The 57,671-nt window shown below is 34.0% G+C and carries 48 protein-coding genes and 1 riboswitch (1 of these 49 only partly in view); of the genes, 29 read left to right on the top strand and 19 right to left on the bottom strand.

Annotation, left to right across the window (positions count from 1 at the left end; genetic code table 11):
• The first annotated feature begins 4 nt into the window (after positions 1-4).
• The 3 genes from M0D21_RS20955 to M0D21_RS20945 all read left to right on the top strand — a co-directional run bounded on the left by M0D21_RS20955 (position 5) and on the right by M0D21_RS20945 (position 5,156).
• Positions 5-1,453 carry an alpha-amylase gene (locus M0D21_RS20955; protein ID WP_248333151.1) on the top strand — a complete coding sequence of 483 codons (1,449 nt, stop codon included), beginning with the start codon at positions 5-7 and terminating at the stop codon, positions 1,451-1,453.
• A gap of 204 nt (positions 1,454-1,657) precedes the next feature.
• On the top strand, positions 1,658-3,862 hold the full coding sequence (locus M0D21_RS20950) for a peptidase domain-containing ABC transporter (protein ID WP_248333150.1): 2,205 nt from the start codon (positions 1,658-1,660) through the stop codon (positions 3,860-3,862).
• Position 3,863: 1 nt separating this feature from the next.
• Positions 3,864-5,156, top strand: a complete 1,293-nt coding sequence (locus tag M0D21_RS20945) for an HlyD family secretion protein (protein WP_248333148.1) — start codon at positions 3,864-3,866, stop codon at positions 5,154-5,156.
• Positions 5,157-5,178: 22 nt separating this feature from the next.
• Here the strand turns inward: M0D21_RS20945 and M0D21_RS20940 are convergent, their stop codons facing one another.
• From M0D21_RS20940 to tilS, 7 genes are all read right to left on the bottom strand, one after another.
• Positions 5,179-7,161: a tetratricopeptide repeat-containing sensor histidine kinase gene (locus M0D21_RS20940; RefSeq protein WP_248333146.1), complete on the bottom strand. Its 1,983-nt coding sequence runs from the start codon at positions 7,159-7,161 to the stop codon at positions 5,179-5,181.
• Between the two features lie 177 nt (positions 7,162-7,338).
• On the bottom strand, positions 7,339-9,210 hold the full coding sequence (locus tag M0D21_RS20935) for a DUF885 domain-containing protein (protein WP_248333145.1): 1,872 nt from the start codon (positions 9,208-9,210) through the stop codon (positions 7,339-7,341).
• 18 nt (positions 9,211-9,228) lie between these two features.
• Positions 9,229-11,076: a CocE/NonD family hydrolase gene (locus M0D21_RS20930; protein ID WP_248333143.1), complete on the bottom strand. Its 1,848-nt coding sequence runs from the start codon at positions 11,074-11,076 to the stop codon at positions 9,229-9,231.
• A gap of 214 nt (positions 11,077-11,290) precedes the next feature.
• Positions 11,291-13,660 (bottom strand): spondin domain-containing protein, encoded by a 2,370-nt coding sequence (locus tag M0D21_RS20925; RefSeq protein ID WP_248333141.1) that lies wholly within the window; start codon positions 13,658-13,660, stop codon positions 11,291-11,293.
• A gap of 199 nt (positions 13,661-13,859) precedes the next feature.
• A complete protein-coding gene (locus tag M0D21_RS20920) occupies positions 13,860-14,504 on the bottom strand; it encodes a Crp/Fnr family transcriptional regulator (protein ID WP_248333140.1) in 645 nt (214 codons plus the stop codon).
• Between the two features lie 98 nt (positions 14,505-14,602).
• Entirely contained in the window at positions 14,603-16,585 is a 1,983-nt protein-coding gene (locus M0D21_RS20915; RefSeq protein WP_248333138.1) for a cytochrome c biogenesis protein CcdA, read from the bottom strand.
• Positions 16,585-17,901, bottom strand: coding sequence for a tRNA lysidine(34) synthetase TilS (gene tilS, locus M0D21_RS20910; RefSeq protein WP_248333136.1), 1,317 nt, complete (start codon positions 17,899-17,901; stop codon positions 16,585-16,587). The genes M0D21_RS20915 and tilS overlap by 1 nt, the downstream gene beginning before the upstream one ends.
• 157 nt (positions 17,902-18,058) lie before the next feature.
• Between tilS and M0D21_RS20905 the strand changes: the two genes are divergently transcribed.
• Positions 18,059-18,760, top strand: coding sequence for a hypothetical protein (locus tag M0D21_RS20905; protein WP_248333134.1), 702 nt, complete (start codon positions 18,059-18,061; stop codon positions 18,758-18,760).
• 31 nt (positions 18,761-18,791) lie between these two features.
• On the opposite strand, the gene pabB is transcribed toward M0D21_RS20905, so the two are convergent.
• Positions 18,792-20,102, bottom strand: a complete 1,311-nt coding sequence (pabB, locus tag M0D21_RS20900) for an aminodeoxychorismate synthase component I (RefSeq protein ID WP_248333131.1) — start codon at positions 20,100-20,102, stop codon at positions 18,792-18,794.
• A gap of 8 nt (positions 20,103-20,110) precedes the next feature.
• The gene (locus M0D21_RS20895) at positions 20,111-20,644 is read right to left on the bottom strand and encodes an NADPH-dependent FMN reductase (protein ID WP_248333129.1); all 534 of its coding nucleotides are present in this window, start codon (positions 20,642-20,644) and stop codon (positions 20,111-20,113) included.
• Positions 20,645-20,732: 88 nt separating this feature from the next.
• On the opposite strand from M0D21_RS20895, the gene M0D21_RS20890 reads away from it, so the two are divergent.
• From M0D21_RS20890 to M0D21_RS20875, 4 genes are all read left to right on the top strand, one after another.
• Positions 20,733-22,085, top strand: coding sequence for a DEAD/DEAH box helicase (locus tag M0D21_RS20890; protein WP_248333127.1), 1,353 nt, complete (start codon positions 20,733-20,735; stop codon positions 22,083-22,085).
• Between the two features lie 36 nt (positions 22,086-22,121).
• Positions 22,122-22,730, top strand: coding sequence for a hypothetical protein (locus M0D21_RS20885; RefSeq protein WP_248333126.1), 609 nt, complete (start codon positions 22,122-22,124; stop codon positions 22,728-22,730).
• A 216-nt stretch (positions 22,731-22,946) separates the two neighbouring features.
• Positions 22,947-24,710: an ABC transporter ATP-binding protein gene (locus tag M0D21_RS20880; RefSeq protein WP_248333124.1), complete on the top strand. Its 1,764-nt coding sequence runs from the start codon at positions 22,947-22,949 to the stop codon at positions 24,708-24,710.
• Positions 24,711-24,778: 68 nt separating this feature from the next.
• The gene (locus tag M0D21_RS20875) at positions 24,779-26,143 is read left to right on the top strand and encodes a DUF3179 domain-containing protein (RefSeq protein ID WP_248333122.1); all 1,365 of its coding nucleotides are present in this window, start codon (positions 24,779-24,781) and stop codon (positions 26,141-26,143) included.
• Positions 26,144-26,194: 51 nt separating this feature from the next.
• Here M0D21_RS20875 and metE read toward each other — a convergent pair whose 3' ends face one another.
• The 5 genes from metE to M0D21_RS20850 all read right to left on the bottom strand — a co-directional run bounded on the left by metE (position 26,195) and on the right by M0D21_RS20850 (position 33,231).
• The gene (metE, locus tag M0D21_RS20870) at positions 26,195-28,513 is read right to left on the bottom strand and encodes a 5-methyltetrahydropteroyltriglutamate--homocysteine S-methyltransferase (protein WP_248333120.1); all 2,319 of its coding nucleotides are present in this window, start codon (positions 28,511-28,513) and stop codon (positions 26,195-26,197) included.
• Positions 28,514-28,674: 161 nt separating this feature from the next.
• Positions 28,675-28,867: riboswitch (cobalamin riboswitch) on the bottom strand.
• A 151-nt stretch (positions 28,868-29,018) separates the two neighbouring features.
• Complete coding sequence (locus tag M0D21_RS20865) at positions 29,019-30,344, bottom strand: serine hydrolase domain-containing protein (protein WP_248333118.1); 1,326 nt, start codon at positions 30,342-30,344, stop codon at positions 29,019-29,021.
• A gap of 48 nt (positions 30,345-30,392) precedes the next feature.
• A complete protein-coding gene (locus M0D21_RS20860) occupies positions 30,393-31,298 on the bottom strand; it encodes a TlpA disulfide reductase family protein (protein ID WP_248333116.1) in 906 nt (301 codons plus the stop codon).
• Between the two features lie 24 nt (positions 31,299-31,322).
• On the bottom strand, positions 31,323-31,736 hold the full coding sequence (locus M0D21_RS20855; protein ID WP_248333114.1) for a MotA/TolQ/ExbB proton channel family protein: 414 nt from the start codon (positions 31,734-31,736) through the stop codon (positions 31,323-31,325).
• 49 nt (positions 31,737-31,785) lie between these two features.
• Positions 31,786-33,231 (bottom strand): alpha/beta hydrolase family protein, encoded by a 1,446-nt coding sequence (locus M0D21_RS20850; RefSeq protein ID WP_248333112.1) that lies wholly within the window; start codon positions 33,229-33,231, stop codon positions 31,786-31,788.
• Between the two features lie 214 nt (positions 33,232-33,445).
• Between M0D21_RS20850 and M0D21_RS20845 the strand changes: the two genes are divergently transcribed.
• Positions 33,446-34,522, top strand: coding sequence for a sensor histidine kinase (locus M0D21_RS20845; RefSeq protein ID WP_248333110.1), 1,077 nt, complete (start codon positions 33,446-33,448; stop codon positions 34,520-34,522).
• Positions 34,512-35,222, top strand: a complete 711-nt coding sequence (locus M0D21_RS20840; protein ID WP_248333108.1) for a LytR/AlgR family response regulator transcription factor — start codon at positions 34,512-34,514, stop codon at positions 35,220-35,222. Before M0D21_RS20845 ends, M0D21_RS20840 begins: the two co-directional genes overlap by 11 nt.
• Positions 35,223-35,284: 62 nt before the next feature.
• Here M0D21_RS20840 and lpdA read toward each other — a convergent pair whose 3' ends face one another.
• Entirely contained in the window at positions 35,285-36,691 is a 1,407-nt protein-coding gene (lpdA, locus tag M0D21_RS20835) for a dihydrolipoyl dehydrogenase (RefSeq protein ID WP_248333106.1), read from the bottom strand.
• 276 nt (positions 36,692-36,967) lie between these two features.
• Between lpdA and M0D21_RS20830 the strand changes: the two genes are divergently transcribed.
• The 6 genes from M0D21_RS20830 (at position 36,968) to M0D21_RS20805 (ending at position 41,363) form a co-directional block, all read left to right on the top strand.
• Positions 36,968-38,524 (top strand): hypothetical protein, encoded by a 1,557-nt coding sequence (locus tag M0D21_RS20830; RefSeq protein ID WP_248333104.1) that lies wholly within the window; start codon positions 36,968-36,970, stop codon positions 38,522-38,524.
• 52 nt (positions 38,525-38,576) lie between these two features.
• Entirely contained in the window at positions 38,577-39,014 is a 438-nt protein-coding gene (locus tag M0D21_RS20825; protein WP_248333103.1) for a hypothetical protein, read from the top strand.
• Between the two features lie 3 nt (positions 39,015-39,017).
• The gene (locus M0D21_RS20820) at positions 39,018-39,563 is read left to right on the top strand and encodes a GNAT family N-acetyltransferase (RefSeq protein ID WP_248333099.1); all 546 of its coding nucleotides are present in this window, start codon (positions 39,018-39,020) and stop codon (positions 39,561-39,563) included.
• A 78-nt stretch (positions 39,564-39,641) separates the two neighbouring features.
• Positions 39,642-40,175, top strand: a complete 534-nt coding sequence (locus M0D21_RS20815; protein ID WP_248333098.1) for a DUF4440 domain-containing protein — start codon at positions 39,642-39,644, stop codon at positions 40,173-40,175.
• A gap of 58 nt (positions 40,176-40,233) precedes the next feature.
• On the top strand, positions 40,234-40,755 hold the full coding sequence (lspA, locus tag M0D21_RS20810; protein ID WP_248333096.1) for a signal peptidase II: 522 nt from the start codon (positions 40,234-40,236) through the stop codon (positions 40,753-40,755).
• A gap of 2 nt (positions 40,756-40,757) precedes the next feature.
• Entirely contained in the window at positions 40,758-41,363 is a 606-nt protein-coding gene (locus M0D21_RS20805; protein WP_248333095.1) for a carboxymuconolactone decarboxylase family protein, read from the top strand.
• Positions 41,364-41,430: 67 nt separating this feature from the next.
• On the opposite strand, the gene glyA is transcribed toward M0D21_RS20805, so the two are convergent.
• Positions 41,431-42,705 carry a serine hydroxymethyltransferase gene (gene glyA, locus M0D21_RS20800; RefSeq protein WP_248333094.1) on the bottom strand — a complete coding sequence of 425 codons (1,275 nt, stop codon included), beginning with the start codon at positions 42,703-42,705 and terminating at the stop codon, positions 41,431-41,433.
• Between the two features lie 310 nt (positions 42,706-43,015).
• Between glyA and fahA the strand changes: the two genes are divergently transcribed.
• Complete coding sequence (gene fahA / locus M0D21_RS20795; RefSeq protein ID WP_248333093.1) at positions 43,016-44,296, top strand: fumarylacetoacetase; 1,281 nt, start codon at positions 43,016-43,018, stop codon at positions 44,294-44,296.
• 109 nt (positions 44,297-44,405) lie between these two features.
• Complete coding sequence (locus M0D21_RS20790) at positions 44,406-45,593, top strand: hypothetical protein (RefSeq protein WP_248333092.1); 1,188 nt, start codon at positions 44,406-44,408, stop codon at positions 45,591-45,593.
• A 64-nt stretch (positions 45,594-45,657) separates the two neighbouring features.
• On the opposite strand, the gene ytxJ is transcribed toward M0D21_RS20790, so the two are convergent.
• The gene (ytxJ, locus tag M0D21_RS20785) at positions 45,658-46,053 is read right to left on the bottom strand and encodes a bacillithiol system redox-active protein YtxJ (RefSeq protein ID WP_248333091.1); all 396 of its coding nucleotides are present in this window, start codon (positions 46,051-46,053) and stop codon (positions 45,658-45,660) included.
• A gap of 198 nt (positions 46,054-46,251) precedes the next feature.
• Here ytxJ and clpB point away from each other — a divergent pair, with 198 nt between their 5' ends.
• The 5 genes from clpB (at position 46,252) to M0D21_RS20760 (ending at position 51,632) form a co-directional block, all read left to right on the top strand.
• Positions 46,252-48,852 (top strand): ATP-dependent chaperone ClpB, encoded by a 2,601-nt coding sequence (gene clpB, locus M0D21_RS20780; RefSeq protein WP_248333090.1) that lies wholly within the window; start codon positions 46,252-46,254, stop codon positions 48,850-48,852.
• A gap of 214 nt (positions 48,853-49,066) precedes the next feature.
• Positions 49,067-49,708 carry a hypothetical protein gene (locus tag M0D21_RS20775; protein ID WP_248333089.1) on the top strand — a complete coding sequence of 214 codons (642 nt, stop codon included), beginning with the start codon at positions 49,067-49,069 and terminating at the stop codon, positions 49,706-49,708.
• A gap of 92 nt (positions 49,709-49,800) precedes the next feature.
• Positions 49,801-50,397 (top strand): TetR/AcrR family transcriptional regulator, encoded by a 597-nt coding sequence (locus M0D21_RS20770; protein WP_248333087.1) that lies wholly within the window; start codon positions 49,801-49,803, stop codon positions 50,395-50,397.
• A 49-nt stretch (positions 50,398-50,446) separates the two neighbouring features.
• Positions 50,447-50,929, top strand: a complete 483-nt coding sequence (locus tag M0D21_RS20765) for an acyl-CoA thioesterase (protein WP_248333086.1) — start codon at positions 50,447-50,449, stop codon at positions 50,927-50,929.
• Between the two features lie 193 nt (positions 50,930-51,122).
• Positions 51,123-51,632 carry a SixA phosphatase family protein gene (locus M0D21_RS20760; RefSeq protein ID WP_248333084.1) on the top strand — a complete coding sequence of 170 codons (510 nt, stop codon included), beginning with the start codon at positions 51,123-51,125 and terminating at the stop codon, positions 51,630-51,632.
• Here M0D21_RS20760 and M0D21_RS20755 read toward each other — a convergent pair.
• Complete coding sequence (locus M0D21_RS20755; RefSeq protein ID WP_248333082.1) at positions 51,629-52,381, bottom strand: DUF6503 family protein; 753 nt, start codon at positions 52,379-52,381, stop codon at positions 51,629-51,631. The two genes, M0D21_RS20760 and M0D21_RS20755, sit on opposite strands and share 4 nt — an antisense overlap.
• Before the next feature lie 226 nt (positions 52,382-52,607).
• Here M0D21_RS20755 and M0D21_RS20750 point away from each other — a divergent pair, with 226 nt between their 5' ends.
• Together M0D21_RS20750 and smpB are read left to right on the top strand one after the other, a co-directional pair.
• Positions 52,608-52,964, top strand: coding sequence for a DUF3887 domain-containing protein (locus tag M0D21_RS20750; protein ID WP_248333080.1), 357 nt, complete (start codon positions 52,608-52,610; stop codon positions 52,962-52,964).
• An 80-nt stretch (positions 52,965-53,044) separates the two neighbouring features.
• Complete coding sequence (gene smpB, locus M0D21_RS20745) at positions 53,045-53,503, top strand: SsrA-binding protein SmpB (RefSeq protein ID WP_248333078.1); 459 nt, start codon at positions 53,045-53,047, stop codon at positions 53,501-53,503.
• Positions 53,504-53,515: 12 nt separating this feature from the next.
• Here smpB and M0D21_RS20740 read toward each other — a convergent pair whose 3' ends face one another.
• A complete protein-coding gene (locus M0D21_RS20740; protein ID WP_248333076.1) occupies positions 53,516-54,157 on the bottom strand; it encodes a protein-L-isoaspartate(D-aspartate) O-methyltransferase in 642 nt (213 codons plus the stop codon).
• Between the two features lie 225 nt (positions 54,158-54,382).
• Here M0D21_RS20740 and M0D21_RS20735 point away from each other — a divergent pair, with 225 nt between their 5' ends.
• From M0D21_RS20735 to M0D21_RS20720, 4 genes are all read left to right on the top strand, one after another.
• Positions 54,383-55,348 carry a Gfo/Idh/MocA family protein gene (locus M0D21_RS20735; RefSeq protein WP_248333074.1) on the top strand — a complete coding sequence of 322 codons (966 nt, stop codon included), beginning with the start codon at positions 54,383-54,385 and terminating at the stop codon, positions 55,346-55,348.
• Positions 55,349-55,385: 37 nt separating this feature from the next.
• Positions 55,386-56,273, top strand: coding sequence for a 3-hydroxybutyryl-CoA dehydrogenase (locus M0D21_RS20730; protein ID WP_248333072.1), 888 nt, complete (start codon positions 55,386-55,388; stop codon positions 56,271-56,273).
• 90 nt (positions 56,274-56,363) lie between these two features.
• Positions 56,364-57,491 carry a TlpA disulfide reductase family protein gene (locus tag M0D21_RS20725; protein WP_248333070.1) on the top strand — a complete coding sequence of 376 codons (1,128 nt, stop codon included), beginning with the start codon at positions 56,364-56,366 and terminating at the stop codon, positions 57,489-57,491.
• 11 nt (positions 57,492-57,502) lie between these two features.
• Positions 57,503-57,671, top strand: partial view of a DUF1015 domain-containing protein gene (locus M0D21_RS20720; RefSeq protein ID WP_248333068.1) — the 5' portion only. Its footprint extends 1,070 nt past the window's final position; 169 of the gene's 1,239 nt are visible here — the first part of the coding sequence; it begins with the start codon at positions 57,503-57,505; its stop codon lies beyond the right edge, outside the window.

Genomic DNA, 57,671 nt, shown 5'->3' with positions numbered 1-57,671 from the left:
TGAAATGAAAAAAATTAAATATATATCACCAAAAGCCTTCCTCCTACTTGGAGGAATGGTTCTTGGCCTAGCAGGTTGTACTGAAGATGATGATTCCTCTACAGATCAAGAGGTAATTATCACCAGTCAATCACTAAAAATGGATCTTACACCATTCCAAAAGGAAGATGCTGGTGTTTTTATGCAAGCTTTCTACTGGGATGTAGAACCTATTGGAGGATGGTATGATCAAGTAGGTACAGAAATTGAAGAATGGGCGAATGCCGGTATCAATAGAATCTGGTTACCTTCGCCAAGTAAAGGAGCTTCTGGATCATTTTCTATGGGATACGACCCGATGGACTATTTTGATGTAGGAGAATTTAGCCAAAGAGGTTCTGAAAACGTAGAAACTCGTTTCGGATCAAGACAAGAATTAGAAGACTTAATTCAAAAAGCACACGCTAACGATATTGAGGTTATTGCAGATGTGGTTATGGGTCATAATTCTGGTGGTGGGTTACAATATAACCCATATAGAGATGCAGAAGTATTTAGTCTATTTGATGAAGAAAACGGAAATGCTTCTGGTAAATTCAATAGGAATTTTGAACATTTTCATCCTAATGCAATTGTAGACTCTGATGAAGAAGCATTATTCTTTGCTGAAACAGATTTGAGTCATGCTGTGCCTTATGTACAAGAATGGTTATGGGGTAGAGATGATTCTGTTGCAGAATTCTATAAATCACTTGGTTTCGACGGGTGGCGTTTTGATTACGTAAAAAGTTTTGCTCCAAAATGGGTAAAAGCCTGGAACGACAAAGTTGGAGGATTCTCTGTAGGAGAAAACTTTGATGGAAACCAACAAGTCTTAAAAGATTGGGTCGATGCTTCTGGATCTCCTGCATTTGATTTCGCTTGTTTCTATAGATTAGACGAAACTCTGGATAGAGCAAATGATCTTACAGCTTTAGGAGATGCTGGTAATATGTTAAGAAAACTCGATCCTGCAAATGCTGTAACCTTTGCTGCGAATCATGATACAGAAAAGGATCCCAATCCAGATAATAGAATTAGCTATGGTAAGAAACTGCTAGCCTACTCTTATATACTTACTCATGATGGTTATCCTACAGTTTTCTATCTTGATTATCAAGCGTTCAAAGGTCAATTAAACACCTTAATAGAAATTTATAACACATTAGCTACGGGTGATGTTGAAGTAATTGAAGCTAATAAGGATGAATATATCATGAAAAGAAGTGGTAGTGGTGATAACCCTGGACTTGTACTTTACATGAATATTAGTAATCAAACAAAACAGCGTGTTGTTAAAACAAACTGGGCCAATAAACAACTGGTAGATTACACAGACAACTCAAGAGCTACACCAACGGCAGATAGTGAAGGTAATGCTACTTTAAGTGCTCCTCCGGGAAGCTATGCTATTTGGTCTATAACTAAAGAATAGATTTCTTTTTACAATAATAAATTAGCAAATAATTAAAAGAGTGCTTTTTTTTAAGCACTCTTTTTTTATTTTTACATCAGCAAAATTAATACTACCTCTCTCATTTGCGTCATTTTTGGTTAGCATAGCATAATCAAAAAGAATTACTTTACTTTGTAAAGAAGTATAGTCACACAAAAAATCAACATAATTTAAAATAGCTTAATGCCAAAATTTCCCTTTTACAAACAAGCTGAATCTAAGGATTGTGGACCTACTTGTATAAAGATAATTGCAAAACATTATGGTCGAATTCTAAATACACAAAGACTTAGAACTTTAAGTGAAACAACCAGAGAAGGGAGCTCTCTTTTGGGATTAAGTGATGCTGTCGAAACTATTGGTTTTAGATCATTGGGAGTAAAATTATCCCTTGCAAAATTAGATGAAGTCCCGCTGCCCTGTATTGTACATTGGAATAAAGTTCATTATGTTGTAGTTTATAAAATAAAAACAACCCGAAAAGGAAATATGACTATATATGTTTCAGATCCTGCTCATGGACTTATAACATATACCAAGGAAGAATTCATAAGAGCATGGATTGGTAACAATGCCGATGAACATACTGAAGAAGGTGTCGCCCTTTTGCTCGAACCAACGCCAAATTTTTACAATGATAATTTAGATGAAACTGATGAAAAGTTTGGTTTCAAGTTCATTTCCAAGTACATTTTTAAATACAAAGCATTTCTGTTTCAGCTTGCTTTGGGATTAACCGCTGGTAGTTTATTACAACTTATAACCCCTTTTCTCACACAAAGTATTGTAGATGTAGGTATCGAAAATCAAGATCTTGATTTTATTTATCTGGTTTTGATTGCAATGTTATCCCTTTTCGTTGGTAGAACCCTAATTGAGGTACTTCGGAGTTGGATTTTATTGCATTTGAGTACACGAATAAATATCTCTTTAATCTCTGACTTTTTCATTAAATTAATGAACTTACCTATCTCCTACTTCGATGTAAAAATGACAGGAGATTTACTACAAAGGATTAACGACCATAAGAGAATTGAACAAATCTTAACCATGTCTTCATTGAATGTATTATTCTCTATGGTTAACCTTATAGTTTTTAGTATTGTTCTTATATATTACAGCATTCCGATTTTTGGAATTTTTGCCGTGGGAAGTGCTATTTACTTTGCTTGGATTCTTATTTTCTTTAAAAAGCGTAAAAAACTTGATTACAAGCGCTTTTCGCAAATTAGTGAAGAACAGAGCAAGGTTATAGAATTGGTCAACGGTATGCAAGAGATTAAATTGCATAATGCAGAGAAAAGAAAACGATGGAATTGGGAATTTGTTCAGGCAAAACTATTTAGAATTTCTATAGAAAATCTTGCCTTAGAGCAGTATCAAAGTGTTGGCTCTTCTTTTATTAATGAACTCAAAAATATTTTGATTACCGTGTTTTCTGCAAAATTGGTAATCGATGGTGATATTACATTAGGTATGATGCTTGCCATTACAGCTATCGTCGGGCAACTTAATGCTCCCATCGCTCAGCTTATTAATTTCTTAAGAGAATTACAAGATGCTCAAATATCTCTTGAACGTTTGGGAGAAATTCATAATAAGGAGGACGAGGAACAAGCTGGTGATGAAAAAATAAGAGAAATTCCAGAAAGTTCAGGGTTTACTATTAAAGATATTAACTTCAGATATGTAGGAGCAGACAAACCTGTTTTAGAAAATCTTAGTCTTTCTATTCCTCCCAATAAAATTACCGCTGTTGTTGGGGTTAGTGGTAGTGGTAAAACAACCTTAATGAAGTTACTATTGAAATTCTATGAACCTGATGAAGGTCAAATTTTGATAGGAACTCATGATTTAAAACAAGTTTCCCAAAAGTCTTGGAGGGATCAGTTTGGTGTAGTTATGCAAGAAGGATATATTTTTAATGATACTATTGCAAATAATATTGCAGTGGGTGAAGACTATGTCGATAAGAAAAAACTGGCTCATGCTGTAGATGTAGCCAATATTAAGGAGTTTATAGAATCACTTCCTCTTTCTTACAATACTAAAATAGGAATGGAAGGAGTTGGTCTAAGTACAGGTCAAAAACAACGTTTATTTATAGCGCGTTCGGTCTATAAAAACCCAAAATTTCTGTTTTTCGATGAAGCCACCTCAGCGCTCGATGCCAATAATGAAAAAGTAATCATGGAAAAATTGGATACTTTTTTCAAAAACAAAACAGTAATGGTTATTGCCCATAGACTTAGTACTGTGAAAAATGCAGATCAAATTGTAGTGCTGGATAAGGGTAGAATTGTAGAAGTAGGAAATCACGAAGAACTGATAAAAAACAAAGCAAACTACTTTAACTTAGTAAAAAACCAACTAGAATTAGGAAAATAATATGCCAGATACATTAGATGACATACAGCTAAGGAGTGAAGAAGTACAAGAAATATTAACTCGAGTACCTCATTGGATGATTCGTTGGGGTAACGTGCTTATTTTGGTTTTAGTCCTTTTATTATTATTCTTATCGTGGTTAATAAAGTACCCCGATGTAATACCTGCAGAGGCCATTGTTACTACAAAAATTCCTCCTCAAAAAGAATATGCAAGAACCAATGGCAAACTTGAATCTATATTGGTTAAGGACAATCAAATTGTACCCGAAGATACTCCCTTAGCTATTTTACAAAGTACTGCAAACTATAAAGATGTCTTTTACCTGAAGTCTATTGTCGATACTACCAAATTAAGTAACGAAAGTTTTACATTTCCTGTTGAGCAATTGCAAGGTTTATTTCTAGGTGATATTGAAACTAGTTTCGCGTTGTTTGAAAATAGCTATTCAGAATACGTCCTTAATAAAGAGCTTCAGCCTTTTTCTAATGAAGCTATAGCTAATCAAGTATCGTTATCTGAATTATATAGAAGATTAGAAAGCTTAAAGGCTCAAAAAAGATTGGGTAAAGCAGAGCTTGATTTCAAAAGAAAAGAATTGCAACGACAAAAAGAGTTATTCGAAAAAGGAGTGATTTCTGAACAAGAATATGAAAATAAAGAACTAGATTTTTTACAAGTTGACAGAAATTATAAAAACAACGATGTTCAATTATCTCAGATAACAGAAAACATAAGTAATGCTGCCAAAAATTCTAAAGGCACAGAAATTAATAAAAGGAAAGAAGAAATCAATTTATTTAAAAAAGTATTGCAATCTTTTGATCAACTAAAAAAGAGTATTAAAGATTGGGAATTGCAGTATGTATTAAAATCTGATATTGAAGGTCGAGTTTCATTCCTTAATTATAGAAACAGCAACCAAACCGTTACGGCTGGGGATGTTGTTTTCATAATTATTCCAATCGAGAAATCTTCGTACATCGCCCGTATCAAAGCTCCTTCTCAAAATTCTGGTAAAATTAAAATCGGGCAAACTGCCAACATCAAATTAGAGAATTTTCCAGATGATGAGTTTGGAACACTCAAAGGAACTGTCGATTACATTTCACTGTTACCAGATAGCAATGGATTATATCTAATCGATGTAGCTTTACCTGATAAACTTATAACAACCTATAACAAAGAGATTCCTTTTAAACAAGAAATGCGAGGAATCGTAGAGATTGTTACTGAAGATCTTCGTTTAATCGAACGATTTTTCTATCAATTCAGAAACTTAATGGATAAATAATCGAGGCTAAAGTTTATATTGATCACGCCGCTTTGGGTAAGTATACGCAAAAAGTACTCCCCTCTCCTACAGAACTCTGAACTTCAATTGAACCTTGGTTTAATTCAATAAGTTCTTTACAAATTCTGAGTCCAAGCCCTGTACCTGTCTCGTTTTGTGTACCCGGAGTTGTAAACGTTTCCTCAGCGAATAATCGGTTTAGGTGTTGTGGATTAATCCCTACTCCAGTATCTTTAAAACGAATTTCATAGTGATTCTCTTTATCCTCAGAAACCAAAGCAATTGAATCGCCAGGATTACAAAATTTAATAGCATTGGCAATTAAGTTTTGGGCTACTATTCCAAACATATCTCTATCTGCATAGATTATGGTTGGATCTAGATTATTGATCAGTTGTATATCTTTTTGCATTGCCTTCTGCTGAAAGAAGGAGAACTTATCTGAGATAACATCTGAAATATCAAAAGAGGTAGGTTGAGCATTCAATTCCTTTAATTGAGATTTTGACCAGTTTAATAAATTATGTAACATAATTGAGGTCTGGTGTGTTCTATTTGCAAGCAATGGCGTTATTTGCCTAAATTCTTCTGTTGAGATTGTATTATCTTTTAGAAGATTTAGACTTCCCTCCAAGCCGTTTATTTCATTTTTTAAATCATGTGAAATTATAGAAAACAACTTATTTTTTACCTGATTAGAGTTATCCAACTTAGCTATTAATCTTTTGCGTTCATTTCTTGTTCTAATAATTAGAATTAAAAATGTTAATATAGCGATTACAACTCCCAAAGAAATATAAGTAATCAAACGATATTGAAACAATTGAGCAGAGGTTTCCCGTTCTCTTTTTTCTTGTTCCTCTATAAGTTTAAGTTGTTGTAATTCTGCTTCATATTGGGCTTTAGTTTTTTCTACTTCTTTCGCAGTAATTTCAGATCTCCTTTTGTCTGCTAACTTTTGATATTTTCTTTGCCATCCTAGAGCACCTAACAAATCTCCTTTCAAAGAATCTAATTTAAAAGAATACTTATAATTCTTTAACAGTAGTGGCACAGCATTAGCTTTTGAAAAATCTTCTCTTGCAGTTTTAAGAAGTCCATCTGCTTTGTTGTATTCTCCTTGTTCTAATGCTATAATACCTAATTGTTGTTTTGCATTTATAACCAGTAATTTAAAATTGGTCTGACTACCCACGCATAAAGTAGTATCGTAATATTTTTTTGCAGCTGCATATTCTTTGCCGTACATAGCTGCTTTAGCCATAATACTGTAAGATTGGGCAGTATGCCTAAGATCATTTTGAGTCTTATTAATCTTCAATGCTTCTTTCAATAATTTTTTAGCTTCCTTTAAATCTCTGTTTTCTGTATATAACAACGCCAAATTATTCATTACCATGCCTAAACCATCTGTTCTTAATCGCTTTGTTATTGCAATAGATTTTAGATAATACTTTTCCGCAGAAGGAATATCTTTCAATTCCTTATAAATAATGGCTAGATTGTTATAAACGCTAGATAAACCTATACTGTCTTTTAGCTGTTCACGATATAATTTTGCTTTCAGTAAATAGTTTGCACCTTTCTCAAAATTACCCTTACCTTGTTCTATAATGAATCTATCATTATACACTGTAGCCAAACCATTTAAGTCATTAACTTTTTCTAAGTGAGTAAAGGCTTTTTGGAAATTTCTATCAGACTCTATACTTCGATTAAACCCATTACTTATATTTCCTTTTTCCCTGTAAACCAGTCCTAAACCTTTATCATATTGTAAAGCATTTCCTATGCTAATTAGTTCATTAGCAAACGTATTAGCCCTATCATATTGTTCTTCAGAAACTAATTCTCTAAGGTCATTTACAGCGTTATTAAAAGTGATAGAATCCTTTAACGTTTTTATTTCTGAAAGGTCAAAACGCAATCCTTGATTTTGGGAAAAACCAATGCGTATGATAAGTATTACAAAACATATAAATAAGTGTTCCTTTTTTATCTTCATATCTTGGGGCTTATATTAGACAAAAGGTTAATTTTATCCGCAAAATACACAAAAATACAACACAAACAACAATTTGAAATCTTTTTCTTACAATAAATTATGGTTTTACCATAAAAAAAGAAAACCTCTTTAATAAAAAGAGGTTTTTCTATTCATTTACATTGATTTTAGCAAAAATTATGAGTTGGTATCATCTATGGCATTAGTTTGTTTTCCAGTTATCCAATCATTTATTAAGTCTTCCAAAACATTAAGAGGAACCGCTCCATTGGTTAGCACTACATCATGAAATTCTCTTATATCAAATGTATCTCCTAATTTTCCTCTGGCATATTCTCTAAGCTCCAAAATTTTGTTCATACCAATTTTATATGCGGTGGCTTGACTAGGCATTACAATATGACGCTCTACCATTTTTATAGCATCACTTTCTGCGTTTGGTGTATTATCGGTATAATATTTTATACCTTGCTCACGAGTCCATTTTTTTGCATGAATTCCAGTATCTACCACCAAGCGACAAGCTCTCCATAGCTCCATAGCTAATCTTCCAAAATCAGAATATGGATCATTATAAAGTCCTATTTCTTTTGGCAGAAATTCATTATACAATCCCCACCCTTCTATATATGCAGTATATCCTCCAAATTTTCTAAACTTGGGAATATCTTTTAATTCCTGTGCTATTGAAATTTGCATATGATGTCCTGGTATTCCCTCATGATAGGCTAAGGCTTCCATTTGATAAATAGGCATCGCTTCCATATCATACAAATTTGCATAATAGGTTCCTGGTCTGGAACCATCTGGTGTTCCCCTTTGATAAAATGCCTTTCCTGCACTTTTTTCCCTAAAAGGCTCCACAGCTTTAACAACAATGTCTGCTTTCGGTTTTGTTAAAAATAACTCATCTAACCTAGATTTCAGATTATCGATTAGCCCAACTGCTCTTTTTAAATAAGCTGCTTTTCCTTCTTCATCATTAGGATAATAAAACCTTTTGTCTTCTTTCATAAACTGAAAAAAATCTTGTAAGGTTCCTTCATACTTAACTTGCTTCATAATGTCACGCATTTCATTATGAATACGCTCTACTTCCTTTAGACCCAATTCATGAATTTGATCGGCTGTCATATCGGTAGTTGTAGTTCTTTGCAATGCTATATTGTAAAACTTATCCCCTTTCGGAAATTTCCAAGCACCATCATCCGTAGTAGCTCTTTGTTGTTGTTTTTCGAGTAAACCAATAAGATTATCAAAACCACGTTTTACATCCTCAGCTAACGCTTTTTCAGCATTCGTTAACAACTCTTCTTTTTCTTCTTCAGAAAGCTCTATTGCTCCTATTTTTCCTTTGAAATCGGCTAATAAAGTACTCTCATGGTTAGATTGATCAAAAGGCCGTCCTTTAATGATGTTTCTACTGTCGTCTAGGACTTTGGTAAAAACAAACTTTGGAGGTAGAATTCCATTCTTTTCTCTCATTTTCATGTTCTCGATCAACTGCCCAAATAGCTCGTCCATACCACTCAGTCTAGAAATGTATGCTTCAGCATCGCTCTTATTTTCTACACGATGCATATTTATCATAAAAGCAGGAATTTCTGCCTGCATACCGTGCATTTGATTTACAGGGTAATCGTACAATCGATATTGAAAATCCTCGATTTCATTTTCCAAATCTTGCTTCATTAACTTGTAACTAAGCAACGTAGCTTTATTTAATTTTGAAATATCAACAGAGTCTTTAAGATACGCCAATCTTTGCTTAGTAAGCTCCATATTTTCAACTTCTCTCTTAGAAGATATATCATCCCATTTTCCATAGTCCTCAGTTTTTACTCCTAAATAGGTTTGGGTCATTGGGGATCTATTCATATCTACAACAAATTGTTGTTCGAACCAGTCGTTAAGTTCCTGAGATTTTTGTGCTATCTCTTCTTCGCTTATGACTGCTTTTTCAGGCTCACCAGATTGTTCTTTACAACTCAACACCGTTAATAAAGCCAATCCTAATAAAATCCTTATGTTACTTAGATATCTAATCATATTCAAGCTCTAGATTGATTATTTTAATATTGAAACTTCTATTGAAGAATCATGAAATACTTTGTGTGTCTGCTTCGTAAAATCTGATTCTTTCGCCTTAAAGATATTTGGCACATAGGTTTGTGGGTTCAAATCGATCAAAGGAAACCATGTACTTTGTACTTGAATTTGAATTTTATGTCCTTTCTTGAAGGTATGATGTACATCTTGTAATTTAATATTTACATCAGTTTTTTGATTAGGAACAAAAGGTTCTGGTTTACTAAAATCATTTCTAAAACGCCCTCTCATTATTTCACTACGAACCATCATATGATAATTCCCCATTTTGAGGTATTTCTGAGTCTCTTGAGTATCTTCTACATCGTTAGCAAATACATCTATCAATTTAACCACCCAATCTGCATCAGTCCCTGTTGTGGCTACCTTTAATTTAGCCAGAACCTCTCCAGATAAGGTTACATCTTCTGTGAGTACAGGAGTTTCAAAGACTAATACATCAGGTCTTCTTGCAGCAAATCTCTGATCATCGGTCATGTATTTTCTAGGAGTAAATACCATTTTAATATCCTCAGAATACGGCACAGGTTTTTTAGGATCACTTACAAATTCTGAAAAATCTCCTCCCTGACTTTCATCAAGACCTTTGGAAGAAAGGTAAAATGTTTTCTTCTCGGTATTCTTTGGTGGCCAACTTTCATATGAATTCCATTCTTTTTTACCTGTGTCAAAAATCTGAATCTCTGGTAAACCGGTTTTATCATCTCCGCTACCTTTCAAGAAATGATTAAAGAACTTAGTTTCTACATTCTTTTGGTAGTTTTCAGACAATTTATCACCAAAATATACATTCCCAACGGCTTGTCTTTCTTTACTACGTGCCCAATCTCCGTGGCTCCACGGACCAAAAACCATGATATTATAATTATCACTTCTATTTTCTATGTTTTCATAGGTCTCGAATGGACCATACAGGTCTTCAGCATCGAATAATCCTCCCACAACCATAACTGCAGGTTTGATTTTTTCTAAGTGTTGGATGATTCCTCTTTTTTGCCAGAACTCGTCATAATTTGGATGTTCTTTTAACTGTGTCCAAAAAACATTATCTTCTTTATAATATTTATCTAGATTACTTAGTGGACCAGCATCTAAGAAAAACTGGTATTGATCTTTACTTTTTAGATCAGGAAAGCTGTACCAACCTTTATCTGTAGGTTCTGTTTTTTCATATCCGAATACTGCAGTTGCTCTCCAGTAGCTCAAAAGATACGCTCCGTTATGATGAAAATCATCAAAAAAGAAATCACCAATACAAGCCTGTGGCGAAACCGCTTTCAGTGCTGGGTGTGAATCTAGTAATGAATATGTTGCATAAAAACCAGGATAAGAAATACCCCAAACTCCAACTTTTCCATTGTTATTGGCCACATTTTTTACCAGCCAATCTATAGTATCATAAGTATCACTTGCCTCATCGAATTGCTTCCCTTTTTTATTAGGAATATAGGCACGCATATTATCATAGACTCCCTCACTCATCCATCTACCTCGAACATCTTGATATACTATAATATTACCTTCTTTCATCAAGTATTTATTAGGCCCAATTTGAGATCTAAACTGATCTGCTCCGTATGGTCTTGAACTGTAAGGAGTTCTTTGCATAAGGATAGGGTATTTCTTTGAAGTATCTTTGGGAGAGTAGATTGTAGTATGCAGCTTGGTACCATCACGCATTACAATATCTACCTCTTGTTTTGTGTAATTTGCTTTTACATCATAACTATCCTTTTCCTGGGAAAATCCAGAACAAGAAATAAGAAGAAATAAAAGCTTGAGAACAGTAATTTTGAAGAATCGCATTTTGATAAATTTAGTTTATGGTGGAAGATAAAAAAATGGTATTGTGAGTATGATGCCTTTAAGGAGATTTTAACACAGTGATTGTTTGAGATCACTTTCATTCAAACTACAAAAACCTTTGGTGACCCCACCAAAGGTTTTTCTATTCATACCTTATGCAGCTATACTCTCAATATGAATACCCCTACACATATTAAGCATACCACAAAAGATACTACTGAGCTTGAATGTTTACTTCGATCAGGTTATATCCTCCTCTTGGATCTCCAAACCATGTTACTCCTGGTGCACTGTTGATAACACCTTTTCCGAACTGTACATCTTCTAGTGATGATACTCTTCGAATTGAAGTATCTGCGTCTGCAGCTCCCGTATTTGGAGTTCCCTGGTTCATTACTTGATTTGGTCCGAATCCTACTGGCTCGTCGTCTTCCGTTCCTGCATCATATAAATAAGTATTTGAACTTACTTCGGTTCCTGAGAAAGGACTTCCATCATCATTGAACAATGTTAGACCAACATTATTTGTACTAATAATCCAATCATTAGATTTTACAAACATAGTTCCGAAACCAAGTTTATAATCTTGTCCTTGTGGTACTTCGATGGTAAATGTATGAGATCCTCCTGGCATAATTGGCCCTGCTTCAGCCGGCAGAGCAACAGGAATACCAAAATCTTTCAGGTAATCATAAGCGACCATTCTATTTCCATCTTCAGCTATTTCTTCCATTCCACTGGATGGTTTTGCTTCATCTCCTTGTGTGAACCAAGGGTCTCTATCTGTGTTAAATGCATAAATGAATGATGGAGAAAAAGGTGTTAATGAAGAAGATAACCTTAACGGCGTTCCTTGTGATCCAGTTTCTGTAAACCAGTTATAAAGCTCACCTGGCATACCATCTTCTGCAATAGCTTCTAACCCTACTCCTCTGTCTTCTTCACCTAAGGTAAATAATGGCTCTGGTTGCGCATGTAGTACCACAATACCAGGAGTAACTACGAATCCGTTATCCTGGCTTGCTGCCATACCCGGATCAGGTGTATTAATTGCAGTAATGGTAAGCGTAAATGTTCCTGCCGAGCTTCCATCTCCATTAGTATAATCTAATACCGCTGTTACATAAATATCTCCAGTTCCTCTTCCAGGCACCAATCTTACAGAAGTATTAGGATCCGCTGGTCCCACATCTGCTCCGGCTGGAGGAAATGTAGTTGGATCTCCGTCTGCTTCGGTACCTAAATCATATAATGACAGTTGATCTGCAATATCTACACCATTCAGTGCCTGCCCGTTAGGAAATAAATCAATTCCAGCAAGGTCTGTTGGTGCCAAGAACCAATCATTACTATTCCCCATCATCGTAACTGGGGTAAATTTGGTTCCAGGTACAGCTTTAAATGACACTTGATATTGAGATCCATCTGTAGTTAATGGTCCAGGACTACCTGCACCAACTGGAGTAGTAAAGGTATGCACATTTAAATAGTTTACTGTATTTTTAATGGTAATACTAAAAGTAGTTCGATTAATTGGTGTTGCATTACCCATCCCAAAAGTTGGATTTATAGCTTCGGCCCAATCGCTGGCAGCATCACCTTCTCCGTCATAGGCAATGCTATAACTTGGTAGTCTTACTCCTTCTACAAATTCACCTACAGTCCAAATTCCTGCTTCTACAGCAACATTTTCTCTTGCACTACCCGATGCTCCCCATTGCACGAAATCAATGATTGCATCAGCACTTGCAAAAGTGTTTGTAGAATATAACCCTAATCCTTCACTATCACCTAATTCATTCCAGTTAACCACTAGAAATTCTCCCGGAGCTAATTCTTTATTTCCGCTTACTATTGTTGCGTTATCTATTTGAAGGTATTGACCAGGCCCTAAACATAACCAGTACGGGGCAAGGTCTACAGGAACTGTCCCGTTATTCCATAATTCTATTTGTTTATCTTCCCCATAATTTACTTCATTTATTACGATAGAACGCACATCGTTATTTGGCATGGTAAGTACGTTTTCTGCACCAAACGTAACCGACGTTGTTTCGGCCCAATTTCCTGCTCCGTTACCCTCTCCATCGTAAACGATACTATTTTCGGCTCCAGAAACGGTTGGTACAAACTCTCCTGCTGTCCATAGACCAGCAGATACTGCAACATCTTCTCTTGCACTACCTCCTGCACCATACTGTACAAAATCTACTAAAGCATCAGAGTTAGTAAACTCGTTGGTAGAATATAATCCTAAACCTCCATTATTATCGGGTAAATTATATGCCAAAACAAGATATCCCTGAGCAGGAATTACAGTATTACCGCTTTGTGGAGTTAAATCACCTATTCTCTCATAGGTTCCAGGCCCAAGGCATAACCAATAATCGTTAAGGTCTGCTTCCTGATTTCCTCTATTAAAAATTTCAATAAGATCAGTTCCCTGAAATCTCACTTCGTTTAATACAACGTCATTTTGAACGTTATCTGTTCCTCCATCGGGTGGAGCTACAGCATCATCATCGTCACTACACGATGCAAATGCTAATAGTCCGATTAATACTAAAAGATTAATTTTTTTCATGATACAATATTTTTATTTGTTTGTTTTATTTTGAAACAAATGTAAATATCAAATCAGCTTAAAAACGGTGACAAAAGTCACTGAAACATGTTAAAAAAATGTTATTTAATTATCTGATAATCAAATAGTTGAATACAAATTTACCTCAACACCAAAAGGTGCTTTTACAGCACCAAAAAGAATTGAAAAAATGAAAATTTTATGCGGTTACGAGTTGTGTAAGTTCGATGTGTCTTTTATGTTGAATCAATAAATTTGTTGCTTGTAATTTTTTGGTTAACCTAGAAACTACTTCTCGTGACGTTCCTAAATCTGAAGCTATTTGCTGGTGAGACATTTGAATCATATTGCAGTTTTGCAACTTCGCCTTCTCGGTCAAATAATTTACCAATCGATCTTCTATCTTGTAGCATACAAATTGCTTTGTGGTATGCAGTAAATCTTCATAATTACGCTGAAAATCTTTTAATATAATTTGGGTAAAGGACGGATACTTCAAAAACCATTCTTTTACCTTTTGCATGGGTAAGCATAGGACTTTGGTTTCTTTTTCGGTCATTGCAGAAAAACGTACAGCTTCCTGTGCAAATAAGTGATTAAAACTTAATATACAACATTGACCCGGATGGATATAATATAAGAGAAATTCAACCTCTTCTTCTTCGGCACACATCTTAATTAAACCATCTAAAATAATAGGTAAGAAATTTAAATAGCTTCCTTGTCGCACCACATATTCTCCTTTTGGGATTTCTTTAAGTTCGCCAAATGATAAAATCTCATCCTTAAGTTCTGTCTCTATAAATGGAAAGCACTGGGAAAGTTCTATTTTTTCTTTTATCATTCTTCAACTGATTATGGTTTGTACACTTATACAGTCGAAAAATTGATATTTACTTACAGCAGCGCTATAATAAAAATTTATAACGCTATCTTTTTTAATTATTTATTATGATAGTTTTGCAATCCAGTCTTGAGCCATTTTAGGTATTCTTGTACGTCTGGAGTATATGCGGTAGTTTGATTTAATAGATTCATATTAGCATCAATTAATACATAATAGGGCTGAGAATTATTTTTAAAGTTAACCGTTTGAAAGGTTGCCCATTTATCTCCTATGGTGCGAATGTTCTTTACTCTTCCGTCTTCCTTCAGAAACTTAAATTGATCATTTTCTGATAACTCTTCACGATCATCAACATACAGCGAAATAAGTACATATTTATCTTTAAGTACTTCTATAATTTCTGGATGACTCCATACCTGTTCTTCCATTTTACGACAATTAACACAGGCCCAACCTGTGAAATCTATCATAATCGGTTTGTTTTGAGCCTTTGCAGCCTCTACTCCTTGATCAAAATCTGTATATGCATCTAAACCAAGGGGACCGTGAGACTCTTTTTCGTAAATACTATAAAATAACGGTGGAGGAAACCCGCTTAACAGTTTTAAGTTTGCATATGCTGTATTGGTTAGGCCTGGAATAAGATATACCACAAACAATAAGGTTACAATTCCCAAACCTTTTCTACCCAAACTTAATTTCTGAATAGGACCATCGTGAGGAAATTTAATCTTACCAAAAAGATATAGTACCATTCCTATTCCAATCACTATCCAAATACCAATAAATATTTCTCTTTTTAAGATACCCCAATGCTCCACAAGGTCTGCATTCGATAAAAATTTGAATGCCAAGGCCAATTCGATAAAACCAAGTACAACTTTTACAGTATTTAACCAGCCTCCGCTTTTTGGAAGTGAGTTTAACCAATTTGGGAACAATGCAAATAACGCAAATGGTAACGCTAGCGCAAGACCAAAACCTCCCATACCAAAACTAAGTTGCATTGCACCTCCATCGGTACTTAACGACCCTCCTAATAAAGATCCTAAAATAGGTCCTGTACAAGAAAAAGAGACCAATGCTAGGGTAAGTGCCATAAAAAACACACCTACTATCCCTCCTATGCTTGTGGCTTTACTATCTAAACTATTACTCCAAGAAGAAGGTAAAGTAATTTCAAAATAGCCGAAAAACGAAATGGAAAAAACTATAAATATGATAAAGAAGACAATGTTAAGGGTAACGTTTGTCGATATATTATTTAATATTTCGGGGTCTACCGAATCTAGTAAATGAAAGGGTAAACTTAACAATACATAGATGGCAAATATGAAAAACCCGTATAAAATAGCATTAAACAAACCTTTTTTCTTGTCTTTTGCACTTTTGGTAAAAAATGACACGGTAAGAGGAATCATTGGAAATACACAAGGCGTTAACAATGCTATCAAACCTCCTAAAAATCCTAAAATAAATATGTTTAAATAACTTTTCTGATCTACTTGATCTGAAGGAAATTTTTCCTTCCCTTTCACTTCAATATTAAGCGATTCTGATTTAATTTTATCAGTTTCTGTAATAGAAGTAAGGTCTCCTTTATTTTCTGAAGCTTCTCCGCTCAAATTCAAATTAAACTCAACAATATCTGGAGCCAAACATCTTTCATCATCACATACAGAAAAAAACACCTCTGCCTTTACAGTTTTTAAATTTTTATCTATTTGCTTAATTTTTTGGATAAAAGTCACGTTCTCTTCAAAGTACTTTACCTCCATTTCAAAGATATTATCATACTTTTCTATCCCCGCGGGCTCTATAGTCTCTCCTACTAGTGTATATGTCTCTGGAGTATTGTTAAAAGAAAACTCTGTAGGTGTTGGTGCAATATCATCGGTTTCGGCTTCTTTTTGAGAATATAAATGCCAACCTTTATCTAATTTTGCATTGAATTTTAGAATATAACTATCTTCTGTTTCCTTTTCAATAGTAGCTTGCCATTTAATAGGCTCTAAAGTTTGAGAAAATGATATTGTAGAAAATAATACAGTTGTTATAAATAGTAGAAAGTACCGCATTAGGTTATTGTTATTTTTAATATTTGTTTAGTTTGAGGCTTAATTTTGAATCGGTCATCTGCTCTATAGTTTATTATCCAAATAATCTCTTCTCCAGAACATAACAACCATACTCTTTCTTTTGCGAGCAAAGATAATTTTTCATCTTTAAAATATTTGCTTAATTTTTTCTTGCCCTGCATTCCTAACGGATAAAAATAGTCGCCTTCTTTCCATTTTCTTACAACTAAAGGGTATTTTAACTTTTCTTTATCAACAAAAATGGTCTTTAAATCAGCTGATTCCATTGTACTTACATCCTTAAACTTTAAGGCTCCCGAAGGAAACATAAGCATAGTTTCTTCTTTTGGAATTTTGTACTGGTGATTGGGTACAGATGTGATAATAGGACTTATTAATAAACGTTCTCTATCTTTAACCAGTCTATATTTCTCTGAGAAAATTTGCTTTCCAGATTGAGCTGTAATCATTTGTTCAATATCATTCCAGGCTCGAAAACCATAATCTTTCAGTAAAAAATACAAGCATGTTTTCAAATTTCCATACTCCTGCAACCTATCAATAGAAATACTTATTGTCCCATCTTCACAAAATAGAAGTACATCTTTTTCAATCTTAAATAATTGTCCTTTTATGAATTCATTACTCGCTTTTAGATGCGTTAATGTATTTTTAAAATTACTTAGAAAAGTAGTATTGATAGATTTAAGCTCGGGAATGATATCATGACGTAACTTATTTCTAAGATACTTTGTACTACTATTACTACTATCTTCTCTCCAATGCAGCTCATCTTGTTGGGCAAACTCTAAAATTTGTTCTCTAGAATATGGTAATAATGGACGAATGTAAGTGTTGTTAATTTCTGGAATGCCAAGTAAACCTTCTATTCCTGTTCCCCTAGATAGATTAATTAAAAATGTCTCTAAGTTATCATCTGCATGGTGGGCGGTAAGAACATACTCGTATTGATACTCATTTGCTATTTTTTCGAACCAAGAATATCTCAATTCTCTAGCTGCCATTTGAATAGAAAGCTTATTCTCTGTTGCATATTGTTCTGTTTCAAATTGAGTGCAAAAAAATGGGGCTTTTAATCGTGCGGCCAAATCTTTTACAAATACTTCATCTTCATCACTCTCTTTTTCTCTGAGTTTAAAATTACAATGGGCGATACCAAATTCAAAAGACTGCATTTCGCATAATCTGGCAAGTACCACGCTATCCAATCCACCACTACAGGCAATTAATAATCTACTCCTCGATAAAAAAGAAAGATGATTTGAAATGTGTGCTTTAAACTCTTTTGATAACAAGACGACATTAATTTTTAATGATTTTTCAAAGATACAATTTTGATTTACTATCTAAGAACGATTCAAACCTTGTTTTATTTGCTGATTTTCAAGTTTTTAACACCAAAATTGATTTGTTTTCGTTATTTTTAAAGAACAACTCTTAAATCGCTCACCAATGAATACGACATATGAATTACAGAAATTTTACGGAGCCGATGATCAAAAGGAATTTGGTAAAAAATTATTATCCATAGTCCCACACTTACACCCATATGTAAAGCATCGATTATATATTGCTGAAAGCGTTGGTATACTACCTCAAAATATGTATTGTTCTAGTGGAATTATTGACGACGCTATATTAAAACTCTACTATGATGATCTTGATATAGAAATTGACACATTAACTCTAGAATTACAGCTTTTTAAAATTGCCGATGATCTTATTGATGATCTCTATAATAAGGAAGGCTGGCATCAACGTAGTATTAGTACTAATTACTTTCTAAAAAACGAATTAGAAAAGCTTGAAGAAACATATACTGTTGAAGCAGATAATGAATTAATAATGAAAGAAGATCTCGACGACATTTGTTACCACCAGAGCGTAGAAAACAAGCAAAACTTCATTTATGATGATTTAGATTCTGAAATTTTAAAAATTATAGACTCCGAACCCTCCACAGATTTCAGAAAGCAGAAACTACTGGGTAAATTCTACAGTTGGTTACCCATGGAAACTTCAAAAATTATTGATTTATTTATTTTCGGAAAGTTAAATTTCGAAGAAATTGCTACTATTAAAGATCTAACTGCAACTGAGGTTAAGGAAACTATTATCAACGTTAGAAAAAGTTTCCGTAAAAATTTGATTTAACTTTTTACAGACATTGTTTAACCTTTAAGTATTAAAGGCTTTCCAAAACTTCCCTCATTGCTTTTGCTTTTAGCAAACATTCTTCATATTCCTTATCAGGATTAGATTTTGCTGTAATAGCACCTCCAACAGTATATGAAATATATCGTTGTTCCTCGTTATACAAAATGCTTCGTATTACTACATTAAAATCAAAATCTCCTTCAGGCGAAAAATATCCTACAGCACCACTGTATAATCCTCTTTTAGACTCTTCCAAATTTTCTATGATTTGCATCGCCGAAATTTTTGGTGCTCCTGTCATACTTCCCATAGGAAAGGTGGTTTTAATGACATCCACAGGTGATATTGTTTCATCAATTTCAGAAACTACCGTAGAGATCATTTGATGTACTTGCTTAAAACTATACACCTTACACAACTCTTCAACCTTAACCGAACCTTTTAACGCAGTTCGGGACAAATCATTTCTTACTAAATCGACAATCATAACGTTTTCAGATCGCTCTTTTGGATCCTCATGAAGCTCCGTTGCAAGATTATCATCCTTCTTCGGGTTTTCTGCTCTTTTTGCCGTTCCTTTAATAGGTTGAGAAATAATTTTACACCCCTCTTTTCTTAGATATCGTTCTGGCGAGGCAGACAATAAATATGTCCCATGATTTTTAAAAAAAGCTGCAAACGGAGGCTCTGAAATGTCATTTAAATGATGATAGGTATACAACGGATCAATACAACTGTCTTTTGCAAAAAACTCTTGACAAAAATTGGCTTCATAAATATCTCCACGTTGGATATGAGCCAACATTAGTGCTACTTTTTCTTTATACACATCCTTGGTCATGCCAAGGCTAATTTTAATTTTCCCGCAAGAATTGTCTTTCTTTTCAGATATATCAAGTGTTTCAGAAAATGAATGAATGGTATCTAGATCGGTTTCTATTTCATCATCAACCATTCTTAGGTATTGAATTTCTAACTCATTGCCTTTTAAAAGAATTAGTTTCTTAGGTTGAAAAAAGAACAAATCTGGAAAATAAAGATGATCATTATTTTCTGATCGTAAATCTTCTACATCATTTTTCAGATCATACGAAAGATATCCAAAAATCCAATCTGATGTTTGTTCCTGATATTCTTTGAGTGCATCAAATGCGTTAAAATAGTCGGTTTTAACTGAGGTAAAAGCATCTACTGCCAATACTGCATCATAGCTCGAATATGTTTGGTTATAGTTATTTGAATCTAACCATACTACCTCATCAAATCTTTGTGCCCATTGTAGTAGTTTAATCTTAAAAGCTAATGGGTTTTCAATATTATATTTCTGATGTATGCGCACGTATTCAATTAAATTTCATGTGCAAAAGTACTTATAACTTGCTTTAATCCCAATGAAAGTGTTTCATCAATTACAGTTTCAGATTCTACAGAGAAATTATCATAAAAAGAAGGAAAACTAAAACTCTCTATAATCTCTCCTCCAAAACGAGGAAAAATACTTTTTGCATATTCAAGAGCGGTAAGCCCTCCTCTTTTCCCTGGCGACGTGCTCATTAATAATATTTTCTTACCTTCTAGAAAATTACGATCTAAACGAGATAACCAATCAATAATATTTTTGAAAAAAGCACCAAAACTTCCGTTATGTTCATTTACGGAAATGATTAAAGCATCAGCTTCTGAAATTTCTTGATTCAATCCCATTACCATCGCCGGAAAACCTTTTTTTTCTTCGTCCTCACTATACATAGGCATTGCATAACTATTCAAATTAAGAACCATAATATCGTGTTCTTTAATTTCAGAAACTACATGTTTAACTAATTTATGGTTGATTGATGTACCGCTGTTAGAACCGGCAAAAGCAAGGATTTTTTTCATTTTTTGTTTGATTTGAATTTCAAAAGTAACCAAAATGCCTACAGTCGCAAAATAAGTCTACCTTTGTACCATCAAAAAAATAAATCAATTGACTTTTCGAGATTTAAACTTAAGTACCCAGCTTCTTAATGCTCTTGATGATTTGGGGTATGAAATTCCAACTCCAATCCAGGAGCAATCTTTTTCTGTGGTCATGTCTGGTAAAGATGTGGTAGGTATTGCACAAACTGGAACAGGTAAAACCTATGCCTACATGCTTCCTATTCTTAGAATGCTTAGATATTCTGTACAGCAGAACCCAAGAGTACTGGTATTGGTGCCAACTCGTGAATTGGTTGTACAAGTAGTTGATGAAATTGAAAAGCTTTCTACATATATCAATGTTCGTATCACTGGTGTTTATGGTGGAACTAATATCAATACTCAAAAACAAACCGTTGCGCAAGGGTTAGATATTATAGTGGCTACTCCGGGGAGATTATACGATTTGGCAGTAAGCAGAGCGTTACAATTAAAGTCGATCCAAAAGTTAGTCATTGATGAAGTAGATGTCATGATGGATCTTGGGTTTCTACATCAACTCATGAATATATTTGATATTTTACCTCAGCAAAGGCAAAATATTATGTTTTCGGCTACCATGACCGAAGAAGTCGAAGATATTATTTCTGAAATATTTGTAAACCCCAAAAAAGTCTCTATAGCCAAAAGTGGTACTCCTCTTGAAAACATAAAACAAGGATTATACTCGACGGCAAATTTCTATACCAAAGTAAATCTCTTAGAGCACTTGTTAGCCAACGAAGAAGAGTTTCAAAAAGTATTGCTCTTTGTCGCCAATAAAAGAATGGCAGATCGGTTGTTTGAAAGATTTGAGCGCACATTCTCCGAGCAATGTGCCGTTATACATTCTAACAAAACTCAAAATTACCGACTGCGTAGTATCGAACAATTCGAAAGTGGTGAGCAACGCATACTCATTGCTACAGATGTAATGGCACGCGGGCTAGATATAGACGATATTTCTCATGTTATTAATGTAGATACTCCTACCTACCCAGAAAACTATATGCATCGTATTGGTAGAACTGGTAGAGCTCAAAAGCAAGGGGTTTCATTAATTTTGGTTACAGAACAAGAAGAAGAATCTGTAGAAAATATTGAAGCTCTAATGGAAATGAAAATCGAACGATTTGATTTCCCAGATCGTGTTGAAATTTCTACTGAACTTACTCCCGAAGAGCAGCCAAAAATTAAAGAAATATACAATCCCACCAAACGCCCCAAAGATGAAGAAACTGGAGCCGCCTTTCACGAAAAAAAGGAAAAAAACAGAAAGGTTAATCTTGGAGGAAAATACAAACGAGAAATAAAAAAGAAATATAAAAAACCTAAGACCAGAGGAGATAAAAACTACAACAAAAAGAGAAAAAGAAAATAAGTTACACTTGTAACAACTAACCCTGTACATCACATAATGAAAGACCAATTCAAAAAGTCAATCTTATCCAATAGAAGTATTCAAGAATATATTTACTTGTCCTATCTCTTTCTCTTACTAGTGGGGACTCTTAGTTATTCGATTTTTTATGCCTTCCTAGATATCAATATCATTAATTACTCCAACGTACTAGATATATTGTTAAGTCCCATTGTAATATTAACAGAAAATATAAAGACTCCTTTGGTAATGGGAGGGTACATCGCTATCATTCTTTTAGTATTCTCAATATTGAGAAAGAGAATTAAAAAGTCGTTACAAAAAGATCTTTCAGATGAAAAGAGAAATAAATTAACCAAAAGTTACAATTCTTTTAAGAATGCAATGTTTGTAATTCCGATAGCCGGAACATTAGGTTTCTATTTGGGTTATGCTATTGCTGGTGGAATGAAAATGAGCAAAAGAATACAAAATGGAGACTTCGAAGTGAATCGCTTACTAGAGTTTTCTAATGGAGATTCGAAAAAAGTAAAATTGATTGGGCTAAACAGTCAATATATTTTTTATGTTTTGGAAAACGAAAGAAAAATATCGATTTCTCCTATTTCAGGAAATCTAAAAACAGTACAACATATAGATCAATAGGGGTTAACTTCTATATACATGTCTTAATTTATAGTATACTACTTTGGTCTTGCTTACCAAAAAAGGATTTCATTGTAGTTATAGTTTTGGGGATTTTTTCACACTATTTTTCCAGATTCTGATCTCATAAGTTTTAAATTTGATATTGGAAGTGAAACGTTTTGGAAGCATCCAATTTTTAGATTACACTATTTCATTATTCAAATCTGGTCCCTAATGAATCAAACAAACGATCAAAAAAAGAAAAAATCAAAAGTAAGCATAGGTAAAGCTTTTAAGACCATTATTTGGCCAAGGAAAAGTTTGGTATTTATAGGCCTTATTCTTATCGTTTTTAACCGAATAGCCGGGTTAATCCTACCCTGGAAAAGTAAAGCATTACTAGACGAAGTAATCCCTTCAAAAGACCTCGGACAATTATATGAACTACTTATCATAGTAGGTATAGCAATACTTGTACAAGCGACTTCTTCATTTCTTCTTACCAGAATCCTAAGCGTACAAGCACAATATCTAATATCGGAGTTAAGAGCACAAGTACAAAAAAAAGTACTTTCTCTACCTATTAGTTTTTTTGACAACACTAAGTCAGGAGCATTGGTATCAAGAATCATGAGTGATGTAGAAGGAGTTCGTAATTTAATCGGTACGGGATTGGTACAAATGGTAGGCGGTGTATTCACAGCGATTGTTTCATTAGGAATACTTATCTACATCAACCCTTGGATGACACTTTTTGTATTAGTGCCAGTTAGCTTATTTGGTATTGTGGCATTAAAAGCCTTTAAATACATACGACCTATTTTTAGAGTACGTGGTGAAATTAATGCCGAGGTAAAAGGAAGATTGACCGAAACCCTGGCTGGAGTTCGTGTAATTAAAGGGTTTGGCGCTGAAGAACAAGAACATAAAATTTTTGAAAGCGGAGTACATCGTTTGTATCAAAATGTAAAGAAAAGTTTAACTGCTACCGCTCTAATGACCAGTTCATCTACCTTTTTACTTGCCGGAATTGCATCTACAGGTATTATGGGTATTGGGGGGTATTACATGATGCAAGGAGAAATGACCACAGGTGATTTTTTATTTTTCACCATGGTTCTCGCCTTTATGATCGCTCCTATTGTACAAATGAGTAATATCGGCAGTCAACTCACTGAAGCACTTGCAGGTTTAGACCGAACTGAAGAGTTAATGAATATGGACCCAGAGGAGGACGCCCTTAACAGAACTATACATCTTAATGGAATTGCAGGTAACATTGTATTTGATGATGTTAGTTTCTCCTATGAAAAAGGAAAAGAAGTTCTGCATAATATTAGTTTTACAGCAAATTCTGGTACAGTAACGGCTTTGGTTGGTAGTTCGGGATCTGGTAAATCTACCATCGCTGGGTTGGCAGCTACTTTTTTAAATCCAGAATCAGGTACTATTACAATCGATACTCAAGACTTATCAAAAGTAAATCTTAATAGTTATCGTAAAAACTTAGGAGTTGTGTTACAAGACGAGTTTTTATTTGAAGGTACTATTAGAGAAAATATTTTGTTCCCTAGACCAAATGCTTCAGAAGAACAGCTTCAACAAGCTGTTAAAGCAGCATATGTTAATGAGTTTACCGACCGCTTTGATGATGGACTCAATACTCTAATTGGAGAACGAGGCGTAAAGCTCTCAGGAGGACAACGCCAACGCATAGCCATTGCCAGAGCCATTCTTGCCGATCCCAAAATTATCATTTTAGATGAAGCTACTTCTAATCTAGATACCGAAAGCGAAGCTTTAATTCAAAAGAGTCTCGCAGAATTAATGAAAGGCCGAACAACTTTTGTTATCGCCCATAGACTAAGTACTATTAAAAAGGCAGATCAAATCTTAGTAATTGAAGCCGGTAATATTGCTGAACGTGGAACTCATGACGAATTAATTGCTGCCGAAGGAAGATATTTTGATCTATATACTTACCAGGCTCGAATATAGAATATTAATTTTCGAATGCATATGTTGATATAACGAACCAATAACGACTTACTACATAAAGTAAGTCTATGAAAAAGTTATTAGTTCTCATTGTTATACTTCAATTTGGAGAAATATATTCACAAAAATCAACAGTACCCGATAAAGAGTCTTATGAGTACTTTCTAGATTTTTTTACTTCCAGAGATTCTGGAATTCATCAAACTGCGCTTAATTACATAGACCGTAATTGGTCTGACCATTTTGAGATACTAGCAATTGAATCTTTATATTTCCTCAAAAGCCCTTCCACCTCACAAAAACTAATGCGTATTCTCGAGAGAAAAACCAAGAAATATTATTCCTACGATTTTGATTCTTGGTATGATTATATATGGAACAAGAAACAAACTTATCTCCCCTCTTATTTTATATTCAAAGCTACATTGCATAGAGGTATCGATAATCGTTTTGCCAAATATTTTTTGGATCGTGATACACAGTCTACCATTAGATTAGACGAAGTTCGCTGGGGTGGAGTTATTCAGGATGGCATCCCTCCTCTTCGTAATCCAGAAATGATCCAGGCTTCTCAGGCTACATACTTGGATGATGACAATATTATTTTCGGAATTTCTATCAATGGAGACACAAGAGCCTACCCTAAACGTATTCTGGCTTGGCATGAAATGTTTACCGATAAGGTTGGAGGAGTCGATGTCGCAGGAGTATATTGTACACTATGCGGTACGGTAATTCTATATAAAACCGAAAAAGATGGTATAAAATACGAACTTGGCACCAGTGGTTTTTTATATCGATCTAATAAATTGATGTATGACAAAAAAACACAATCTCTTTGGAATACCCTTTGGGGTAAACCGGTACTTGGCCCCTTGGTTGGAAAAAGGATAGCGTTAGACTATTTAAGCGTAGTTACTACTACATGGGGTGAATGGAAAAAACGTCATCCCGAAACCAAAGTATTGTCCCTAAATACGGGACATCGTAGGGATTATGGCGAAGGTATAGCTTACAAAGATTATTTTGCTACCGACGATCTAATGTTTACAATTCCAAGTACAGATCGAAGATTAAAAAATAAGCAAGAAATTTTAGCTATCAGATTACCAGATAAAACTGAAGAGAACATTGCTATTTCTTCCAAGTTCTTGCGAAAAAATCACATTTATGAAGGGACGATTAATAATCAAAACTTTGTGGTTTTTACCGATAAAAGTGGAGCGCATAGAGTGTATTTTAGTGAAGGTATAACCTTTACTTCATACGATCAGGAATCTGCGGTAATAGATACTAGTGGAAATTCCTGGTCTCTTGATGAGAACCATATGAAAAATATCACCTCCAATAAAATTCTGAAAAGATTACCTACGCATAATGCATTTTGGTTTGGGTACAAAGCTGCTTTCCCCAAAGTTAAATTAATAAAATAACCCCTACAGTTTAGGGGCTATTTCCATTGATTATTCGTGTAAATGAATTGACTAGACCACTTGTGGTATCGCTGCTCTAAGTTCTTTGGCTGCAATAACCATAGATTTTAAAGCTTCCTTGGTTTCTTTCCAGTTTCGGGTTTTTAAACCACAGTCTGGATTAATCCATAATTGATCTTTAGGGATATACCCTTGTGCTTTTTGAATTAAACCTACGATTTCCTCGGTTTTCGGTATTCGAGGAGAGTGAATATCATAAACTCCCGGACCTATATCATTAGGATATTTAAAACCTGCAAATGCATCTAGTAATTCCATTTGAGATCTTGAACATTCGATGGTAATTACATCTGCATCCATATGTGCAATGTGATCTATAATATCATTAAACTCAGAATAGCACATATGGGTATGTATCTGTGTATAATCCTCAACCCCAGACGACGAAATTCTAAAAGCATCAATAGCCCACTTTAGATATTGATTCCATTGGTCTTTTAACAAAGGGAGTCCTTCCCTCATTGCTGGCTCATCAATTTGAATCACCTTAATTCCTGCACTTTCAAGATCCTTTACCTCATCTCTAATTGCCAAAGCTATTTCTGCACATGTCTCTGATCGAGGTTGATCATTTCTAACAAAAGACCATTGTAAAATCGTAACTGGTCCTGTTAACATCCCTTTTACCGGCAAAGGAGTTAGAGACTGAGCAAATTTTGACCATGAAACAGTCATTTCTTTCTTTCTACTCACACTACCATAAATAATTGGTGGTTTCACACATCTAGACCCATAACTTTGTACCCAACCGAATTTGGTAAAGGCAAACCCTTTTAATTGTTCTCCAAAGTACTCTACCATATCATTACGCTCAGCTTCACCGTGTACCAAAACATCTAAACCGAGCTCTTCCTGTATTTGTATGGTTTTTCCAATTTCACTTCTCATATAATTATCATATTCAATTTTCGAAATTTCTTTTCTTTTGAATTCTGATCTCTTTTTACGAATGTCTTTCGTTTGAGGAAATGAACCTATAGTAGTTGTAGGGAAATCTGGTAGTCTAAGAATTTCTTTCTGTTTTGTTTTTCTAGCTAAAAATTCAGACTTACGACTTTTATCTTTAATTGTTAGCTTAGAAACCCTCTTTCTGACCTGCTCATCGTGTAATATCTTTGAGTTTCTTCTGCTATCTATACAAGCACTATTATAGCTAAGTGCGATAGCTGCATTTTCATCTTCAGGATACAAAACACTTACTCGTAAAGCAGATAGTTCACCTAATTTTTGTTTTGCAAACGATAGCCATTGTTTGATATTAGAAGGTAAGTCTTCATTTTGCATTTCTAAATCAAGATCGCAAGGTGTATGCAATAAAGAACATGAAGGGGCAACCAAAACATTCTCTACTCCTCGTACATTCACTGCTTTTAAAATCGTTTCTATAGATGCTTTATAATCATTTTTCCAAATGTTCCTTCCGTCAACAATCCCTAGAGACAGTTGCATCTCTTTAGGCAACTTTTCTAAAACAATATCAAGCTGCTTAGGGTCACGAACCAGATCAATATGCAAAATATCGAATTTCAAATCTTGTGATATCAGTTCTAAATTGGTTGTAACACCTTCAAAATAAGTAGTAATCATAAACTTAACATCAGGAAAACAAGCTTTCAATTCATTATATACTTCTTTATATACTTGTTTTATTTCTGAAGAAATGTCAAGTGCTAAAAAAGGCTCATCGAGTTGAATGCATACCGCGCCAAGAGCAGCTACTTTTTTAATAATACTGATATACACCGGAAGTAGATTCTTAATCAGTTCTATTCTGTGAAAACCTGATTCTTTTTCTTTCCCCAGTAATAAGTAGGAAATGGGCCCTAACAAAACCGGCTTAGTAATAAGACCATATTGTTTGGCTTCATAAAACTCATCAATAACCTTTGTAGAAAACAATTTGAATTCCTGATCTTTATAAAATTCAGGGACGATGTAGTGATAATTAGTATCAAACCATTTTGTCATTTCCATCGCAGTTACATCAAAAATTCCTTTTTGGTATCCCCTTGCCATGGCAAAATATAAATCCAATACAGGGATCTCTTCTGTAATTAATGCTTGATACCTTTTTGGTATGGCGCCCACGGTCAATGACATATCAAGAACCTGATCATAAAACGAAAAGTCGTTTGAGGGAATTAAATCAATATTGGCATTTTTCTGTAATTGCCAATTGTGTTGTCTAACGTTTTTCCCTACCTGAATTAGGTTTTTGTAGGTAGTCTTGCCAGACCAGTACTCTTCTAAAGCTTTTTTTAGCTCTCTTTTACTACCAATACGCGGGTAGCCTAGATTGTGTGTAAGCATAGTAACATTTTAAAAATTAGTAATAATTCTTAAAATTCTTTTAGTAAACTCACTAAGTCTTTCGTATTTGGCAAGAAGAAAAATAAAGCCATAGAGATATTCATCGCATAAGAAAGCGATAAATACATCAAGCTTAACTCCTACTTCAAATCGCGAAAGTATAGTCAATTCAATAATAGGCAGGTCTCCTGGCTTATAACATTTTTATCTTCCTTCCCATTCTATTTTACAAGAACAGTGGATTCTAAATTGATAAAAACTATATAGTTATTTACAGTTGCGCGACAGCTCATGATTTTCACATGATTCCCTATTAATCTACAATTACGTAAAACCTATATTGGTTGATGAAGAATTTATGTAAAGAACTTTATCTCTAGTAAAAGTACCACAAATATTCTCGAAACCTCCTTAAAATTTCTACAAAGTGTTTATTATTAAACTATTCTAATTTAAAAGCAATATTACCTTCTGAATTAATAATTTTAAGCGGAGTTGGTTAAAACTAATTTCGGATTAATTCTGTCGTCTTCCCTCCTAGTTGCAGGATCATTTTATTTTCTGAAGGGAAAAATTCGATTTTCACTCCAACTTCATCAGACTGAAATTTATTCTTCTCATGGGATTCAACAGGAAAAGTTGGTCCGTTTTTAGCGTTAACTACGAGTACATCCTTTTCTTGGGTCATTTTAATTTCAAAAGGAAACACCTCTGCCGTATATGTACCCAAATAAGGCACTAACTCCTCAGGTGTTAGCTCTAATGCTGGTTTAAACTCTGGAAAGTCATAAGGTGCTCCAAAATATATTTTCGCTACTCCCATTAACACCTCTGTTAATCCTAGAACCACTCCATTTGAAACATAGGTCATCACCAGATTTTTGCCAGGTATATAAATCGCCAATGATTGAAACCCATCAATACCTCCTGAGTGACCATAATTCTCTCCTTCTTCATATGGAAATTTCATAAGTCCTAAACCAAATCTATCTTTTAACTGTTTCATTTTGGATAATGATTCATCAGACACCAATTTCCCTGAAAATAGTAAATGATAAAACATAGCCACGTCTTTGGGGGTAGCTATTATTGCACCAGCCGCAGCGGGTACACTCATATTTGTTTCCGGTTGTATCACCCAATCGGCATGGTAGCGATACGAATTTGCCTCATTATTGTTGATATCGATTTTACCCCCATATTTAGTAGTATTCAAATTGTACGGAATCGTAATTCTTGATGCTAAAATTTCAGCATAACTTTTCTTTTCTATATCCTCGAGTATATATCCTAAGAGCAAATAATTAGTATTAGAATATTTTGCTTCCTTATTGGGTTTAAATTGTATTTCCTTTTTCACAATACGATCCATCATTTCTTTTCGTGTATTGGGAACAAGCATCCATTTTCTAAAATCTTCATCATTGGTAATGTTATAAAGCCCACTTCTATGCCGTAACAAATGTTCGATTGTTATTTTATTGGCATTAGGCACTTCTGGAAAGTAAGTGCTTAAGGTAGTCTCTAATGTAAGTTTTCCTTCGTCAATTAATTGCATAATAAGAGTAGCAGTGTACGTTTTGGTTATAGAACCAATACGATATTTGGTCTTATTATCGGCCAATATCTTTTTTTCTGCATCGACATAACCTATTGAACGTGTATAAACCTCTTTTCCCTCTTTAAGAATAGATACACTCCCCATAGCCTTATTTTTCTGTTCTAACAATGTAAAAAGGCTATCCAGTTTCTGATCATCAAATTTTTGCGCGGTCAAGCTTAAATTGCAAACAACACAACTTATAACTATAAATGTTTTAATGAGTCTCATTTTTTATAAAATTATATGTACCGTTTTTCGGTAAGATGAATATTTATTTTATTGGTAATCTGAAATAAACGATTTCAACTTTTCTGTATCGGTTAAAAGCTCTTCTACCATCTGTAGGCTATCATTTTGTTTATATAATCCTTCTGAATTAACCAACACATGAAAAGGGATTCCTGAAAATCCTAATTTTCGCATAATTTGAATTTCATTTCCATTAGTATTCAACTGAAAACCCTTGGGATTATTTTTATCTATATACGATCTCCATTTTTGCACATCGTGATCAATCGAGATATCTATAAATACCACATCATCTCTTCTAGTATACTTATCTTTAATTTGATCTAGAGTAGGTTTTTCCCTTAGACATGGAGCACACCAAGTGGCCCAAAAATTCACGAATAACGTCTTGTCTCTAAAATTTGACAATGAAATTGTATTGTTCTGAGGATCAACCAAGGTAAAACTAGGAAACTCAGATTCTGCTTTCTTCGCGAAATCCCAAACTATACTTGCATTAACCAATGTTCCATCAAATTGTTTTCTGAAGTTCTCTTTCTGAAGGATTAACGGCTGAGAAAACATAAAACAAATAAGTGCTCCTGTCATGGTCAAAAACAACCATTTCTTATTTCTGTTTTTTATTTCATGCCTAGTTAATAGTAACGTAGTTATTGCAAAAATCAAGAGCACAATGATAAACGGAAAATAAAAGTACCTGAATGGTTTAAAAACCACTAGTGCAACGAGTACAACCGGTAAAAGTTTTAATGAAGTATTTTTGTTAATACGTCCTGACAGATAAAATCCTAAGATGCAAGCCAAAATAGCAATCCATCTTAGCATTGAGAATTCATAAATAACTTTTGCATAACGAAGAGACAAAAACACTGTAACAATCGCAGCAATCGCAACGACTATTCCTAAAAGGATTTTAAAAATTTCTTTAATCATTACTAAAAAGATTAAGAATAATTACTAAGATTCCTTCTGTATCCAAATAAAAATGGTCGTAGCGGCTCTGGAAACTACAAATACAAAACTCCCGAACAGCGTTGGTAATGCCGACACCTTTAGTCCACCCGCCAACATATTGGTTGAAATATCACCTATCATGTCTATTCGATCCAATGCCTCTATTAACCCAATGAGTTGCCCCAAAATACCCCAAACTAAAATTAACAACCCTAAGGAATTAATTAGCTTTATGTATTTTGTAGAAAATCGTTTTTCCTTAAAGAATACCAATACATTTCTAACAATTAAGAAAAGTATCAGTAAAAGGGTCATCAAAATTGGTACCATAAAAAATAACCCTCCATCATGTAATAAATGAAGAATATGTGCAAATGCAGAATGATCTTGCGGTTGAATGAAGAATAATAATGTCATATTGAATATATTAAATTAAAAATATTTTTATAATCTTCGAAAATGGCTTCTATTTTTTCTTAACAATATGCACTTCAGGCAAATTTGTGGTGAAAAAATGATCTTGCGATGCACTATTGCGGTGATCGAAGTATTTATCGAAAAAATTAATAATTAGAGAATTGGTGATAAAGCTCATTCTTGTAGGGTCTATAGTTCCTGTTTCTGTAAGTGAATGAATTTTTGACCAATAAGACAGGTCGCCAAAATTGGCATGCCCTGTATATTTTATAGTAGCTAAATAATAATCTTCTTCTGTTATTTTATCGTATACAAAGAAATTTGGTGTGAAAAACGTATCATAATTTCTATCGGCATGCAATACCAATAATGGTTTTTGAATCGTAGTATCTACTACTCTACCCCATTGTGCACCATCCATATTAACCACTGCTTTAACACGATTTTCTACACTTGCATTTTGTACTACAGCTGCTCCTCCCCAGGAGTGCCCCAAAGAGCCTATTTTATTAAGGTCGAATTTTTTAAAAAACACACTTTCCCGATTGCGATTTAACGCTTCTATTTGATCTAAAACGAAAGAAATATCATCTGACCATCTATCTAGGCTCTCAAAATAAGGTAAGTAACGATTTAGTTCTAATACAGCTTTGCTTTTTGACGCTGTGTTCTCTTTTTGCAAACCCAAATTCATTCTCTCATTGATATAGCCAAAATCTAATCCAACATTCATATCATCTATATTTTTCTGACTCCACCTCAATTTTTTGCCTTTATATTCTGTCATGAACGATTCATAAATATGGTCAATCCCAACTACGATATATCCATTACTTACTATTTCTTCTACGATAGAGGTATACATTTTACTGTTCCAAAGCAAACCATGTGACAAAAGAACTACCGGAAACTGTTTGTTTTCTATTATTGGTAAAAGTTTTTGAGTATGCGTTTCAATTAGTTCAAAATGGCTTCCTATAAAAGAAGGCATACCCTTACTTTGTACAAAAGCTTCTGCATACCCTTTTCCCATATGCACTTCAGGTTTTGTTATTTTATGTGTTGAAGGGTACCAAATATGGATTGTTAATTTTCTATAGGCTCCTTGTTCTTCACTTAGTTTTTCAATTCTGGAATGATCTTCAAGAAATATTGTTTGCTCTCCGACCCGGTATTTGCCAGAGGGAGAAGGCAATTGAAAAACCGGAAGTACATTTGCCAAAACCAAGCTAAGAACAGAAAATAGAAGTCCAAAAACTAATACTAACTTTCTAATCCAAACATTCAATTTTTGAAAAACATATAGTAATATCAAAAGACTAAATGAAAAATACCCTGGAAACATTTGCCATCTACCTTGTTCAATACTCAAATGAAGAATTAATAATAATGTACATACATATAAAGAGTATTTTATAAGTGATGATCGCTTTATAAAGAAACTCACAATACCGATCAGTACGCAGATCAAAAAGATAAGTTCTAGGATTCTCATAAAAATTTAATTAAGATTCGAATTTGAATCAAAACTAAAATCAAAACCAATTCATATAAGGTAATTACGACGAATTACGATTTCAACCACCGATATAACCTAAAATTCAAGGGAGAGTGTTACATCGGTTAAAAACCAACAAAGTTTGGTTATTTATCGCATTATTAACGTACTTTAAAAAAATATATAGATATTAAACGTTTATTCAATAGCAATGATATCTAAAGAGTTTATACTTAAAAAAATCGCTCAGGTATTACTCCATTCCATTTTTTGGATTGCAGTATTATTTTGCTACACCTATTTTTTTGGATATAATACGCAAGATATTAACTATGTATTTTCTTTCTCTTTGTTCCTGATGCCCGTAACCATGGGGACCACTTATACAGTGATTGATATACTAATCCCTAGATATTTGCTTCAAGAAAAATATCGGTTGTTTATTTTATACTGTGTATATACCATTATTATTTCGGCCTATTTCATTGTAATTTCCTTTTTCTACGGATTAATTTTTCTAACAGAAACAAAAATTGGAGATATGGCTCCTATGACTAGAAGTCCGTTGTTTCTATTTATCGCAGTATACTTTGTGGTGTTTATTGCAAGTGCACTTGATCTAACAAGGCATAATTACAAGTCTAACACTGCAAATCAAAAACTGCAAACTAAAATTTTAGAAACACAATTAAAGCTAAAAGAACAAGAATTAAGGTATCTAAAAATGCAGATTCACCCTCATTTTCTTTTCAACACTTTAAATACTATGTATGGTTTTGCTATTAAAAAATCTGAAGAGACTCCTGAATTAATCTTAAAGTTATCAAATCTATTAGACTATTTGTTGTATCAATCTGATAAACCTCTGGTTTCACTTGATCAGGAAATCGAACATATTTATGACTATATAGCTCTCGAAAAAATGCGTTTCAGAGATTCATTAGAAATTTCTTTACAAATCGAAGATACCGATAGTACCATAGAAATTGCCCCTATGCTTTTTATCCCATTTGTAGAAAACAGTTTTAAACATGGACAATTAAGAAACGGAAAACTTCACATCTCTATAGAGTTGAGTTGTAACAACACTGAATTATTGTTTAAAATTAAAAATTCTGTACATGCGGACATGGGCCAAGAAAGTAGCGGTATTGGACTAAAAAACATTCAAAAAAGACTAGATTTACTTTACCCCGAAAACTACCAATTAGATATAGCCAGAGACCATGACTGGTATACGGTCACATTATCGATAAAAGTTTCAAAATTAAATTTACATGAGCACTAAAATTTCTTGTATAGTAGTAGATGATGAACCCACAGCGCGAGAGGTTATTTTAGATCACTTGAGTAAAATTAGTCAAGTAGATGTAGTAGCCACCTGCAACAATGCTATCGAAGCTTTTGAACATATTAATGAGAAACAAATAGATCTTATTTTTTTAGATATACATATGCCCGATATTTCTGGGATTTCATTCGCTAAATCGATTAACAAAAACATTAAGATCATTTTTACAACTGCCTATAGAGAGTATGCAATAGATGGCTTTGATCTGCACGCTGTAGATTATCTTTTGAAACCTATTTCATTTGAAAGGTTGTTAAATGCTATAACAAATTATTTTGAAGTTTATCACAAAGATGTTCCGGTGATTCAAGAAGAAACTGAAAAAACCAATTACATTTTTGTTAGATCAGATAGAAGAATGAAAAAGGTCGATTTTTCGGAAATTGAATATATAGAAAGTTACAGTGACTATATTAAAATTCATTGTACTTCTCAGGTTATTGTCACCCGAGAAACTATTAGTAATGTTCAATCTAAACTCCCACAATCTGAATTTATGAGAATTCATAGATCCTTTATTATTGCCGTAGCTAAGATCGATTCTTTCTCTAATGAAGAAATTATACTGCGCAACAAATCCCTTCCTATTAGCAGAAATTATAAAACTGAGGTAATGACAAAACTTGGACAGATTTAATTATAGTATAAAAAAGGCGAACCATGTAGGTTCGCTTTTTAATATTCAGAAAAAATTATCTTTTAAACGTGTAAAGGTCTATTTTCTGTAGCGGCCAAAGCTGCTTCTTTAACCGCCTCAGTAAAAGTTGGGTGCGCATGAGACATTCTAGAAATATCCTCTGCAGATGCTCTAAACTCCATAGCTGTAACAGCTTCGGCAATAATATCTGCACAACGTGCTCCTACCATATGAACTCCTAGCACCTCATCTGTAGCTTCATCTGCAAGAATCTTCACAAACCCATCTATATCTGCACTTGCTCTTGCTCTCCCTAAGGCTCTAAATGGAAACTGACCTGCCTTATACTTTACTCCGGCTTCTTTCAACTCTTCCTCAGTCTTACCTACTGCTGCCACTTCTGGCCAAGTATATACCACTCCCGGGATAAGGTTATAATCGATATGTGGTTTTTGACCCGCTAAAGTTTCTGCAACAAAAACACCTTCTTCCTCGGCTTTGTGAGCTAGCATAGCCCCTTTTACAACATCTCCGATAGCATAAATATTAGAAACATTGGTTTGAAGATGATCATTCACCTCTACTTGTCCTCTTTCATTAATTTTCACGCCAGCAGCTTCGGCATTTAAACCATCGGTATAAGGACGACGGCCCACAGAAACTAAACAATAATCTCCCTTAAATTCTACTGGATTTCCTTTCTTATCATCTGCAGTAATAGTAACTTGTTTTGCAGTGGCTTTTACTCCAGTTACTTTGTGAGAAGTATAAAACTTCACCCCTTGTTTTTTAAGTACCTTTTGTAACTCTCTGGAAAGTGCTTTATCCATGCCTGGAATAATTCTATCCATATACTCTACAACAGAAACCTCTGCTCCCAAACGTCGATATACTTGTCCTAACTCTAATCCTATAACTCCACCTCCAATAATCACCAAGTGTTTAGGTACTTCTTTTAACTTTAAAGCTTCGGTAGATGTAATTACTCTTTTCTTGTCTATTTTAATAAAAGGAAGCGTAGATGGTTTAGATCCCGTAGCTATAATTATATTTTTAGCTTCGATAGATTCTACTTTACCATCAGTTTTGGTAATATCTATGTGAGTTGCATCTTTGAATGCTCCAACACCTTCATATACTTCAATATTGTTTTTCTTCATTAAAAAATCGACTCCACCAGTAGTTTGATCTACCACAGCCTGCTTGCGAGCGATCATTTTTTCAAGATTAAACTTTACCTCACCTGGTATTTCGATACCATGGTCGGCAAAATGCTTTACTGCGTGCTCATAGTGATGCGAAGAATCTAGTAATGCTTTACTAGGAATACATCCTACGTTTAAACAAGTTCCACCAAGTGTTGAATATTTTTCGATTATTGCAGTTTTCATACCTAGTTGTGCGCATCGAATAGCAGCTACATATCCACCAGGTCCAGAGCCAATAACGGCTACATCGTATGTACTCATAATAAGTTATTATGTTGTCGTATTAAATTTTGAAAAGACAAAGTTAAGGTATTATAGAATAATCTATTACTTAAATTCTCAAAAAGAATACAAGAACTTATCGATATATTCATACTTTGACAGCAATATTTAGAGCATTTCAAAAGTTATATGATAATCGTTGCAAAATAAATACCCGAAAGAATAAGCGCTCAATATGTTTAAAACAAAAAACTTTGCTACTTTGCAACATGATTATTTATTCATAAAACCTAAAAACGATTCTTTTCGACTACTATGAGATACCTATCCCCTCTTGTTTTAATTTGTGTCATTATTTTGTGGAGTTCCTGTCGTAAAGATTTTGAATCTGGACCAAGTTCTGGTAATCTTCAATTTTCTACAGACACGCTATATTTGGATACAGTATTTACCAATATTGGTTCTAGTACCTATAATTTTAAAGTATACAATCGTACCAACGACGATTTTACAATACCATCTATAGCTTTAGAAAGAGGTGAAAGCTCAAATTATAGATTGAATGTAGATGGAATACCTGGTAAGTCTTTTGAAAACATCCAGGTACTTGCAAAGGATAGCATTTTCATATTTATTGAAACGACAACAGATATTACCGATGAGACCTCAGATTTAGAGTTTTTATATACCGATAGAATACTATTTGATAATGGCGCCAACCAACAAGATGTTGACCTGGTAACCCTTATTAAAGATGCCATATTTTTATTTCCTTCGAGAGATGCTATGACAGGAGAGGTAGAAACCTTGTTACTAGGGTTGGACGATGAAAATAACGAAATTAGAATCGAAGGCTTTTTCTTAGGTGACGATCAACTCAACTTCACCAATGAAAGACCTTATGTTATTTATGGATATGCTGCTATCCCCGGAGGAAGAACATTGACCATAGATCCAGGAGCTCGCATACATTTTCATGCCAATTCTGGCTTAATTGCCGCTAATAACGCTACGCTGGAAGTGAATGGAGCCATAAGTACAGATCCTGATCTTTTGGAAAATGAAGTGATTTTTGAAAGCGACCGTCTTGAACCTGGCTTTAGTGATGTACCCGGTCAATGGGGAACTATTTGGCTTACAGCAGGAAGTACCGGTCACCAGATCAACCATGCAACTATTAAAAATGCCACGGTGGGTATATTAATGGATTCTAATGATGGTACTACAGATCCAACACTTACAATTACTAATACACAGATTTATAATAGTTCTAACGTAGGGTTATTGGCACGAACGGGACATATTTTGGGCGAAAATGTGGTTATAAACAACGCGGGTCAAGTAGCGCTTAATTGTGCATTGGGAGGTATCTACAACTTTAATCATTGTACTTTTACCAACTATTCAAGTATTGGTACAGGTTTTAGACAATTTCCTGTAGTGTTAATCGATAACAACATACAAATTAGTGAAAGCGAAGTAGTAATTGCAGATTTAGTTGAGGCAAATTTTTCGAACACTATCATTTACGGAAATCAAGATTTGGAACTTCTCTTTAGCAGAGTTGAAGGAACCGCTTTCAATTATAATTTCAAAAATTGTTTGATTCGGTTCAATGACGTTAGTAATCAATTTACAGATAACGCGTTGTACGATTTCTCTAATACCTCTCTGTTTGAAAATAACATTTTTAATGAAGATCCTAATTTCAGAATGCCTTTTGAAAATATGCTAAACATTGGAGAGAACTCGCCAGCAAATGGGAACGCTTCTACTCCAACTTCTGGTTCAGATATTTTGGGAACTTTACGAAATACCACAGCTCCAGACATAGGAGCATACGAAAGTGTAAATTTTACCGATGGTAATTAAAATTTGGTGCTGTTTTTGATTTTAGTTTTCAACTAAGTATTAAATAAACATCATGAAACACATTGTATTTGCAAGTGTCTTTTTAGTAGCTCTGAATTTATATTCACAAGATAAATTTGAAAATCATAATGTATCTTTTGACTGTGGTATTTCAAGAAACAAAAGTAAAGCTGTGTTGCACATGGAACAGCTCATGGTAGAGAAAGATTTTGATGCTATTAGATCAAATTTACAATCAAAACAAACTGCAAAACAATTTCTAGCTATAGTGATTCTTGAAATATTAAATAACAAAAATCACATCCAGTTAGATTCTATAGAACAAGATCGAATAAATCGTTTAAAACAGTCTGGAAGTATTATTTTTACATGTTCGGGATGCGTTTATCAAGAAGTGAATCAATTTGAAGGAATTTTCTCTTCCGACAACAATCATTTCTTATTAAAAAGTGCCAAGGAATGGGCATATAAAAAACTTAACAACAATTAATTCATGTCAAATTATATATTCAAATCAGAACGTCTGGGCTTTCGTAATTGGTCCTTTAATGAAACAGAAGCATTATTTGAAATTAATAATGATGATGATGTAATGGAATTCTTCCCATTTAAACCCTCAGAAAAGGACACTCACAACTTTATTCATCGTATGCTACAGATGCAGAAAGAAAAAGGGTTCTGTTACTTTGCGGTAGATATTTTGGAGAATTCAGAATTTATCGGTTTTATAGGATTGTGTGAACAGACGTACCTAGAAGAGTTAGGATCATTTGTAGATATAGGATGGCGGCTAAAAAAAAGTATTTGGAATAAAGGATACGCTACTGAAGGTGCCAAAGCTTGTCTTGAATATGGTTTTAATACCATCAATCTTGAAACTATATACTCTGTTGCTCCCGAAGTCAATGTAAAATCTGAATTGATCATGAAAAAAATTGAGATGCAAAAAACCAAAACTTTTGAGCACCCAAAACTTTTAGACAATTCGCGATTAAAGAATTGTGTACTCTACCAAATTCAAAAAACAGATTACAAATAACCATCACTTATCATCTTATAATTTCGACTGCTTTTATGCGTTAGAATGATTATCTTGTAAGAAGTAAAATACATGTTCATGAACCACTTTAAAAACGTAGTACTCTTTTTTATTTTATCAATAGTTTTCACAAAGGATATCGCTGCCCAAAAAGCAGCCCTTCATGATAAAATAAATGAAGATATGTATAAAAATTTCTCTCAGGCATATGCAAATTCCGACTATGAACTATTTGCTTCAATACACAATTCTGACATGTTACGAATTTCTGGAAATGGTGGAGAGATCAAAAGCGTAGATCAATATCTTGAAGGATATAAAAAGAGATGGAGCACACCGAGTAAAAATTCTATAAAAATTGAATTCAGATTGTTTGAACGTATCCTATCAGATACCATCGTATCTGACAGGGGTATTTATAAAGTCACCTATATAAGTGATAAAAATGAAACACAATACTCCTACGGAAAGTTTCATGTATTGTTGCGATTAGAAGATGAACAGTGGAAAATTCTCATGGATTATGACTCTAACGAAAATAAAACCGTAACTGAAGAAACCTTTCTTGCTGCTTACGCTCTAAAAGCGTATGAAAAATATTGCCCACAATAAGAAAACAGCTATTTTCTTTTGCTCTTAAAACATTTTACAAAATCTCCCCTTTTTGCACATGAAATTAAAACTGAATCGAAAAATAAAATTAATATTCACCCTGGGGTTAGTAGTATTAAATATAAGCTGTGATCAAATCTCGAAAACAGTAGTTAGACAAACCATTGAACCTTACGAAAGAATCAATGTGTATAAAGACAACTTTATATTAACCAAAGTAGAAAATACAGGTGCTGCATATAGCTTAGGGTCAGATTTAGGCCCAATTTTAAAGATTGTACTATTACAGGTACTCCCCATCCTTATTTTACTAGTTTTACTAAGACAAATAATTATAAAAACTGAATATTCGAGACCTACCATTATTGGTTTTGCTTGTATTATTGGAGGAGGAATAGGAAATCTCTTCGATCGTATTATCTATGGTTCTGTGACAGATTTCCTAATCATCGATATTGGTATCTTCAAAACTGAAATTTTTAATATGGCAGATGTATCCATAATGCTAGGATCTATATTGGTATTATCTGTAGCACTGTTAGATAAAAAAGGGTCTTTTTTTAAGGAGAAAATGCAATAATCATGAGCTGGATTAAAGTAATATCGTTTGAGCAAGCGACAGGTCATCTCAAAAAAATATATGACCGTGTTAAGGGTCCAAACAATACTATTGACAATGTATTGTCTATTCATAGTTTGAGGCCTCACACGCTCACAGGTCATATGGGGTTGTACAAAAATGTTCTTCACAACTCTAACAATACGCTCCCCAAGTGGTATCTAGAAACACTAGGAGTTTATGTAAGTCACCTTAATCATTGTAGTTATTGCGTAGATCATCATGCTGCAGGACTTAAAAGACTCTTAAACGATGAATCTCGCTACGATGATGTAATGCAATCTTTACTTATAGATAAACCTGAACAGCATTTCAAATATCAGTATTTAGAAGGTTTGTGCTATGCCAAAAAATTAACTCTTTCACATATCAAGATCTCTGAAAGCGATATTCATAAACTTAGAGAACAAAACTTATCCGATGGTGAAATACTAGAAATCAATCAGGTAGTAAGCTATTTTAACTACGTAAATCGGACAGTAGTAGGTCTTGGTGTAAATACCGATGGTGATATTATTGGGCTTTCACCTAATGATAGCGACGACCCAGATAATTGGGGGCATTCTTAAATATAAGACCAAAAAAAGTGCGTAAACAGTAAGATCTACGCACAAATTCTATAAAAGTTCATATCGATTATGCTACGAACAAAGGCTTATCAGCCATCATAGCATTTACATCGTCTGCGATTTGATGTAATACAGCTTCATTTTCTACATTATCAATTACTCTATCGATAAGTTCTACAATTGCTAACATATCGTCTTCTTTAAGACCTCTAGTAGTAACCGCAGATACCCCGATTCGAATCCCAGAAGTAACAAAAGGAGACTTATCATCAAATGGAACCATATTTTTGTTTACGGTAATATCAGCTACACCCAAAGCTTCCTCAGCTTGCTTACCAGTAACATTTTTGTTTCTTAAATCAATCAGCATCATATGATTATCGGTACCTCCAGAAATCACTTCATATCCTTTCTTTACAAAGGCTTCTGCCATTACTGCGGCGTTCTTTTTTACCTGAACAATGTAATGCAGAAACTCATCTGACAAAGCTTCTCCAAAAGCGATTGCCTTTGCTGCGATAATATGCTCTAGCGGCCCTCCCTGATTACCAGGAAAAACAGCACTATCAAATAGCGACGACATCATTCTTTTCTTTCCACTTTTTAAGGTAATTCCAAAAGGATTCTCAAAATCCTCACCCATCAGAATTAACCCTCCTCTAGGGCCTCTTAATGTTTTATGGGTGGTAGTGGTAACAACATGACAATGAGGAACAGGGTCAGAAATTACTCCTTTGGCTATTAAACCCGCAGGATGAGCAATATCTGCCATTAATATAGCTCCTACACTATCTGCTATTTCTCTAAATCTTTTATAGTCTATTTCTCTAGAATATGCTGATGCTCCTGCAATTATTAATTGAGGCTTTTCTGCTTCAGCAATTTCTTGAATTTTATCATAATTTAATCTACCTGTCTCTTTCTCTACACCATAAAAAACAGGCTTATATAGTTTCCCTGAGAAGTTTACTGGTGATCCGTGTGTTAAGTGCCCTCCATGAGATAAATCAAAACCTAAGATTTTATCTCCAGGTTTTAAGCATGCATGATATACAGCAGTATTCGCTTGAGAACCTGAATGCGGTTGAACATTTGCATAAGCCGCTCCAAACAATTCTTTGGCACGATCGATAGCTATCTGTTCAACTTCGTCTACTACAGCACAACCGCCATAATATCTTTTACCAGGATAACCTTCTGCATATTTATTGGTAAGTACTGATCCTGCTGCTTCCATTACTTGTTCACTTACAAAGTTTTCTGAAGCAATTAATTCTAATCCGTTAATCTGGCGTTCTTTCTCGTCCTGAATTAAATCAAAAATTTGTTCGTCGCGTTGCATGTATTCCTAGTTTGTTAATAAAAAAGCAAAAATAGGGAATACAATCGTTACAATCGCCTAAACAAACCTTAATAAATATAAACAATTTGTTCACAGTTTGATCTCAAAGACTTCCCATTGAAATATTGTTAATTTTTGTTATATTTTTAGGTTAGAAATCAATGGATTAATTGAAAAAAAGTGCATAAATAAACACATTATCAAATCTTAAGATTCTTTTGGATATTTTTTTGCATAATTAAAAACTTTTAACCGAGCGAAAATTATATATTTGATTCTCGGAATTACCAACATTATTAAAAAAACGACGATGCCTATAACTGCAAATGATCCTAATAGAAAAACGTGGATTAAAACTACTCCCAATACTGATTTTCCAATTCAGAATATTCCTTTTGGAGTATTTTTGACAAGAGATGATATTATTACGATTGGGACAAGAATTGGCGATACCGCAATTGACCTTGGTGCTCTACACCAGTTAGGGTATTTTGACGGCATTCCGCTAACCGATGATATCTTTTTGCAAGATTCTTTGAATGATTTTATTTCTGATGGTAAGAAAACATGGAGATTGGTAAGAAATAGAATCGCCGAAATCTTTGACGAAAAAAATAACACTTTAAAAAATAACAAGGACCACAAAACAGAAGTGCTTTTCGCTCTTGATGAAATAGAAATGCAGCTTCCTGTAAGCGTAGGTGATTATACCGATTTTTATAGCAGCATAGAGCACGCTACCAATGTAGGAACCATGTTTAGAGGAAAAGACAATGCCCTCATGCCAAACTGGTTACACCTTCCGGTCGGGTATCATGGTCGTAGTAGCTCTATTATTCCATCTGGAATACCTATCCATAGACCTCAGGGGCAAAAATTAACAAATGGAGCCACAGAGCCTATTTTTGGCCCTTCACGATTGGTCGATTTTGAATTGGAAATGGCCTTCATAACTACAGATGCAAACGCATTGGGTGAACCAATACCAATCGAAGAAGCCGAAGATTATATTTTTGGATTAGTATTATTCAACGATTGGAGCGCCAGAGATATTCAAAAGTGGGAATATGTTCCATTAGGACCTTTCTTAGGAAAGAATTTTGCTTCTTCTATTTCACCATGGATAGTCACTCTCGACGCACTAGAGCCTTACAGAACAAATGGTCCTAAACCATTAAAAGAACAACTACCTTATCTTCAGTCTTCTGGAAAGAAAAGTTTTGATATTGATCTCGAAGTAGCGATTCAACCTGCTAACGAAAAAGAAACTATCGTTTGTAAAAGTAATTTTAAGTACATGTACTGGAACATGTCTCAACAACTGGCTCACCATACCATTAACGGTTGCCCAGTAAATTCTGGAGATATGATGGGTAGCGGAACGCTATCTGGTCCAACCCCAGATTCTTTTGGATCTATGCTGGAACTAAGCTGGAGAGGAGAAAAGCCCGTTCAACTCAAATCTGGAGGAAGTCGAAAGTTTATTGAAGATAACGATACAGTCATTATGAGAGGGCATTGTGAAAAAGACGGTGTTAGAATCGGGTTTGGTGAGGTATCAACCAAATTATTGCCTGTTTTCAAAAAATAAAGTGCTGGCTTAGCAATTATAAAACCTCGAAAAATCTTATTTCGAGGTTTTTTTGTTATTTTGTGGCATCAAAATTGATTTCATATCCCAAATCTAAAATATTATAGACATGAATAAACTACTACTATTATGCACAGTGCTTGTGTTAGCTACCTCTTGTAGTAGCGTTAAACAAACTGAAAAAGCACTAAATACCGGAAATTATGATCAAGCGATCAACATTGCACTAAATAAACTTAGAACAAACAAAGAAAAGAAAGGTAAACAACCTTATATTCTTATGCTTGAAGAAGCTTACGCAAAAGTTGTTGATAGAGACAAGAACGCGGTAAGTTATCTTGAAAGAGAAGGAAATCCTGCAAACCTAGAAAGAATGTATAACACCTTACTTTCGCTAAGAGATAGACAAGAAAGAATAAAACCTCTACTCCCTTTATATTTGGTTGAACAAGGTCGAAATGCGAATTTCTCTTTAGAGAACTATGACCAAAAAATTCTTTCAACAAAAGAACAATTGTCAAACTACTTATATGAAAGCGCCAAAGGGTTATTGTCTAATGCCAACAGAAAAGAAGATTTTAGAAGAGTATATGACAATCTTACATATTTAGACAAAATTACCCCGAACTATAAGAATACGAGAAATCTTATAGAAGAGGCTCATCTTAAAGGTACCGATTTTGTTATGGTCAATATGAAGAATAAAACCAATGTTATTATTCCGAAACGATTAGAAGCAGATTTACTCAACTTTGGTACTTACGGTCTTGATGATTTATGGACCGTATATCACAGCCAACCACAAAAGACCATTAATTATGACTATGCCATGGAAGTAACTTTTAGAGAAATTAATATTTCTCCTGAACAGGTAAGAGAACGTCAGCTGGAAAAGGAAAAATTAGTTAAAGATGGTTGGGAATATTTGCTGGATGAAAATGATGAATTTGTACTTGATGAAGAAGGAAAGAAAATCAAAGTAGACAAAATGGTTAAGGTAAGATGTGAATATTACGAATTCACGCAATTTAAAGCTGCAAACGTAGTTGGAAATGTACAGTATAAAAACCTAAGAACTAAACAATTGCTTGAGGCATTCCCTATTGCTAGTGAATTTGTATTCCAGCATGTCTATGCTAATTATAATGGAGATAAAAGGGCACTAGAAGATGATCTGGTAAGGTATCTAGGGTTGCAAGCAGTACAATTTCCATCTAACGAGCAAATGGTATATGATTCTGGTGAAGATTTAAAAAATAAACTTAAAGGTATTATCACCAACTATCGATTTAGATAAACAAAATAGTATGTAAATAAAGAAAGAGACTCCCTTGAGTCTCTTTCTTTATTTAAAATCTATATCAAACAAATTGATGCAATACTTGTGGTGTAATCATACTATGCGAAGCATGATGCACCGTTACTCCGTTTCTTATAACTATAAACTGTGGAGATTCATGATATACTTGAAATCTAGCTGCAATTTCTGATGAAACATCTCTATAGCTCAACAGATCCAAATAATACAAATCAATTTGGTTGTCCTCAATATCGAAACTACTCTCAAAATTACGGATCACCATTCGACTAATTCCACATCGCGTAGAATGCTTAAATATTGCCTGAGTCTTAGTTTCAGACTTTTTTGCAATCTCGTTAAGTTGATCTATTGAAGTAAGTTCTTGCCAAGGCAATGCTTTTTTTTCCTGTTTTTCTTTTTCATCTCCAGAGCTAAATAGCTTTCCTAATAATCCCATTGCTTTTCTTTTAATTTATTACAAACTTAAGTAAATGATTCCTATATTTAAATAGCACCTATTTTTGGTCGTTACTGAATGTAAAATATTACACCAGTCAAAAAGTCAGCTAAACCAAGGGATTTAAGGACATTTTGACGTATTTATTTAATAGGAATATTATTTGATTCTTATCAAACGAACTCAAAATAAGAACAAATGAATTTTAATAATTTCACCATAAAATCACAAGAAGCCATACAACAGGCCCAGCAATTGGCGCAAGGCTTTGGACATCAACAAATCGAGAATGAACACATTTTTAAAGGAGTTTTTAATGTCGATGAAAATGTACTTCCTTTTCTGTTAAAAAAACTAAATGTAAACTTACCTTTACTAAAACAAGTTTTAGATAGTACTTTAGAAAGCTTTCCTAAAGTTTCCGGAGGAGAACTTCAGCTATCCCGAGAAGCTGGTAAATCACTTAATGAAGCTAGTATTATTGCAAAAAAAATGGATGATGAATATGTTTCGATCGAACATTTAATCGTCGCTATTTTTAAGTCAAAAAGCAAAATTGCTCAAATTTTAAAAGATCAAGGCGTTACCGAAAAGCATTTGAACGAAGCGATACATGAAATTCGTAAAGGAGAAAAAGTAACATCACAAAATGCCGAGGAAACTTATCACGCATTAAACAAATATGCCAAAAATCTCAACGAACTTGCCGAAAGCGGAAAGTTAGATCCCGTTATTGGTCGTGATGAAGAGATACGAAGAATATTGCAAATTTTATCTAGAAGAACCAAAAACAATCCTATGCTTATAGGAGAACCTGGTGTTGGTAAAACAGCAATTGCAGAAGGCTTAGCGCATCGTATTATTGCTGGTGATATTCCAGAAAACTTGAAAGATAAACGTATTTTTTCCTTGGATATGGGAGCACTTATTGCAGGTGCTAAATTTAAAGGAGAATTTGAAGAACGTCTAAAAGCGGTAGTAAAAGAAGTAACGACTAGTGACGGTGATATCGTTTTATTTATTGATGAAATTCATACCCTTGTCGGTGCGGGAGGTGGCCAAGGCGCAATGGATGCCGCTAATATTCTAAAACCGGCACTTGCTAGAGGCGAGTTAAGAGCCATTGGAGCCACTACACTAGATGAATATCAAAAATATTTTGAAAAAGACAAAGCATTAGAGAGGCGTTTTCAAAAGGTAACGGTAGACGAACCTGATACAGAAAGTGCTATTTCTATACTTAGAGGAATCAAAGAAAAATATGAAACGCATCACAAAGTTCGTATAAAAGATGAGGCTATTATTGCTGCTGTAGAATTATCACAACGCTATATTACTAATAGATTTTTACCAGACAAAGCTATAGATCTCATGGATGAAGCGGCTTCAAAGTTAAGAATGGAAATCAATTCTAAACCAGAAGAACTTGATGTGTTAGACCGAAAGGTAATGCAGTTGGAAATCGAAATTGAAGCTATAAAGCGTGAAAATGACGAAACCAAATTAAAAGCACTAAATGCTGATCTGGCTAACATTAAAGAAGAACGTAACGAAATCTTTACCAAATGGCAAAGTGAGAAAGAAGTGGTAGATGCCATTCAAAACACCAAAAAGGATATAGAAGAATTCAAACTCGAGGCAGAAAAAGCAGAACGTAACGGTGATTATGGTAAAGTAGCCGAAATACGATATGGTAAAATTAAAGAGGCCCAGGAAAAGCTTGAAGACCTTCAAAAACAATTGGAAGCACAGCAGGATCACACTTCGTTGATTAAAGAAGAAGTTACCAATGATGATATCGCAGAAGTGGTTGCGAAATGGACAGGTATCCCCGTTACCAAAATGCTACAAAGCGAACGAGAAAAACTGCTGGTTCTGGAAAATGAATTGCAAAAACGCGTAGTTGGTCAAAAAGAAGCTATTCAAGCGGTAAGTGATGCAGTGAGACGTAGCAGAGCTGGTTTACAAGATCAGAAAAAACCTATAGGATCCTTCCTGTTTTTAGGAACCACAGGTATTGGAAAAACTGAGCTTGCAAAAGCTCTCGCAGATTATCTATTCAACGATGAAAGCGCCATGACCCGTATCGACATGAGCGAATACCAGGAAAGACATGCAGTAAGTAGATTGGTAGGAGCACCTCCAGGATATGTAGGGTATGATGAAGGCGGACAGTTAACCGAAGCTGTAAGAAGAAAACCTTATTCTGTTGTATTGTTGGATGAAATTGAAAAAGCACATCCCGATACTTTTAATGTTTTACTTCAGGTTTTGGATGAAGGACGATTAACTGATAATAAAGGTAGAACCGCAGATTTTAGAAATACCATTATTATTATGACCAGTAATATGGGAAGTCATATTATACAAGAAAAATTTGAAAGCATTAAGGATATGGACACAGCTATGGAAGCTGCAAAAGTAGACGTACTTGGACTTTTAAAACAAGCAGTAAGACCCGAGTTTTTGAATAGAATTGATGATATCATTATGTTCTCACCGTTAACTCAAGATAATATAAAAGAGATAGTAAAGCTTCAATTAAAGAATGTTTCTGCAATGCTGGAGCAACAAAACATAACTTTGGAAGCTACAGATGAAGCTATCAATTATTTATCTAAAAAAGGATTCCAACCAGAATTTGGTGCCCGTCCTGTAAAAAGAACGATTCAAAAGGAGGTTTTAAACGAATTATCTAAAGAGATTCTGGCAGGCAAAGTTTCTACAGAAAGTGCAATCCTTTTAGATGAATTTGATGATAAAATGGTATTCAGAAACCAGGAAAATTTGGTCTCATAATCAAGTAAAAAAACCGTAGAAAGGCTAAAAACAAAGCAGTTAATCTTAAAAAATGGTTAATTGCTTTTGTTTTTTATACACAAAAAACCGTTGACCTTATTCCCTTAACCTCTGTATAATTACGGTTTTACCGTAGATATTAACAAATTTATTCCTACAATGGTTAATAACTAAATCTAAAAAAAAAGAAGGTTTTACTTACATTGCACCCTCAATGAAACCAACTATAGTATTACTTCTTCTATGCACATGTCTGGGCTTTGGTCAAAGCAAAAAGGGGGCATTGTCTGATATTAAGAACAAATATCTTCTTATCAGAGAATTGGTGGATTCAAATGCATTAAGGGTACACCATACTGATTATTCTTGTGAGGAAACATCAGAGACGGGAGCCCTTACTTTCTATTACAATGGTACCGAACTAAAACATATCATACATACCTACACCAAAGGACATGTAAAATATAGGGATGAATTTTATATCTGGGATGACGAATTGTTTTTCCAATATGCCACTCATGATATCTGGTACAAAGATTATAAAAGAAAGAAAAACGGAAAACTTCAGTTGGTAAATGTTACCCTAACCCTAGAAGAGCGGTTTTACTTCAAAAACAGACAAATTCTTAAATGTCAATTTAAAGACTTTGAAAACCGCAGTGATAATCCCAAAAGAAAGACAACCGCATACGTTCGTAACAAAAATGTAGGATGCGAGGAAGCTAATAAAGCGTTAGAGAAGTATAGTATTTTACTTAAGTATCAAGACATTAACATTGAAAACGCATGTGATCTACCAAGAAGCATCACCAATAAAGAACCTCAAGATATCATCTATAATAAAGCAGGTTTTTAGATAGTACATAAATAGAGCTGTGTTATTTTTTTGCTAAAAAAAATACCGATTGGTATATTTTTTAATATATTTGAATTATAATTAATTTGATAATGTTAACTAAAGCAGAACAAACCAAAGAGTTTATTATTGAAACTGTGGCTCCAATTTTCAACAAAAATGGATATGCAGCGACTAGCTTAAGTGATATTACCAAAGCAACAGGGCTGACCAAGGGTGCTATTTATGGGAATTTTAAAAACAAAGAAGAATTGGCGATAGCAGCCTTTAGAGCAACTGAGAAGAAAATGCTTAGACGTATCGCAGATCATCAGTCTTTAAGCGCTTCTCCTATAGAACAATTATTTCTGGTAACCGATTTTTATAGAAATTATTACAATTACACACAAGAGATTGGAGGTTGCCCAGTAATTAATATGTCGGTAGATTCTAAACATCAAAATGATATATTGTTTGAATCTGCTAAGTTCTCTATAAACAAAATTCAAAATAACCTCGCTAAGCTTATTGAACTAGGAAAAGAAGCAGGTGAAATTAAAACAAATGTTCACGCCATGAAATACTCTAAAAGACTATACTGTATGATTACTGGAGCTATTTTTATGACACATACCATGGATGATAATGACTATATGTTAGACACTATGGACCAAATAGACCAAATGATTCACAAAGAATTAAAAAAATAATTTTTTTAACCAAAAATATACCGATTGGTATATTACTAAACAAATCGACATGGAATTATCAAAAGTATTAGAAAGTAAAGCCAAAATCAGATTTCAAGATTGTGATCCATTCAACCACCTTAACAATGCATCATACATCAACTACATGATTAATGCGAGAGAAGATCAGATCGAGAAACATTATCAGCTTGACATTTTTAAGTTAGCAAAAACACAAGGCATCAGCTGGGTTGTAGGATCCAATCAAATTGCCTATTTAAAACCTGCACTTGTAATGGAAGATGTAGTTATAGATTCACAATTGATTAGACATACTGAAAATCAGTTACACGTTGAAATAAGAATGTGGAATCATAACAAACAAGAATTAAAAGCAGTGATGTGGAGTACATTTATTCATTTCAATTTATTGAAACAGAAACGATGGAACCATCATGAGGAGCTTATGAAATTATTTCAAAGTGTAGTAAAACCTGTGGAAGCTAATAATTTTGAAGAAAGAATTTTACAATTAAAACCACAGAAAGTGTAACACTATCTATTTTCTACCGTCTTATATAAACATACAACCACTTAATGCCTGGCCATATGAAGTCTTCTGGTGATTTAGGATCTTCTCATAAAAAGAGAAGCTCATATATTTATATAGGATTTTTTATTATCGCTATTCTTTCAATGATCGTTGTGATTTGGAAAATGGGCATGTTAGACTAATTTTAAACCCTATGATGAGAGTTGTTACTATACTATCCATTTTCCTTATCTCTTTTGTTAGTACTGCACAAAACAATGATTCTGGAGCTAAAACCACTTATTTTTTCATTCGCCATGCCGAAAAAGTTACTTCGAATCCTAAGGATAGAAATCCTGAGTTAACCAAAGAAGGTATGCAAAGAGCATTAAAATGGGCCGAAGTACTTCAGGACACCAAGATTGACATGGTATTTAGTACAGATTATACCCGAACGAAAAACACAGCGAAACCCATTGCTGATTCTAAAAACCTTGAATTGACTATTTACGATCCTAGAAATTTATACAACTCAGATTTTCAAAAGCTTACCAAAGGAAAAACCTCAGTAATAGTTGGACATAGCAACACCACTCCAGCATTTGTAAATAAAATTCTTGGTGAAGAAAAATACCAAGGTATAGATGAATCGATTTATGGAAAAATGTTTATCGTTACTATAGAAAACGATGGCATAGTAGATATTCTTCTTACTATTAATTAGCAACATTCTTTCTCTACGTATACATATATATCCTCTAACTCAATTTTAGAAAGCAACTTAAGTTGCTTCTTTTCAAATAAAACATCAAGATCAGTTAATGATTTACTAAGATCGTCTGTTTTGTAATTATTATAATCTACAAAACGTATTCCGTTTACTACCCTTGGGTTGTAAGCTTCTCGAAATCTAATTCCGCCCCCATTTACTGCATATTTATAAGCCAAATAATCTATGGTGAAGTTTTCCTTATGAATCCAATACAAAAATTCATCATCATAATCTGTTCCGCCTCCCTCTTGATCAAAAGTAACTTTAACCTTATAATATTTTGTGCCTTTTATCTTAGATTCACCTACCAATTCTTTATTTACAGCCGGAGCATTAAGCCCATAAGGCAATCCTGCAAAATAATGTACCGAATTCACTCCATCACTAATTCTAGTTGTTAAAGAATCGGCCACTATAATTGGGCAATTTTCTATTGTTCTTTGTAAACCTGAATTACTAACCACATCATGGACAACACCACGCGGTCCTTCAACAAATCTTTCCAATCGATAAACACCTTCATCCCTTTTACTTCTATATTGCTTTCCTCTAAACGTAAAATGAATAATTGCTTGGTCATATCTAGCGCCACCAGAATTTTCTATGGCCTTATCTACAATGTTTTGGGCAGTAAACTGAGTCTCTGTCAAAGAAAATGCATAAACAATCACAAATGCACATGCGGCTAAAAAACTTTTCATATCCTCTCCTTTTTGGGATTAAAATTAAACTTTATACCTGCATTAGTTGTAACATTTTTGTTAAACTAACATGTGGTTATATTTTTACGACGTAATTATAAGATTTTCTTGTTGTTACAAAAATTGCAAATGTGACTGCCCAGCATTCTTTTTTAAATCTATTTTTTCAATTTCTAAAAAAAGATAATTATTTTGCATGTGTAAAGATCCCAAAATAACAAACCACATGAAACACATATTATTACTTTTAATCTGCCTCTATGCACATACTACATTTTGCCAAGATGAGGCTACTTACAATAAAACACTGGAAATATTTCAAGAAAACTTTAATGCTCAAAATGTTGATGCTGTTTTCAACTTGTATACTACTGAAATGCAAGAAGCTATGACAAAAGAAGGGATTACTCGTTTTGTAAATGGATGTTATACACAGTTTGGCAATTTAAAAAATCTAATATTTGTGGAAACCGCAGAAGGAGTTAACAGCTATACTGCAGAATTTGATAAAATTAGCTTGCTTATGGAAGTTCAGCTAAGTGCAGATGGAAAAATCGCAACTATCCAGTTTCAAGAACCTTAATGACTTTTTAAATAATCATGTTTGATTCGAAGCTTTCTTTACAGAAAGCTTTGTACTTTTGTAAGCCTTTTATTATCACAATGAATCCAAACAAAATCAACATATTAAATCGAAAAGCAAAATTCGAATATGAATTCCTTGACAAATACACTGCTGGAATAAAACTAGCAGGAACAGAAATTAAGGCAATTCGAGAAGGAAAAGCAAATATCGCCGAAAGCTTTTGTGAATTCAACAACAATGAACTTTTCGTTATCAACATGCATATTGAAGAATATTCGCATGCGACATATTTTAATCACAATCCAAAAAGTGAACGTAAGTTACTCCTGAATAAAAAAGAGCTCAGAAAACTTGAAAAAGAGGTAAAAAACACTGGGCTTACCATTATACCTACGCGATTGTTTATTAACGATCGTGGACTTGCCAAATTAGATATCGTTCTAGCTCGCGGTAAAAAAATGTATGACAAGCGAGAGACTATAAAAGATCGAGACAATAAAAGAGCCCTAGACAGAATCAAAAAGGACTTTAGATAATATACTCGTTCTTTAGTTCTTATTCTCTAAAAGGGGTACAAATCTAAACTCTCCAAACTCATGCTTTTCAAATTGGGTCTCACTTTTCCGAATAAATAATGTCATGATTTGAACATCTTCGCCTACTGGGATTACCAATCTACCATCAATTTCTAACTGACTTAATAATGATTTTGGCACATAAGGAGCTCCTGCTGTTACAATGATCGCTTTGTACGGGGCGTGCTCTACAAGTCCTTTATACCCATCACCAAACGAAAGATGTTTAGGTCTATAGCCCAATTTCGATAAAAACAACTTTGTCTTTTTAAATAACTCCTTCTGGCGTTCAATACTATACACTTTGGTTCCCAATTCACATAAAACCGCTGTTTGATATCCCGAACCTGTTCCTATTTCTAAAACTTTATCCCCATTTTTAACCTGTAATAGTTCAGACTGAAAAGCTACCGTGTAAGGTTGAGAAATCGTTTGATCTGCCGCTATAGGAAAAGCTTTATCCTGATAAGCATGATCTTCGAAGCTTGAATCCATAAACAAATGCCTGGGAATTTTATTGATTGCAGACAAAACGGCTTTATCTTTGATTCCTTTTTGGATCAAAACATCAACCAATTGTTTTCTTTGTCCTGCGTGTCTAAGGGTATCTTTCACTCTAATATGGGTTATTTAGCAGGCTAAAATTACGTAAACATTTTATCTGAATAAATTTTTTATGACAAAAAAATATCAACAAAAACACATTACCTTCACTATGATATTTTTATAAATTTCAAAAGAACTTATCATTTACTCCAATCTTATTAAATTTTAGCTTTTTAGATATAATTAGGATTTAGAATTTATAAATAATACTATTTTTGTGTAAAATATTGAATTATGCTCAAAGCCGGAGTACTCGGTGCGGGACACCTTGGTAAAATCCATTTACGTCTTCTTCAACAATCTGAAAATTATGAGCTGGTTGGTTTTTATGATGCCAGTGCGAAACAAGCTAAATCCATAGTAGACGAATATGGGTATACACTTTTTAATTCTATCGAAGAATTAATTGAGGCTGTAGATGTTGTTGATATCGTCACTCCTACGTTTGCTCATTTTGATGTTGCTAAAAAAGCAATAGAAGCAGGAAAACATGTTTTTATCGAAAAACCCATTACTAATACTGTAGAAGAGGCTGAAGAGCTAATTAAACTTGCCACCGCAAATAATGTAAAGGGACAAGTAGGACATGTTGAACGCTTCAACCCTGCATATACGGCGGTATCATCAAAAATTGACAACCCGATGTTTATCGAATCACATCGATTGGCAGAATTTAATCCCAGAGGAACAGATGTGCCTGTGGTGTTAGATTTAATGATTCATGATATCGATGCCATTCTTAGTGTCGTACATTCTGAAGTAAAACACATTAGTGCTAGTGGTGTATCTGTTATTAGTGAAACACCAGATATAGCAAATGCCAGAATCGAATTTGAAAATGGGTGTGTTGCCAATCTTACAGCGAGCCGTATTTCATTAAAAAACATGCGAAAGTCAAGGTTCTTTCAAAAAGATGCCTATATCTCTGTAGATTTCTTCGAGAAAAAATGCGAAGTCGTTAAAATGAAAGATGCCCCAGAACAACCAGATGATTTTGCCATGATTTTACAAAATGCAGAAGGCATAAAGAAACAAATTTACTTTGACAATCCTGATGTTCCTTCAAACAATGCTATTCTTGATGAATTAGATACTTTTGCGCAAGCGATCAAGAACGATACCACTCCAATTGTATCTCTAGAACAAGGTAAAAAAGCATTAGAAGTAGCTCTTAAAATCATAGCCTGTTTTAAACATTAAAAACTAAACTCACAATATACATTCAAATTCGCAATACATGAAAAACATAGCAGTAATTGGTGCAGGTACCATGGGTAATGGTATAGCTCATACTTTTGCTCAAAAAGGTTTTAAAGTACAACTCATAGATATTTCTCAGCAAGCTCTAGATAAAGGTTTGGCAACGATTACCAAAAATTTAGATAGAATGGTTGCTAAAGAAAAAATTACCGAAGCAGACAAAGAAGCAACTTTGGGCAATATATCTACTTACACCAACATAAAAGATGGTGTAGAATATGCTGGTCTTGTCGTTGAAGCTGCCACAGAAAATGTGGATTTAAAACTTAAGATTTTTAAAGATTTAAACAATGCTTGTCCAGAAGATACAATTTTAGCTACCAACACCTCCTCTATTTCTATTACTCAAATCGCAGCAGTAACAGATAGACCTGAAATGGTAATCGGAATGCATTTTATGAATCCGGTGCCAATCATGAAACTTGTAGAAATTATTCGTGGGTATAACACTTCTAACGAAGTTACCAATACCATTATGGAGATTTCTAAAGAATTAGGTAAAGTTCCTGTAGAAGTAAATGATTATCCTGGATTTGTAGCCAACAGAATACTAATGCCAATGATCAATGAATCTATTGAAACTTTGTATAATGGTGTAGCTGGAGTTACAGAAATTGATACGGTAATGAAATTAGGTATGGCACATCCAATGGGACCTTTGCAATTAGCAGATTTTATTGGGTTAGATGTTTGTCTTTCTATTCTGCATGTAATGTATGAAGGTTTTAAAAATCCAAAATACGCTCCATGCCCATTACTTGTTAATATGGTGCGTGCTGGAAAATTAGGAGTGAAAAGTGGAGAAGGTTTTTATGACTATTCCGAAACCAGAAAAGCAGAAAAGGTTGCTAAGCAATTTGCTTAAAGATTAGCTTTCGACATACATAAATTTTATATTTACAAGTTGGAGACAAACCTCCAACTTTTTTATTCGCAGTATTTAACAAAACAAACTATGACTATTAAAGCATTTACCCATCTTCTAATTTTCATATTCGTATTTTCTATTTTTTCCTGTAAACAGGAGAACAAAGAACAACAAAATAACGAATCCTCCTCACTCACATCAGGATATAAGGTAGAAGTTACCATGAAAAATACTCCTGATAGCACCTGGGTATTTTATGGAACCACTAAAAGTAAAGATTCTTTAATGGTTATGAATGAGAAGTTGGAATTTGAAGGTAAAATAGAAGAACCTCAATTTATTTTTATTCATACCAAAGATTATAATAATGGGGTTACCTATTTGTGGCTAGAAAATCAAAACATAACAGTCTCTATAGAGAATAGTAATCTCTACACAGCAAAAGTTGCAGGTGGTAAATCTCAAGAGGAGTTTGAAATACTCGCCGACAAAAAGAAAGTGTTGGAAAAAGAATATATGGAAGTCATAAAACCACTTCAGACAAATAGCGGCACCGAAAAATATCTGGACTCTCTAAGTCTAAGAAGTAAAGAAATATTGGATGAGCTAGGATCTATTGAAAAGAATTTTATTAAAGATTATCCAGACTCCTATGTAAGTGCACAAACATTGAGTTTGATGGGTACTACTTGGGATAAACAGGAAGTATCAAAATTGTACGAAGGACTTTCAGACAATATGAAAAACTCCAGTTATGGTTTATCTGTTAAAGAGTATCTCGCGATACCCAAAAAACCAAAAATTGGTAGTAAATATGTAGATTTCGAATTACCCGACACCAACGGCAAATCAATAAAACTTTCTGAAGTAGAAGGAAAATACATTTTAGTTGAATTTTGGGCTTCATGGTGTGGTCCCTGCAGAAAAGAAAATCCAAATCTAATCAAAACTTATAATCAATTTAAAGATAAAGGTTTTGAGATTTTAGGTGTATCACTTGATGGTAAAAAAGATAAATGGACAAAAGCTATTGAAACTGATAAATTGCCTTGGACCCAAGTAAGCGATCTTAAAGTCGTAAATTCTTATCCTGCCTTGGTGTATTCGGTTAATGTAATACCTTATAACTTTTTGATAGATCAACAAGGAATAATCATAGCCGAAAATCTTAGAGGGCCAGAACTAGACCATAAACTAAATGAACTATTTAATTAGTAAAGCATTGTATGGCAAAAATACTTCCTTTTAAAGCTGTTCGTCCCACCCGGGATAAAGTAAGTTTGGTGGCCTCCAGATCGTATCAAAGTTATACTGCCAATGAAAGAGATTCAAGGATGGATTATAATCCATACTCCTTTTTACATATTGTAAATCCTGGATATAAATATCACAAAG

The sequence above is a fragment of the Aquimarina acroporae genome (genome assembly GCF_023195925.1).
In the GTDB taxonomy this organism is placed as follows: Bacteria; Bacteroidota; Bacteroidia; order Flavobacteriales; family Flavobacteriaceae; genus Aquimarina; species Aquimarina acroporae.
This window is presented reverse-complemented; position numbering and strand designations above follow the sequence as displayed.

Bases quoted from the DNA above. Each gene is read 5' to 3' on its own strand.
- M0D21_RS20955 (WP_248333151.1), top strand. From the start codon at position 5: ATGAAAAAAATTAAATATATATCACCAAAAGCCTTCCTCCTACTTGGA.
- M0D21_RS20950 (WP_248333150.1), top strand. From the start codon at position 1,658: ATGCCAAAATTTCCCTTTTACAAACAAGCTGAATCTAAGGATTGTGGA.
- M0D21_RS20945 (WP_248333148.1), top strand. From the start codon at position 3,864: ATGCCAGATACATTAGATGACATACAGCTAAGGAGTGAAGAAGTACAA.
- M0D21_RS20940 (WP_248333146.1), bottom strand. From the start codon at position 7,161: ATGAAGATAAAAAAGGAACACTTATTTATATGTTTTGTAATACTTATC.
- M0D21_RS20935 (WP_248333145.1), bottom strand. From the start codon at position 9,210: ATGATTAGATATCTAAGTAACATAAGGATTTTATTAGGATTGGCTTTA.
- M0D21_RS20930 (WP_248333143.1), bottom strand. From the start codon at position 11,076: ATGCGATTCTTCAAAATTACTGTTCTCAAGCTTTTATTTCTTCTTATT.
- M0D21_RS20925 (WP_248333141.1), bottom strand. From the start codon at position 13,660: ATGAAAAAAATTAATCTTTTAGTATTAATCGGACTATTAGCATTTGCA.
- M0D21_RS20920 (WP_248333140.1), bottom strand. From the start codon at position 14,504: ATGATAAAAGAAAAAATAGAACTTTCCCAGTGCTTTCCATTTATAGAG.
- M0D21_RS20915 (WP_248333138.1), bottom strand. From the start codon at position 16,585: ATGCGGTACTTTCTACTATTTATAACAACTGTATTATTTTCTACAATA.
- M0D21_RS20905 (WP_248333134.1), top strand. From the start codon at position 18,059: ATGAATACGACATATGAATTACAGAAATTTTACGGAGCCGATGATCAA.
- M0D21_RS20895 (WP_248333129.1), bottom strand. From the start codon at position 20,644: ATGAAAAAAATCCTTGCTTTTGCCGGTTCTAACAGCGGTACATCAATC.
- M0D21_RS20885 (WP_248333126.1), top strand. From the start codon at position 22,122: ATGAAAGACCAATTCAAAAAGTCAATCTTATCCAATAGAAGTATTCAA.
- M0D21_RS20880 (WP_248333124.1), top strand. From the start codon at position 22,947: ATGAATCAAACAAACGATCAAAAAAAGAAAAAATCAAAAGTAAGCATA.
- M0D21_RS20875 (WP_248333122.1), top strand. From the start codon at position 24,779: ATGAAAAAGTTATTAGTTCTCATTGTTATACTTCAATTTGGAGAAATA.
- metE (WP_248333120.1), bottom strand. From the start codon at position 28,513: ATGCTTACACACAATCTAGGCTACCCGCGTATTGGTAGTAAAAGAGAG.
- M0D21_RS20865 (WP_248333118.1), bottom strand. From the start codon at position 30,344: ATGAGACTCATTAAAACATTTATAGTTATAAGTTGTGTTGTTTGCAAT.
- M0D21_RS20860 (WP_248333116.1), bottom strand. From the start codon at position 31,298: ATGATTAAAGAAATTTTTAAAATCCTTTTAGGAATAGTCGTTGCGATT.
- M0D21_RS20855 (WP_248333114.1), bottom strand. From the start codon at position 31,736: ATGACATTATTATTCTTCATTCAACCGCAAGATCATTCTGCATTTGCA.
- M0D21_RS20850 (WP_248333112.1), bottom strand. From the start codon at position 33,231: ATGAGAATCCTAGAACTTATCTTTTTGATCTGCGTACTGATCGGTATT.
- M0D21_RS20845 (WP_248333110.1), top strand. From the start codon at position 33,446: ATGATATCTAAAGAGTTTATACTTAAAAAAATCGCTCAGGTATTACTC.
- M0D21_RS20840 (WP_248333108.1), top strand. From the start codon at position 34,512: ATGAGCACTAAAATTTCTTGTATAGTAGTAGATGATGAACCCACAGCG.
- lpdA (WP_248333106.1), bottom strand. From the start codon at position 36,691: ATGAGTACATACGATGTAGCCGTTATTGGCTCTGGACCTGGTGGATAT.
- M0D21_RS20830 (WP_248333104.1), top strand. From the start codon at position 36,968: ATGAGATACCTATCCCCTCTTGTTTTAATTTGTGTCATTATTTTGTGG.
- M0D21_RS20825 (WP_248333103.1), top strand. From the start codon at position 38,577: ATGAAACACATTGTATTTGCAAGTGTCTTTTTAGTAGCTCTGAATTTA.
- M0D21_RS20820 (WP_248333099.1), top strand. From the start codon at position 39,018: ATGTCAAATTATATATTCAAATCAGAACGTCTGGGCTTTCGTAATTGG.
- M0D21_RS20815 (WP_248333098.1), top strand. From the start codon at position 39,642: ATGAACCACTTTAAAAACGTAGTACTCTTTTTTATTTTATCAATAGTT.
- lspA (WP_248333096.1), top strand. From the start codon at position 40,234: ATGAAATTAAAACTGAATCGAAAAATAAAATTAATATTCACCCTGGGG.
- M0D21_RS20805 (WP_248333095.1), top strand. From the start codon at position 40,758: ATGAGCTGGATTAAAGTAATATCGTTTGAGCAAGCGACAGGTCATCTC.
- glyA (WP_248333094.1), bottom strand. From the start codon at position 42,705: ATGCAACGCGACGAACAAATTTTTGATTTAATTCAGGACGAGAAAGAA.
- fahA (WP_248333093.1), top strand. From the start codon at position 43,016: ATGCCTATAACTGCAAATGATCCTAATAGAAAAACGTGGATTAAAACT.
- M0D21_RS20790 (WP_248333092.1), top strand. From the start codon at position 44,406: ATGAATAAACTACTACTATTATGCACAGTGCTTGTGTTAGCTACCTCT.
- ytxJ (WP_248333091.1), bottom strand. From the start codon at position 46,053: ATGGGATTATTAGGAAAGCTATTTAGCTCTGGAGATGAAAAAGAAAAA.
- clpB (WP_248333090.1), top strand. From the start codon at position 46,252: ATGAATTTTAATAATTTCACCATAAAATCACAAGAAGCCATACAACAG.
- M0D21_RS20775 (WP_248333089.1), top strand. From the start codon at position 49,067: ATGAAACCAACTATAGTATTACTTCTTCTATGCACATGTCTGGGCTTT.
- M0D21_RS20770 (WP_248333087.1), top strand. From the start codon at position 49,801: ATGTTAACTAAAGCAGAACAAACCAAAGAGTTTATTATTGAAACTGTG.
- M0D21_RS20765 (WP_248333086.1), top strand. From the start codon at position 50,447: ATGGAATTATCAAAAGTATTAGAAAGTAAAGCCAAAATCAGATTTCAA.
- M0D21_RS20760 (WP_248333084.1), top strand. From the start codon at position 51,123: ATGATGAGAGTTGTTACTATACTATCCATTTTCCTTATCTCTTTTGTT.
- M0D21_RS20755 (WP_248333082.1), bottom strand. From the start codon at position 52,381: ATGAAAAGTTTTTTAGCCGCATGTGCATTTGTGATTGTTTATGCATTT.
- M0D21_RS20750 (WP_248333080.1), top strand. From the start codon at position 52,608: ATGAAACACATATTATTACTTTTAATCTGCCTCTATGCACATACTACA.
- smpB (WP_248333078.1), top strand. From the start codon at position 53,045: ATGAATCCAAACAAAATCAACATATTAAATCGAAAAGCAAAATTCGAA.
- M0D21_RS20735 (WP_248333074.1), top strand. From the start codon at position 54,383: ATGCTCAAAGCCGGAGTACTCGGTGCGGGACACCTTGGTAAAATCCAT.
- M0D21_RS20730 (WP_248333072.1), top strand. From the start codon at position 55,386: ATGAAAAACATAGCAGTAATTGGTGCAGGTACCATGGGTAATGGTATA.
- M0D21_RS20725 (WP_248333070.1), top strand. From the start codon at position 56,364: ATGACTATTAAAGCATTTACCCATCTTCTAATTTTCATATTCGTATTT.